This is a genomic window from Sphingopyxis sp. 2PD, assembly GCF_005503695.1.
GTDB lineage: Bacteria > Pseudomonadota > Alphaproteobacteria > Sphingomonadales > Sphingomonadaceae > Sphingopyxis.
The window spans coordinates 1-54,082 of the sequence record NZ_SCMU01000019.1 but is presented as its reverse complement, the minus strand read 5'-3'; the positions used below and the strand labels follow the sequence as shown (position 1 = coordinate 54,082).

General features: G+C 65.7%; 50 protein-coding genes. 31 read left to right on the top strand and 19 right to left on the bottom strand.

Annotated features, from left to right (window positions below):
• Positions 1-1,301: peptidylprolyl isomerase (locus tag FFS18_RS12750; protein ID WP_171005311.1), on the bottom strand; the 1,301-nt coding region annotated here is incomplete at its 3' end.
• Positions 1,302-1,480: 179 nt separating this feature from the next.
• Here FFS18_RS12750 and tpiA point away from each other — a divergent pair.
• The 10 genes from tpiA to FFS18_RS12695 all read left to right on the top strand — a co-directional run bounded on the left by tpiA (position 1,481) and on the right by FFS18_RS12695 (position 14,239).
• Positions 1,481-2,227 carry a triose-phosphate isomerase gene (gene tpiA, locus FFS18_RS12745; protein WP_137871108.1) on the top strand — a complete coding sequence of 249 codons (747 nt, stop codon included), beginning with the start codon at positions 1,481-1,483 and terminating at the stop codon, positions 2,225-2,227.
• A gap of 347 nt (positions 2,228-2,574) precedes the next feature.
• On the top strand, positions 2,575-3,024 hold the full coding sequence (gene secG / locus FFS18_RS12735; RefSeq protein WP_120216541.1) for a preprotein translocase subunit SecG: 450 nt from the start codon (positions 2,575-2,577) through the stop codon (positions 3,022-3,024).
• 107 nt (positions 3,025-3,131) lie between these two features.
• Positions 3,132-4,763 carry a CTP synthase gene (gene pyrG / locus FFS18_RS12730; protein ID WP_120216540.1) on the top strand — a complete coding sequence of 544 codons (1,632 nt, stop codon included), beginning with the start codon at positions 3,132-3,134 and terminating at the stop codon, positions 4,761-4,763.
• 27 nt (positions 4,764-4,790) lie between these two features.
• Positions 4,791-5,474: a Crp/Fnr family transcriptional regulator gene (locus FFS18_RS12725; protein ID WP_120216539.1), complete on the top strand. Its 684-nt coding sequence runs from the start codon at positions 4,791-4,793 to the stop codon at positions 5,472-5,474.
• A gap of 508 nt (positions 5,475-5,982) precedes the next feature.
• A complete protein-coding gene (locus FFS18_RS12720) occupies positions 5,983-7,233 on the top strand; it encodes a lipoprotein-releasing ABC transporter permease subunit (RefSeq protein ID WP_120216538.1) in 1,251 nt (416 codons plus the stop codon).
• Positions 7,226-7,909 (top strand): ABC transporter ATP-binding protein, encoded by a 684-nt coding sequence (locus FFS18_RS12715; protein WP_137871107.1) that lies wholly within the window; start codon positions 7,226-7,228, stop codon positions 7,907-7,909. Before FFS18_RS12720 ends, FFS18_RS12715 begins: the two co-directional genes overlap by 8 nt.
• Positions 7,906-8,493: a GNAT family N-acetyltransferase gene (locus FFS18_RS12710; protein ID WP_137871106.1), complete on the top strand. Its 588-nt coding sequence runs from the start codon at positions 7,906-7,908 to the stop codon at positions 8,491-8,493. Before FFS18_RS12715 ends, FFS18_RS12710 begins: the two co-directional genes overlap by 4 nt.
• 4 nt (positions 8,494-8,497) lie before the next feature.
• Positions 8,498-8,977, top strand: coding sequence for a glutathione peroxidase (locus FFS18_RS12705; RefSeq protein WP_137871105.1), 480 nt, complete (start codon positions 8,498-8,500; stop codon positions 8,975-8,977).
• Between the two features lie 95 nt (positions 8,978-9,072).
• Entirely contained in the window at positions 9,073-12,561 is a 3,489-nt protein-coding gene (gene dnaE / locus FFS18_RS12700; protein WP_137871104.1) for a DNA polymerase III subunit alpha, read from the top strand.
• A gap of 79 nt (positions 12,562-12,640) precedes the next feature.
• Positions 12,641-14,239 (top strand): long-chain fatty acid--CoA ligase, encoded by a 1,599-nt coding sequence (locus FFS18_RS12695; protein ID WP_137871103.1) that lies wholly within the window; start codon positions 12,641-12,643, stop codon positions 14,237-14,239.
• Positions 14,240-14,242: 3 nt separating this feature from the next.
• Here the strand turns inward: FFS18_RS12695 and FFS18_RS12690 are convergent, their stop codons facing one another.
• From FFS18_RS12690 to FFS18_RS12675, 4 genes are all read right to left on the bottom strand, one after another.
• Positions 14,243-15,331: a PA0069 family radical SAM protein gene (locus FFS18_RS12690; RefSeq protein WP_171005310.1), complete on the bottom strand. Its 1,089-nt coding sequence runs from the start codon at positions 15,329-15,331 to the stop codon at positions 14,243-14,245.
• A gap of 139 nt (positions 15,332-15,470) precedes the next feature.
• Positions 15,471-15,995 (bottom strand): molybdenum cofactor biosynthesis protein B, encoded by a 525-nt coding sequence (moaB, locus tag FFS18_RS12685; RefSeq protein ID WP_137871102.1) that lies wholly within the window; start codon positions 15,993-15,995, stop codon positions 15,471-15,473.
• The gene (locus FFS18_RS12680) at positions 15,985-17,757 is read right to left on the bottom strand and encodes a lytic transglycosylase domain-containing protein (protein ID WP_249340394.1); all 1,773 of its coding nucleotides are present in this window, start codon (positions 17,755-17,757) and stop codon (positions 15,985-15,987) included. Before FFS18_RS12680 ends, moaB begins: the two co-directional genes overlap by 11 nt.
• A gap of 9 nt (positions 17,758-17,766) precedes the next feature.
• Positions 17,767-18,555, bottom strand: coding sequence for a uracil-DNA glycosylase family protein (locus FFS18_RS12675; RefSeq protein ID WP_137871100.1), 789 nt, complete (start codon positions 18,553-18,555; stop codon positions 17,767-17,769).
• Between the two features lie 118 nt (positions 18,556-18,673).
• Here FFS18_RS12675 and FFS18_RS12670 point away from each other — a divergent pair, with 118 nt between their 5' ends.
• From FFS18_RS12670 to FFS18_RS12635, 8 genes are all read left to right on the top strand, one after another.
• Positions 18,674-20,329 carry an electron transfer flavoprotein-ubiquinone oxidoreductase gene (locus tag FFS18_RS12670; RefSeq protein ID WP_137871099.1) on the top strand — a complete coding sequence of 552 codons (1,656 nt, stop codon included), beginning with the start codon at positions 18,674-18,676 and terminating at the stop codon, positions 20,327-20,329.
• 91 nt (positions 20,330-20,420) lie between these two features.
• Entirely contained in the window at positions 20,421-21,983 is a 1,563-nt protein-coding gene (locus tag FFS18_RS12665) for a tetratricopeptide repeat protein (RefSeq protein WP_249340393.1), read from the top strand.
• On the top strand, positions 21,980-22,831 hold the full coding sequence (locus FFS18_RS12660) for a 4-(cytidine 5'-diphospho)-2-C-methyl-D-erythritol kinase (protein ID WP_137871098.1): 852 nt from the start codon (positions 21,980-21,982) through the stop codon (positions 22,829-22,831). The genes FFS18_RS12665 and FFS18_RS12660 overlap by 4 nt, the downstream gene beginning before the upstream one ends.
• Positions 22,828-23,559, top strand: a complete 732-nt coding sequence (locus tag FFS18_RS12655; protein WP_137871097.1) for an N-formylglutamate amidohydrolase — start codon at positions 22,828-22,830, stop codon at positions 23,557-23,559. The genes FFS18_RS12660 and FFS18_RS12655 overlap by 4 nt, the downstream gene beginning before the upstream one ends.
• 59 nt (positions 23,560-23,618) lie before the next feature.
• On the top strand, positions 23,619-25,475 hold the full coding sequence (gene ilvD, locus FFS18_RS12650) for a dihydroxy-acid dehydratase (RefSeq protein WP_137871096.1): 1,857 nt from the start codon (positions 23,619-23,621) through the stop codon (positions 25,473-25,475).
• A gap of 17 nt (positions 25,476-25,492) precedes the next feature.
• Positions 25,493-25,861, top strand: coding sequence for a hypothetical protein (locus tag FFS18_RS12645; protein ID WP_232014897.1), 369 nt, complete (start codon positions 25,493-25,495; stop codon positions 25,859-25,861).
• 146 nt (positions 25,862-26,007) lie between these two features.
• Complete coding sequence (locus tag FFS18_RS12640) at positions 26,008-27,360, top strand: NAD(P)H-hydrate dehydratase (protein WP_137871095.1); 1,353 nt, start codon at positions 26,008-26,010, stop codon at positions 27,358-27,360.
• Between the two features lies 1 nt (position 27,361).
• Complete coding sequence (locus FFS18_RS12635) at positions 27,362-28,561, top strand: class I SAM-dependent RNA methyltransferase (RefSeq protein WP_137871094.1); 1,200 nt, start codon at positions 27,362-27,364, stop codon at positions 28,559-28,561.
• Positions 28,562-28,649: 88 nt separating this feature from the next.
• On the opposite strand, the gene FFS18_RS12630 is transcribed toward FFS18_RS12635, so the two are convergent.
• From FFS18_RS12630 to FFS18_RS12610, 5 genes are all read right to left on the bottom strand, one after another.
• Positions 28,650-29,084: an MAPEG family protein gene (locus tag FFS18_RS12630; RefSeq protein WP_137871093.1), complete on the bottom strand. Its 435-nt coding sequence runs from the start codon at positions 29,082-29,084 to the stop codon at positions 28,650-28,652.
• Between the two features lie 12 nt (positions 29,085-29,096).
• Positions 29,097-29,528, bottom strand: a complete 432-nt coding sequence (locus FFS18_RS12625; RefSeq protein WP_120216524.1) for an MAPEG family protein — start codon at positions 29,526-29,528, stop codon at positions 29,097-29,099.
• Positions 29,529-29,593: 65 nt separating this feature from the next.
• A complete protein-coding gene (locus tag FFS18_RS12620; RefSeq protein ID WP_137871092.1) occupies positions 29,594-30,754 on the bottom strand; it encodes a CaiB/BaiF CoA transferase family protein in 1,161 nt (386 codons plus the stop codon).
• 106 nt (positions 30,755-30,860) lie between these two features.
• Entirely contained in the window at positions 30,861-32,183 is a 1,323-nt protein-coding gene (locus FFS18_RS12615; RefSeq protein ID WP_137871091.1) for an MFS transporter, read from the bottom strand.
• Positions 32,184-32,389: 206 nt separating this feature from the next.
• Entirely contained in the window at positions 32,390-33,472 is a 1,083-nt protein-coding gene (locus FFS18_RS12610; protein WP_137871090.1) for a helix-turn-helix transcriptional regulator, read from the bottom strand.
• A gap of 223 nt (positions 33,473-33,695) precedes the next feature.
• Between FFS18_RS12610 and FFS18_RS12605 the strand changes: the two genes are divergently transcribed.
• Positions 33,696-34,685: a TauD/TfdA family dioxygenase gene (locus FFS18_RS12605; RefSeq protein ID WP_137871089.1), complete on the top strand. Its 990-nt coding sequence runs from the start codon at positions 33,696-33,698 to the stop codon at positions 34,683-34,685.
• Positions 34,682-35,713, top strand: a complete 1,032-nt coding sequence (locus tag FFS18_RS12600; protein WP_137871088.1) for a flavin-containing monooxygenase — start codon at positions 34,682-34,684, stop codon at positions 35,711-35,713. Before FFS18_RS12605 ends, FFS18_RS12600 begins: the two co-directional genes overlap by 4 nt.
• Positions 35,714-35,735: 22 nt before the next feature.
• On the opposite strand, the gene FFS18_RS12595 is transcribed toward FFS18_RS12600, so the two are convergent.
• Entirely contained in the window at positions 35,736-36,929 is a 1,194-nt protein-coding gene (locus FFS18_RS12595; protein WP_137871087.1) for a type III PLP-dependent enzyme, read from the bottom strand.
• 334 nt (positions 36,930-37,263) lie between these two features.
• On the opposite strand from FFS18_RS12595, the gene FFS18_RS12590 reads away from it, so the two are divergent.
• A complete protein-coding gene (locus FFS18_RS12590) occupies positions 37,264-38,916 on the top strand; it encodes an FAD-dependent oxidoreductase (protein WP_137871086.1) in 1,653 nt (550 codons plus the stop codon).
• 139 nt (positions 38,917-39,055) lie between these two features.
• Here FFS18_RS12590 and FFS18_RS12585 read toward each other — a convergent pair whose 3' ends face one another.
• The 4 genes from FFS18_RS12585 to FFS18_RS12570 form a co-directional block, all read right to left on the bottom strand.
• Positions 39,056-40,228, bottom strand: a complete 1,173-nt coding sequence (locus tag FFS18_RS12585; RefSeq protein WP_137871085.1) for a carboxynorspermidine decarboxylase — start codon at positions 40,226-40,228, stop codon at positions 39,056-39,058.
• A gap of 12 nt (positions 40,229-40,240) precedes the next feature.
• Entirely contained in the window at positions 40,241-40,594 is a 354-nt protein-coding gene (locus tag FFS18_RS12580; protein ID WP_120216515.1) for a DMT family protein, read from the bottom strand.
• 7 nt (positions 40,595-40,601) lie between these two features.
• Positions 40,602-41,672, bottom strand: coding sequence for an alpha/beta fold hydrolase (locus tag FFS18_RS12575; protein WP_249340392.1), 1,071 nt, complete (start codon positions 41,670-41,672; stop codon positions 40,602-40,604).
• A gap of 110 nt (positions 41,673-41,782) precedes the next feature.
• Positions 41,783-42,991 (bottom strand): saccharopine dehydrogenase family protein, encoded by a 1,209-nt coding sequence (locus FFS18_RS12570; protein WP_137871083.1) that lies wholly within the window; start codon positions 42,989-42,991, stop codon positions 41,783-41,785.
• Between the two features lie 64 nt (positions 42,992-43,055).
• Between FFS18_RS12570 and FFS18_RS12565 the strand changes: the two genes are divergently transcribed.
• The 6 genes from FFS18_RS12565 (at position 43,056) to FFS18_RS12540 (ending at position 47,258) form a co-directional block, all read left to right on the top strand.
• On the top strand, positions 43,056-44,045 hold the full coding sequence (locus FFS18_RS12565) for a threonine ammonia-lyase (protein WP_137871082.1): 990 nt from the start codon (positions 43,056-43,058) through the stop codon (positions 44,043-44,045).
• A gap of 50 nt (positions 44,046-44,095) precedes the next feature.
• The gene (locus FFS18_RS12560; protein ID WP_137871081.1) at positions 44,096-44,530 is read left to right on the top strand and encodes a hypothetical protein; all 435 of its coding nucleotides are present in this window, start codon (positions 44,096-44,098) and stop codon (positions 44,528-44,530) included.
• Between the two features lie 176 nt (positions 44,531-44,706).
• Positions 44,707-45,300, top strand: a complete 594-nt coding sequence (locus tag FFS18_RS12555; RefSeq protein WP_171005309.1) for a GNAT family N-acetyltransferase — start codon at positions 44,707-44,709, stop codon at positions 45,298-45,300.
• A gap of 41 nt (positions 45,301-45,341) precedes the next feature.
• Entirely contained in the window at positions 45,342-45,920 is a 579-nt protein-coding gene (locus FFS18_RS12550; protein ID WP_137871110.1) for a sigma-70 family RNA polymerase sigma factor, read from the top strand.
• Positions 45,913-46,620, top strand: a complete 708-nt coding sequence (locus FFS18_RS12545) for an anti-sigma factor (protein WP_137871079.1) — start codon at positions 45,913-45,915, stop codon at positions 46,618-46,620. Before FFS18_RS12550 ends, FFS18_RS12545 begins: the two co-directional genes overlap by 8 nt.
• An 86-nt stretch (positions 46,621-46,706) precedes the next feature.
• A complete protein-coding gene (locus tag FFS18_RS12540; RefSeq protein ID WP_120218207.1) occupies positions 46,707-47,258 on the top strand; it encodes a fasciclin domain-containing protein in 552 nt (183 codons plus the stop codon).
• A gap of 66 nt (positions 47,259-47,324) precedes the next feature.
• On the opposite strand, the gene FFS18_RS12535 is transcribed toward FFS18_RS12540, so the two are convergent.
• Both FFS18_RS12535 and hemA read right to left on the bottom strand, forming a co-directional pair.
• Positions 47,325-48,014 (bottom strand): nitroreductase family protein, encoded by a 690-nt coding sequence (locus tag FFS18_RS12535; protein WP_137871078.1) that lies wholly within the window; start codon positions 48,012-48,014, stop codon positions 47,325-47,327.
• On the bottom strand, positions 48,011-49,225 hold the full coding sequence (gene hemA / locus FFS18_RS12530) for a 5-aminolevulinate synthase (protein WP_137871077.1): 1,215 nt from the start codon (positions 49,223-49,225) through the stop codon (positions 48,011-48,013). Before hemA ends, FFS18_RS12535 begins: the two co-directional genes overlap by 4 nt.
• A gap of 256 nt (positions 49,226-49,481) precedes the next feature.
• Between hemA and FFS18_RS12525 the strand changes: the two genes are divergently transcribed.
• A complete protein-coding gene (locus FFS18_RS12525) occupies positions 49,482-50,015 on the top strand; it encodes a hypothetical protein (protein ID WP_137871076.1) in 534 nt (177 codons plus the stop codon).
• A gap of 3 nt (positions 50,016-50,018) precedes the next feature.
• Here FFS18_RS12525 and murI read toward each other — a convergent pair whose 3' ends face one another.
• Entirely contained in the window at positions 50,019-50,822 is an 804-nt protein-coding gene (gene murI, locus FFS18_RS12520; protein WP_137871075.1) for a glutamate racemase, read from the bottom strand.
• Between the two features lie 184 nt (positions 50,823-51,006).
• Between murI and plsY the strand changes: the two genes are divergently transcribed.
• Together plsY and dprA are read left to right on the top strand one after the other, a co-directional pair.
• Positions 51,007-51,612 (top strand): glycerol-3-phosphate 1-O-acyltransferase PlsY, encoded by a 606-nt coding sequence (plsY, locus tag FFS18_RS12515; RefSeq protein WP_137871074.1) that lies wholly within the window; start codon positions 51,007-51,009, stop codon positions 51,610-51,612.
• Positions 51,609-52,706 carry a DNA-processing protein DprA gene (gene dprA / locus FFS18_RS12510; protein WP_171005308.1) on the top strand — a complete coding sequence of 366 codons (1,098 nt, stop codon included), beginning with the start codon at positions 51,609-51,611 and terminating at the stop codon, positions 52,704-52,706. Before plsY ends, dprA begins: the two co-directional genes overlap by 4 nt.
• Before the next feature lie 9 nt (positions 52,707-52,715).
• Here dprA and FFS18_RS12505 read toward each other — a convergent pair whose 3' ends face one another.
• Positions 52,716-53,696 (bottom strand): 2OG-Fe(II) oxygenase, encoded by a 981-nt coding sequence (locus FFS18_RS12505; RefSeq protein WP_137871073.1) that lies wholly within the window; start codon positions 53,694-53,696, stop codon positions 52,716-52,718.
• 148 nt (positions 53,697-53,844) lie between these two features.
• On the opposite strand from FFS18_RS12505, the gene FFS18_RS12500 reads away from it, so the two are divergent.
• Positions 53,845-54,082: hypothetical protein (locus FFS18_RS12500; RefSeq protein WP_137871072.1), on the top strand; the 238-nt coding region annotated here is incomplete at its 3' end.

The window sequence follows — 54,082 nt, the reverse complement described above, 5'->3', positions numbered from 1 at the left end:
GTGTAGCCGGGCTGGCCGGGGACGCGGCCGCTGGGGAGCAGCGCGGGGGTGGTGGCGAGGGTCAGCTTGCGGTCGGCGGCGATTTCTTCGATCGACGCGCCGCTGTTCACCGCGTCCTGGATCGCGTTGTAATAATCGACGATCGCCTCGTTCGCCTTGTTCTTGGCCAGTTCGGTGCGGATGTCGGCGCTGGCGTCGGCAAGGCTGCGCGCCGGACGCGCGGTGACGTTCTCGACGCGCGCGACAGTCCAGCCAAGCCCGGTCTGGACCGGGCCGATCAGGTCGCCTTGCTTGGCGGCGAACGCCGTCTTTGCCGCAGCGGCGGTGCTGGTCGCCGCGTAGGAGGATTGGGTGAGGTCGCCGGTGGTCGAGGCCGAAAGCCCAGCGGCCTGCGCCGCAGCGGCGAGCGATGTGCCGCCGCGCACCTTGGCCGCCAGCGCGTTGGCGGTTGCCTGGTCGGGCGCAATGACCTGCGCAAAGCGGCGCGTTTCGCTGGCGGCATATTGCGCGGCATTGTCCTTATAGACTTTGGCGATTTCGGCGTCGGTGACCGCCGGAACCGGCACAGCGGCGGCGTCGAACACCGCATATTGGATGACGCGGCGTTCGGGCACGGTGAATTTCGCGGCGTTCTGCGTGAGATGCGTCTTGAGCGCGGCGTCGCCGGGGTCGGCGGTCGGAGCAAAGGCGCTGGCCGGAATGAAGGTCGCCTGACCGCGGCGCTGTTCGAGGAGCAGCGCGGCATAGGGCTGCGCCATGCCGGGCGCGAGGCGCGGCATGCCGGCAATCGGGGCGGCAATCTGTTCGATCAGCAATTGCTGGCGCAGGTCGCGGCGCAGCTGCGCCTCGGTCATGCCATTCTGGCGCAGAAAGGTTTCGAACGCGGTCTGGTCAAAGCTGCCCGACACACCGGCAAAGGCGGGGATGTCGGCGATGCGCCCGTCGATCAGTCGCTTGCTGACGCCAAAGCCCATCTCGGTCGCGAACTGGTCGAACGCCATGCCCTCGACCATCTGATTGAGCACCTGGTCTAGCCCGCCCGATTCGACGAACGCCGCCATCGTCATCCCGGGCTGGTCCTGACGCGCCTGATTATAGGCGAGGCGGACGCGATCGCGCAGCTCGCCGACGCCAATTTGTTCGCTGCCCACCTTGGCGACATTGGCACCGCCGATCCCGCCAAAGGTCGAGTTTCCGGTGACGTCGCTCAGCGCAAAGGCTACCCCGATAAAGGCGACGAAGCCCAGCGCGAGGATCTTGCCGAGCGTCGAGGAAAACATACGGCGGATGGCGGTAATCATGGGGCAGCTATTCTTTCGGCGGGGCGCGGGGATGCGCGGCTGGGCGATGCTTTAGAGAGGTGGCGGCACCGCATCAAGGCGCGAAAGGGGCTTTTCGCGGCGCCGCGACACCGCTTGCCTATCGCCCCCACCCGCCGCTAGGGCATCGACTTCGTTTGAACAGCGGGAGAGACGCGGCAATGGCACGGCGCAAATATGTGGTCGGCAACTGGAAAATGAACGGCACGACGGCGGCGCTGGCCGAAGCGCAGGCGATTTTCGCTGCGGCGGGCGATCATGCCGGAGTCGATGTCGCGCTGTGTCCGCCGTTCACGCTGGTCGGCGCGATGGCTGCCGCGGTGCCGGGGGCGGCGGTGGGCGGGCAGGACTGCCATAGCGCCGCATCGGGTGCCTTTACCGGATCCGTCGCGGCACCGATGCTGGCCGACGCCGGGGCGGCGCTGGTGATCGTCGGGCATAGTGAACGGCGCGAAGGATGCGGCGAAAGCGACGCCGATGTGCGCGCCAAGGCCGAGGCCGCGCTGGCGGCTGGGCTGTCGGTGATCCTGTGCGTCGGCGAACCGCGCGAGGTGCGCGAATCGGGCGGGGCGATCGATTATGTGCTGGCGCAGATCGCCGGATCGGTGCCCGATGATTTCGATCCCGCGCGGTTGGCGATCGCTTACGAGCCGATCTGGGCGATCGGCACCGGGCTGGTGCCGACCGTCGCCGATGTCGCAGCGATGCACGGAGCGATCCGCGGCGCGCTGGCGGCGCGCTTTGGCGGCAAGGCGGAAGATATGCGATTGCTGTACGGGGGGTCGGTGAATGGCGACAATGCTGCTGAGCTGCTGGACGCGGGCGATGTCGACGGCGCGCTGGTTGGCGGTGCGAGCCTGACGGCGGCGAAATTTGTGCCGATTGTGGCGGCTGCGGCCGCACTATAGCCCTCGCCCCCGATAGCCCTCGCCCCCGCGAAGGCGGGGGCCGCTATCGGCCTTGCGTTACATCTCCAGCGGCCCCCGCCTTCGCGGGGGCGACGGGTGAGGTTTGCGGCGATCGCGGGTCATTGCCCGACCGCCAGTTTCCGTTCGTATCGAGCGAAGTCGAGACACGCCGCAACGTAGCGCGCCCAAAGCGTGTCTCGACTTCGCTCGATACGAACGGGAGAGGGAGTACGTTGGCAACGGGAGAGGGAGCGTTGGCAAAGCATGCTTTGGCTTGAAGCCCAGCCGCTTCGTCTCTATGTGCGCCGCGGGCGCGTCCGTTTGAGGGCGTGCAAGTTCAGGAAAATATGATGTCCAGCCTTTTCACCTTCATTCTCGTCCTGCAGGCGCTTGTTGCCGCGGCGATGATCGGCGTCATTCTGATGCAGAAGTCCGAAGGTGGCGGCCTGGGTGTCGGCGGCAGTCCCGGCGGGATGCTGTCGGCGCGCGGCGCGGCGGATTTCATGACCCGCGCGACGACGATCCTGGCCTGCCTGTTTGTCGGTCTGTCGATCGTGCTGGCCGCGATGGCATCGGTCGGGCGTACCGGCTCGACGATCGACACCTCGCTGTCGAAATCGGCGCAGACGAGCGGCGCAGCGCCGACCTCGTCGCTGACCGGTCCGGCGCAGCCCGTGCAGGCGGCCCCGGCCACGGCCGCGCCAGCTCCGGCGAGCGACGATCCGCTGGCCGCGGCAGCGGCGGCTGCGACGCAGGAAGCCGCTCCGGCTCCGGCTGAGGCGCCCGCCAAGAAATAATCCTCGACCCCGGTCGATACAGCAGCCCGCGCTGCGGAAATAAATTCCGCGGCAAGCGATTCGACGGCTTGCGCCGTCCCCCTCCCGTTGAGTAAGTCTTTCCTCCCATGGCGCGGTTCATTTTTATCACCGGCGGCGTGGTCTCCTCGCTTGGCAAAGGTTTGATGGCGGCTAGCCTCGCCGCTTTGCTGCAAGCGCGCGGCTATCGCGTTCGTATCCGGAAATTCGATCCCTATCTGAACGTCGATCCGGGGACGATGTCGCCGTACCAGCATGGCGAGGTCTATGTGACCGACGACGGGGCGGAAACCGACCTCGACCTTGGTCATTATGAGCGGTTTACCGGGGTTGCGGCGCGGCAGAGCGACAATATCACCTCGGGCCGCATCTATCAGCAGATCATCACCAAGGAACGCCGCGGCGATTATCTGGGCGCCACGGTGCAGGTCGTCCCGCATGTGACCGACGCGATCAAGGCGTTTGCGCGCGCCGAGCTCGACGACCTCGATTTCGTGCTGTGCGAAATCGGCGGAACGGTGGGCGACATCGAATCGCTGCCGTTCATCGAGGCGATCCGCCAGCTGCGCAACGAAGAGGGGCGCGACAAGACGCTATCGGTGCATGTCACTTTGGTGCCGTATATCGCCGCGGCGGGCGAGCTCAAGACCAAGCCGACCCAACACAGTGTGCGTGAGCTGGCGTCGCTGGGCGTCCAGCCCGAAATCCTGCTCTGCCGCTGTGAACGCCCGCTGCCCGAGGGCGAGCGCGCCAAGATCGCGCAATTCTGCAACGTCCGCAAAGAGGCGGTGATCCCGGCGCTCGACGCCGACAGCATCTATGCGGTGCCGGTGCAATATCATGGCGAAGGGCTGGACAATGAAGTGCTGCGGCACTTCGGCATCCACGACGCGCCTGCGCCCGACCTGTCGCGCTGGTACGACATCATGGACCGCAAGCAGCACCCCGAGGGCGAGGTCACGATCGGGGTCGTCGGCAAATATGTGTCGCTGCCTGATGCCTATAAATCGCTGAACGAAGCGCTGGTCCATGGCGGCATGGCGCACCGGGTGAAGGTCAATATCCGCTGGCTCGATGCCGAAATGTTCGAGCGCGACGAGGATCTGGCCGCCAACCTGGAGCCGCTGCACGGCATTTTGGTGCCCGGCGGGTTCGGCGAACGCGGGTCCGAGGGCAAGATTTCGAGCGTGCGCTTTGCGCGTGAGCGCGGGGTGCCGTTCTTCGGCATCTGCCTGGGGATGCAGATGGCGTGCATCGAGGCGGCGCGCAACACCAGCGGGATTGCGGACGCGTCGAGCACCGAATTCGGTAAGACCGACGAGCCGGTGGTCGGCATGATCACCGAATGGATGAGCGCCGAAGGTTTGCAAAAGCGCGGCGCCGATACCGACCTCGGCGGCACGATGCGGCTCGGTGCCTATGACGCCAAATTGTCGCCGAACAGCCATGTCGCGAGCGTCTATGGCGCGAACGAGATCAGCGAGCGCCACCGTCACCGGTACGAGGTCAACGGCGCGTATCGCGAGCGACTGGAAAAGGGCGGGCTGGTGTTTTCGGGCATGTCGCCCGACGGCATGTTACCGGAAATCGTTGAGCGGCCCGACCATCCGTGGTTTATCGGGGTGCAGTTCCATCCGGAGCTCAAATCGAAACCGTTCGATCCGCATCCCTTGTTTGCGGGCTTTATCGAAGCGGCGGTGAAGCAGAGCCGGCTGGTCTAGAACAACGCAAAAGGGGTGTCAGGGGCTATGGATCACGCGAAACTCGCCGAGTTGCAAAGCCCCGACAGCATTTTTTCCGGCCTTTCGGCCGAAGACTGGGCCGAAATCACCAGCCGCGCGGTCCAGATCAATTTCGTCAAGGGCAAGGAACTGCTGGTCCAGGGCGACCCCGGCGACATGATGCTGATCCTGACGCAAGGGACGGCGCGCGTGTCGATGCTGACCGGCGGCGGGCGCGAGATTGTGCTGGCCTATGCCGAACCCGGCGCGGTGCTGGGCGAGATCGCGCTGCTCGATGGCGGCGAACGTACCGCGTCGGTGACCGCGACGAGCGCGGGGAGCGCGCTCCAGCTCGGCCGCAACGCGCTCAAGGATTTCGCGGCGAGTCATCCCGAATTCACCTGGTCGCTGATGCAACAGCTGGCGCGCCGCCTGCGCACCGCCGACCAGACGATCGAAAGCGACCGCGCCTATGCCTCCGGGCCGCGGCTGGCGCGCTACCTCAAACGCCTGATCCGCAAGGATGTCGAGGCGTCGCAGCGCGTCGAGCTCAGCCAGACCGAGCTCGGCAATTTTGCCGGCATGAGCCGCGAGCATATTAATCGCCAGCTGAAAAGCTGGGAGGAATCGGGCGTGATCTCGCTGGAGCAGGGGCGGGTGCGGGTGCTCGATGCCGATATGCTGGAGGATATTAGCGAAAGCGAGGGATGATTGCTCCCCTCCCTGTAAGGGAGGGGCTGGGGGTGGGTGCGAGCGCAGCGAGCGTCTGCGCTATCCCGCATACCCACCCCTAGCTGCGACTAGCGAACAAGTTCGCAAGTCCCGCTACCCCTTCCTACAAGGGAGGGGAGGGCTTTCTTCGCATCGGTTCGCGTCGGAATCACAACGCCCGGGCCTCGCTTTGCAAGACCCGGGCGCGTGTGACGAACACTCGCCATCCCCTTTTGTTGCAGACCCGGCGAAAGGCCTGCACTCCCTGGAACCGGGCCTTGGGGCCGCGTGATCCAGAAGTCATCGGGCTAGGCGCAAGGGGGCGGTTTGTCACCCTGTGCAAGCCGTTCGCCGCCGCTTTTGCCCCCCGCTGTGGCCGATGTGCAACATATTCTGCGATTCGATCGCAACAGATGCGCATGTTGGCGCCCATTGCCAGCGGCGAGGATGGCCCGTAAAGCCGCGGCATGCGTGTCATTCCCCATGCGCCGCAAAGGCCCATTGCCCCATGATCCTGCGTCCGTACGAGCGCACCATCTTCAAACGCTATATGCTTCCGCAGCGCGGCGAGGGTTTCATCTTTGTCGCGGCGGCGTTCAGCTTTGTCGCCGTCACACTTGGCGTTGCGGCGCTGGTGATCGTGATGAGCGTGATGAACGGGGTGCGCGCCGACCTGTTTGACAAGATCGTCGGGCTCAATGGCCATGCGGTGGTGCAGGGGTTCGGCGGACGGCTCGACGACTGGCGCGATGTGCTGAAACAGGCGAAGGCGACGCCTGATGTGGTGTCGGCGACGCCGCTGATCGAACAGCCTTTGCTGGCGACGTTTAACGGCCGCGTCGAGGGCATCTTGGTGCGCGGGATGACGGTGCCCGATATTCGCAATAACCAGACGCTGGGCGGCAAGGTGTTGCAGGGCAATCTCAATTCGCTGACGCCCAATGCGGGCAATGTCGCGATCGGCAGCGAGCTGGCGCGCAATATCGGCGCGACGGTCGGATCGAATTTGACGATCATCAATCCCGCGGGACGCTCGACGCCGTTCGGAACGGTGCCGCGCGAGATCAGTTACCGGGTGACCGCGGTGTTCGAGATCGGGGTTTATGACTTCGACAAAATGTATGTCGTGATGCCGATGGAGGACGCGCAGTTGTTGCTGCTGACCGGCGATCAGGTCGGGATGATCGAGGTCAAGGTGACCGACCCTGACAAGGTCGGCGAGATACTCGCGCCGCTGAAGGAAAAGGTTGCCGCGCAGGCGGTGATTTCGGACTGGCGCCAGATGAACAGCAGCCTGTTCGAGGCGCTGTCGATCGAGCGGGTGGCGATGTTCGTGATCCTGTCGCTGATCGTGCTCGTTGCCGCGTTCAACATCGTGTCGTCGCTAATCATGCTGGTGCGCGCCAAGACGCGCGACATGGCGATACTTCGCACGATGGGCGCGCCGCGCGACGCGGTGCTGCGTATCTTCATGGCGATCGGGCTGTCGATCGGGGTCGCGGGAACGCTGATGGGCATGGCGCTGGGGTTCAGCCTGCTCTATTTCCGGCAGGGGGTGCTGCGCGGGGTCGAGTTTCTGACCGGCCAGCCTTTGTGGGATCCGTCGATCCGCTTCCTGACCGAATTGCCGTCGAAACCCGATCCGTTCGAGATTGTCGGGATCGCGCTGATGGCCGTCGTCTTCAGCTTCCTCGCGACGCTCTATCCGGCGTTCAAGGCGGCGAATACCGATCCGGTACAGGTGCTGCGTTATGAGTGATTTGGCGCTGGAACTCGTCGGGCTGAAGCGCAGCTTCACGCAGGGCGAGGTGACGATCGACGTGCTGCGCGGGGTCGATGCGCATCTGAAGCGCGGCGAGATCGTCGCGCTGCTCGGGCCTTCGGGGTCGGGCAAGTCGACGATGTTGCAGGCGGTCGGGCTGCTCGAAGGCGGCTTTGACGGGACGATCCGTATCGATGGCGCCGACGTGACGCAATATGAGCAGGGCGAGCGGACGAAGACGCGGCGCGAGAAGATCGGCTTCGTCTATCAATTCCACCATCTGCTGCCCGATTTCAACGCGATCGAGAATGTCGTGCTGCCGCAGCTGATCCGCGGCGCGGAACAAGCCGAGGCCGAGGAGCGCGCCGCCGACCTGCTCGCGCGGCTGGGGCTGGGCGAGCGGTTGCACCATAAGCCGAGCAAGCTGTCGGGCGGTGAGCAACAGCGCGTCGCGGTGGCGCGCGCGCTGGCGAACCGGCCGCTGCTGGTGCTCGCCGACGAGCCGACGGGCAATCTGGACGAGGCAACTGCGGACCGGGTGTTTGATCAGTTCGTGTCGCTGGTCCGCGATCATGGGTCGGCGGCGCTGGTCGCGACGCACAATGAGCGGCTGGCGGCGCGGATGGACCGCGTGCTGCGCTTGCACGACGGGCGGATCGAGACCTCCGCGTGAGCGCCTGGACCGAACCGCCGACGCTGAGCGGCCAGCATGTCACGCTTCGCCCTCTGGAGCCCGACGACGCGCCGGCACTGGTGGAGGTGCTGGCTCCGCTCGCCGGTCAATTCACCACCGGCGTCCCGATATCGCCGGACGATGACTGGTTCGCGCGGGTCTGGGCGGAAACTGCCGCGTATCGCACCATGGCGTTCGCCGTACTCGACAGCAAAGGCGCCATTGCGGGCACGACGCGTTTCATGCGCATGGCCGAGGGACATCGGCGGGTGGAGATCGGCGGTACGATTTACGCGCCGCATGTTCAACGCTCCGGCCTCAACACCGAAGCGAAGCGGATGCTGCTGGCCCATGCTTTCGACACGCTCGGCTGCCATGTCGTGCAATTGCGCACCGACTGGCTGAATCATCGCTCGCGCGTCGCGATCGAGCGGCTTGGCGCCAAGCTCGACGGCGTGCTGCGCGGACATCTGGTGATGGCGGATGGCCATATCCGCGATTCGGTGGTTTATTCGATCATCGCGTCCGAATGGCCCGGCGTCCGCGCCAACCTCGACGATCGACTGGCGCGATACAAGGAGTAGAGAGATGACCAAGCTCACGGACTTGCCCGTTCGACTGGCCGACGGGACTACCGGCGACCTGTCGGCCTATGCCGGCAAGGTATTGCTGATCGTCAACACCGCGTCGAAATGCGGCTTTACCCCGCAATATGAGGGGCTGGAGGAGCTTTACCGCGATTACAAGGATCGCGGGTTTGAGGTGCTGGCCTTTCCGTGCAACCAGTTCGGGGCACAGGAACCGGGCGATGCGGCGGAAATCGCCAATTTCTGTTCGCTGACTTATGACGTCAGTTTTCCGGTGATGGCGAAGATCGACGTTAACGGCGACGATGCCGATCCGATCTTCAAGCATTTGAAGAAGGAAAAGAGCGGGTTGCTGGGCAGCGCGATCAAATGGAATTTTACGAAGTTTCTGGTCGATCGCGATGGCAAGGTGGTGTCGCGGCATGCGCCGACGACCAAGCCGGAGCAGTTGCGCAAAGAGATTGAGGCATTGCTGGGGTAGCTCCAGCCAAGTCGTCATTGCTTCGCTTCGCTCGCAATGACGATTTTGTGAATGGGTTGTGGTCGAATCAATAGCCCCGCGTTAGCGTCGCCGCCATGGCCTACAGCCCCTTTGTCCCCCTGCGCGTCTTTTCCAGCTATACAATGCTGGAGGGGGCGATCGAGCCGAAAGCGATCGCCAAGGCCGCGCGCGAGCGGGGTTTTCCGGCGATCGCGATCTGCGACCGCAACGGGCTGTACGGCGCGATGGCGTTTGGCGAGGCGTGCAAGGCGGCGGGGGTGCAGCCGATCGTCGGCGCGCTCCTCAGCGTCGCGCGGCCGGGGCAGCGGCTGGCGAATGGCGCGCCGTTGATCGACTGGCTGGCGCTCTATGCGCAGGATGAAGCGGGTTACAATAATCTGTGCGCGTTGGTGTCAGCGGCGCATCTCGGGCGGCCGGTCGAGCAGGATCCGCATGTACTGTTGTCCGACATGGCGGGCAAGACCGACGGCCTGATTTGCCTGACCGGCGGGGGCGAAGGCGCGCTGGCGCGCTTGCTGGCGGGCGAGCAGCAAGGTGCCGCCGAGGATTATGTCGAGCAACTCGAAGCGCTGTTCGGCGGGCGGCTGTATATCGAATTGTCGCGGCGGAACGATGGGACCGAGATGGCGGCTGAAAACGCGCTGATCGATCTCGCTTATGCGCGCGCGCTGCCCATTGCGGCTACCAACCCGGCGAATTTTGTCGAGCCGCAGTTCCACGCCGCACACGACGCGATGCTGTGCATTGCGCAATCGGCCTATGTCGAGAGCGAAGACCGGCGGGTGTCGAGCCCCGAGGCGTGGCTGAAGCCCGCCGAGGCGATGGAAGATGCGTTTTCGGACCTGCCCGAGGCGATCCGCAACACGCTGGTGATCGCGCAGCGCTGCGCCTTCATGGCGCCGAAGCGCGCGCCGATCCTGCCCAGCCTGGCGGGTGACCGCGAGGGCGAGGCGGCGCAGCTGAAGGCCGACGCCCATGCCGGGCTCGCGGCGCGGTTGGCGCTCTATCCCGATCTGACCGATGAAGAGCGGCAGGCCTATGTCGAACGGCTCGATTTCGAGGTCGACGTCATCACCCAGATGGGGTTCCCCGGCTATTTCCTGATCGTTGCCGACTTCATCAAATGGGCGAAGGCGCAGGATATTCCGGTGGGGCCGGGGCGCGGGTCGGGCGCGGGCAGCGTCGTCGCCTGGGCGCTGACGATCACCGATCTTGATCCCTTGAAACTCGGCCTGCTGTTCGAACGCTTCCTCAATCCCGAACGCGTGTCGATGCCCGATTTCGACATCGATTTCTGCGAAACGCGGCGTGGCGAAGTCATTCGTTATGTGCAGGAAAAATACGGCCGCGATACCGTCGCGCAGATCATCACCTTCGGAAAGCTGAAGGCGCGCGCGGTGCTCAAGGACACCGGTCGCGTGCTGCAGATGAGCTATGGGCAGGTCGACCGGCTGGCGAAGCTCGTGCCCAACCATCCGACCGATCCCTGGACGCTCGAACGCGCGCTGAACGGCGTCAGCGAGCTGATGACCGAATATAAGCAGGACGATGGCGTGCGCCGCCTGTTCGACATGGCGCGCCAGCTGGAAGGCCTGCCGCGGCACAGCTCCACCCACGCCGCTGGCGTGGTGATCGGCGACCGCCCACTTGACCAGCTGGTGCCGCTCTATCGCGATCCGCGATCGGACATGCCGGTGACCCAGTTCGACATGAAATATGTCGAGAGCGCGGGGCTGGTGAAGTTCGACTTTCTGGGCCTCAAAACGCTGTCGGTGCTGAAAGAGGCGCGGCGGCTGCTCGCGCTGCGCGGGATCGATGTCGATCTCGATACGCTCGGCTGGGAAGACCCCGCGGTGTACGAGCTGCTCCAGCGCGGCGAGACCGTCGGGGTGTTCCAGCTGGAATCCGAGGGCATGCGGCGCACGCTGTCGGCGGTGAAACCGACCAATTTCGGCGACATCATCGCGCTCGTCGCGTTGTACCGCCCGGGGCCGATGGACAATATCCCGCTGTTCGGGGCGCGCAAGAACGGGCGCGAGCCGATCGCCTATCCGCACCCGCTGCTCGAGGGCATCCTCGCCGAAACCTATGGCATCTTTGTCTATCAGGAACAGGTGATGCAGGCGGCGCAGATCCTCGCCGGTTACAGCCTGGGCGGCGCCGACCTCTTGCGCCGCGCGATGGGCAAGAAGGTCCAGGCCGAAATGGACGCGCAGCGCGACACCTTTGTCAAAGGGTGCGGCGAGCATAACCAGATCGATGCCAAGGCGGCGAACGAGCTGTTCGATTTGATCGACAAGTTCGCGGGCTATGGTTTCAACAAGAGCCATGCGGCGGCTTATGCGCTGCTGTCCTATCAGACGGCGTGGCTGAAGGCGCATTACAGCCATGAGTTTTTTGCGGCGTCGATGTCGTTCGACAGCCACCAGACCGATAAATTGTCGATCTTCATCGATGACATGCGGCGGCTGGGGGTCGCGGTGGCGCCGCCGTCAATCAATGAGAGCGAAGCCGATTTTTCGGTCGGGCAGAGCGACGACGGGCTGGCGGTGCGCTACGCGCTCGGCGCGCTGAAGGGCGTCGGCGAACGCGCGATGGAGGCCTTGGTCGCCGAACGGCGCGCGCGCGGCGATTTTGCGAGCCTCGACGATTTCGCGAACCGGATCGATCCCAAGCTGCTCAACCGGCGCCAGATCGAGGCGCTGGCGGGGGCGGGGGCATTCGACGGGATCGAGCCTAATCGCCCGCGCGCCTATGCCGGAGCCGAAAGCCTGCTCGCCTGCGCCAACAGCTCGGCGCACGAGCGATCGACCGGGCAGGGCGGGCTGTTCGGCGGCGACATCGACGTTGCGCCGGTGCTGCAACTGCCCGCCGCCGAACCATGGACGCTGGCCGAACGGATGACGCGCGAGAAGGAGGCGTTCGGCTTTTACTTCTCGTCGCACCCCGTCGAGCAATATGAGGCGATCGTCGCGGCGCGCGGGGCGCGAACCTATGGCGATATTTGCGCCAATGTCGAAATGACGCCGGGTACGCGCCTGCCGATGGTGATGGCGGGCATGGTCGAAAATGCGAAGGCGCGGGTGTCGCAGCGCGGCAACCGCTTCCTGAACCTGACCTTGTCCGACCGCAGCGGGCAGTTCCAGTCGAGCTGTTTCGACGAGCAGACGTGCAAGCTCCTCGAAGCGCTGGCGGTCGATGGCGGCTGCGCGATCCTGTCGGTCGAGCTCGACCTACTGGAAGGCGAAGAGACGCCGCGCGTCACGGTGCGCGGTGCGCAGCCGCTAGCGGAAATTGCGGCGACTGCGGCGCTCGAGCTGACGTGCCGCGTCGCGCTGCCCGAGGCGATTGCCGAGATGGCGCGGTTGCTCGAAAAACGCGACGATGCGCGCGGGCGCGTGATCGTGTTGACCGAAGATCCGACGACGGGCGGCGACATCCGGATCAACCTCGGCCGCGGCTTTGCGCTTGGTCCCGATCTGGTCGCGCGGTTCGAAACGATCGCGGGGATCAGCGAAACCGCACTGTCGCTGGTCACGCCGCGCGATTTCCGGATGCGCTAATCCCGGTTCACGCTTGCGTAAAGCGGCGTCCTCGCCTTATTCCTTGAGGAAACAAGAGAGGAATGCCGAGATGTACGGAATGCAGAGCCAGCCGCTGCTGGTCACCAGCCTGATCGACCATGCCGCGCGCGAACATGCGGGGCGCGAAATCGTGTCGCGCTGGGCCGACGGCAGCATGACGCGATCGAACTGGGGTGAGGTGGGGTTCGACGCACGGCGCTTTGCCGCGGCGATGACCCGGCTGGGCATGAAGAAAGGTGACCGCATCGCGACGCTGGCGATGAACCATGGCCATCATCTGGTCAGCTGGTACGGCAGCGCGGGCATGGGCGGGGTGCTGCATACGGTCAACCCGCGGCTGTTCGACGAGCAGCTGGTCTATATCATCAACCACGCCGAGGACCGCGTGCTGCTGTTCGACGCGATGTTCCTGCCGATCGTCGAGCGGCTGCGCGGGCAGTTGCCGACGGTCGAGCATTTTATCCTGTTCGATGCGCCGGCGCAGGATGGCTATTTGTCCTACCGCGACCTGATCGATGCCGAGGACGGCAGCTTTGCGTGGGTCGATCTCGACGAGCGCGATCCGGTCGGGCTGTGCTACACGAGCGGCACGACCGGCAATCCCAAGGGCGTGCTCTACGAGCATCGCTCGAACGTCATCCACGCGATCACCGAGATCCAGCCCGACGTGTTCGACATGTCGAACCGCAGCGTGATCCTGCCGATCGTCCCGATGTTCCATGCCAACAGCTGGGGCATTCCGTTCGCGGCGGCGACGGTGGGCGCGAAGCTGGTCTTTTCGGCGACGAACGACGCGGCGGTGCTATGCGACCTGATGCACAGCGAAGGCGTGACGCACAGCGCCGGGGTGCCGACGGTGTGGATCGCGATGTTCGCGCATATGGACGCGACCGGCATCGACTATGGCAAGCTGCACCGCGTCATCATTGGCGGGTCGGCGTGCCCGCGCGCGATGATCGAACGCTTCATGAAGGCCGGGATCGACGTCGGCCACGCCTGGGGGATGACTGAAACCAGCCCGATCGGCACGATGGGGAAGCGCCCGTGGAACTGGGACGAGATGAGCTTTGACGAGCGCGTCGATGTGGTGGCGCGGCAGGGCTGTCCGCCGTTCGGGGTCGAACTGCGCATCGTCGACGATGAAGATAATGAGCTGCCGCGCGACGGGGTGACGAGCGGGCGGCTGCAATGCCGCGGGCCGTGGATCATTCAGCGCTATTTCAAGGCCGAAGCCGATGCCGCCGATGCCGACGGCTGGTTCGACACCGGCGACGTGTCGGTGATCCATCCGGACGGGGTCATGCAGATCACCGACCGGGCCAAGGATGTGATCAAGTCGGGCGGCGAATGGATTTCGTCGATCGAACTCGAAAATGCCGCGATCGGCGCGCCGGGGGTGCAGGAGGCGGCGGCGGTCGGCGTCTATCATCCGAAGTGGGACGAGCGGCCGATCCTGCTGATCGTGAAGAAGCCGGGTGCCGAGACGAGCGAGGCGGCGATCGTCGATTACCTCAAGGACAGGGTCGCGAAATGGTGGCTGCCCGACGAGGTGGTTTTCGTCGACGAGTTGCCTCACACCGCGACGGGGAAGATTTTGAAGCGCCAGATCCGGGACGATTATAAGGACTATAAGCTGCGGTCCTTGGCGGAGGCGTGAGGGCTAAAACAGCTCCATCTGTCCGTCGCGCTCGGGCGGTTTGAACAGGTCGCTGCGTAGCGGCGGGAAGCGGCGGTCCAGGCCATGCTCGCGCGCGGCGCGTTTGACGCGGGTGCGGATCAGCTGCGCCCACACCCCCTGGCCCTTCATGCGGGTGAAGAACCCCGCGTCATTGTCGCGGCCGCCGCGGATGTCCTGCACCATGTGCATCACCTTGTCAGCGCGATCGGGGTAGTGGGCGGCGAGCCAGGCGCGGAACAGCGGCGCGACCTCGTAAGGCAGGCGCATCAGGATGTAAGAGGCGCGGATCGCGCCGGCCTGCGCCGCAGCGGCGATGATCGCTTCGATCTCGTGATCGGTGATCGCGGGGATGATTGGGGAGATGTTGACCTGTGTTGGTACCCCGGCGTCGATCAGCGCGCGGATCGCGGCGAGGCGGCGTTTGGGATGCGGCGCGCGGGGTTCGAGGGTGCGGGCGAGCACGGGATCGAGCGTCGTCACCGAAATCGCGACGCCGACCAGATTGTCGCGCGCCATGGCGGCGAGCAGGTCGATATCGCGCAGCAGTCGGTCGGATTTGGTGGTGATGAGTAGCGGATGCTTGGTTTCGGCGAGCACCTCGATCACCGAGCGGGTGATGCCCCATTCGCGCTCGATCGGCTGGTAGCCGTCGGTGTTGGTGCCGATCGCCAGCGGCGCTGCGCTATAGCCGCGCTTCGCCAGTTCGGCGCGCAGCAGCTTGGCGGCGTCGGGTTTGGCGAACAGGCGGCTTTCGAAATCGAGGCCGGGCGACAGGTCGTGGAAGGCGTGGGTCGGGCGCGCGTAGCAATAGATGCAGCCATGCTCGCAGCCGCGATAAGGGTTGATCGAACGGTCGAAACCGATGTCGGGCGAGCTGTTGCGCGCGATGATCGTTTTGGGATGCTCGATGGTGACGGTGGTGCGCAGCGGCGGCGGCGCGCCGTCGATCCGTTCGGCACTGTCGAGCCAGTCGCCATCGGGCTCGCGGTCGAGCGATCCGGTGCGTGTCGGGCGCGGGTTTGCGGGTGCGCCGCGACCAGCGATCGGGGGGAGGGGTTTGGCGGGTTCCACTGACGCCCATTATCTGTTCAATGAGAACAAATAAAGAACAAATTGTTCGTCGCCCGCGCAAAGGTGGGGGGCCGCTAGCTGCTTAAACCGCGGCGCGGGGGAGGACGGCCAGCGGCCCCTGCCTTCGCGGGGGCGACGATCATTCGATCAGCCGCGGCATCAGGTCGACGAAGTTGCAGGGGCGGTTGCGGCTGTCGAGCTGGGTCGCCAAAATGCCTTCCCATGCGTCGGTGACCGCGCCGGTCGAGCCCGGGAGTGCAAAGATGTACGTGCCGCGCGCAACGATGGCGCAGGCGCGCGACTGGATCGTCGAGGTACCGATCGTCTGGTAGCTGAGCCAGCGGAAGAGTTCGCCAAAGCCGGGAATGTCCTTACCGTCGAGCCGGTGGAGTGCCTCGGGCGTCACATCGCGCCCTGTCAGCCCGGTGCCGCCGGTGGTGATGACCACGTCAACCTCGGGATCGTCGATCCAGTTGTGCAAGCGCGAGACGATCAGGTCAGTCTCGTCCTTGATGATCGCGCGCGCAGCAAGGATATGGCCCGCGCCGGTCAGCAGTTCGGCGAGCTTGTCGCCCGAGCGGTCTTCGGCGGCGCTGCGGCTGTCCGAAATCGTCAGCAGCGCGATCCGGACCGGCTTGAACGTCAGGCTTTCATCAATCGGCATTGGCCATGCCGCCCGCCCAGGTCAGCCGGGTGCGGTCCTTGCCGTCGGGGAAGCGCGGCCATTTGCCCTGCGCCAGCGCAGCGCGGCTGACCGAAGGTTTGCCCTGCTGCGCTTCGTACATCCAGTAATTGCGCAGCACGATGCCGACATAGCCGCGCGTTTCCCAATAGGGGATCGATTCCATGTACAGCAGCGGGTCGCCATTATCGCGAATTTCGGACTGCCAGCGGGCGATCGGTGCGGGACCGGCGTTATACGCGGCGATCACCTTGGGCAGCTGCCCGCCCGTCGAGGCGTCGCGGGCGAGATATTGCAGATAGCTTTGCCCCATGTCCATGTTGACCGCGGGGATCGACAGGTCGCGCGTGTCGATGCTGTCGCCGCGCCAGCGCGCGACGTCGCGCGCGGTGCCCGGACGGACCTGCATCAAGCCCTTGGCGCCCGCGGGGCTGACCACGGCGCGCTGGAAGCGCGATTCCTGCAGCGTGTGGGCAAAGACCAGCGCCGGATCGACCTTCCACCCGCCATTGGGTTCCCATTTGGGCTGCGGATAGCGCGCCTGTGCCGCCGGCTTGCGGCCCTGCGGGGTGTTGTGGGCGAGATAGAGCTGGGTTTCGGGCAGGCTGAGCGCCCCCGCCATGGCGAGCAACTGGTCGTGCTGGCGCGCGTCGCCGATCCGCGCCTGATGGCGGAGCACGGCGTCGGCATATTTATCCTCGCCGATTTCGGCGAGCGCCATCGCGGCGCGGACATTGGGCAGGTTTTCGAGTGCGCGCCACGCGCTGCGGTCGGCGCGGACGAGCTCGCGCTGATTGTTGGGGGCGATGCCGAGCGTTTCGACCGCGAGCATGCCGTAGAAGGTTTCTTCATTGGCGGCGGCGGCGCGCAGGCGCGATTGCACTGACGCGGGTTCGCCTGCGGCGATCGCCGCGCGCGCGGCCCAATAATAAGCGGCGGCGCGCAGCTCGCTGTCGGGCGCTTCGCGTGCGACCCGATCGAAGGCGGTTAGGGCAGTGCGATAGTCTTGGGTGCGCCACGCGGCGAGCCCCTGAACCCACGCGCCCTGCGTCGACCAGGCGCTGCGCCCGCCCGAACATTCCGCGGCGAGGCGCAGTGCATTCGCATCGTCATTTTCGATATAATAGGACCAGGCGACTTTCTGGCGCCATTCGTCGCGGGCTTCGGGCGACAGCCGGTCGGCGACCGCATTCAGCAGGGCTTCGGCGCCTGCCGGATCGTCGTTCTTGATCCGGTCGGGAATGGTACGGGTCAGCGCGGCGGCGGCGGGGTCGCCACTGATCGCATCGGCGCCGAGACGGCGCGGCGCGCTACCGGCCCAGGCAAGGCGGGCCTGCAAAGGCAGCGTCGGCAGATCGGTGGCGCCGCGCTTGGTCGCCAGGCGGCCAAGCTGTTCGGCCTGCGGCAGATGCGGCGAGCGCGACAGGATCGGCATGATGTCGGCGACTTCGGCGCGCGGGCTGTTCGCGGCGGTGAGCAGTTCGGCGCGCAGGAAGTCGATGAGCGGACCCCCCTTTGCGTCGGCATCGGCATTATCGAGCAAGGCCTTGGCGTCGGCCCAGCGCTGGCTGCGGATCGCTCTCAGCACCTCGGTATATTGTTGTTTCTGCTTCGATGTCAGGATGTCGGGCACGGTTTGCGGCGCCGCAACGACGTCGCGGCTGCTGGCATCGGCCGCCAGCGCGGGCGTTGCGACAACAGCCGCGGCAAAAATTCCGCTTGAGATCAAAGTTCTGGTCATCATTTTCATCTGTCAACGTCCCCGGTTGAACAGTTTCAGGCTGTCCCAGGCCGCTGCCTTTTGCGCGGGCCGGGCCAGGAGCATCGTCGGATGCGCCACCGCCACCGCCGCCACCTTGCCGCCGTCTTGGTTAATTTCGAGTAACTTGCCGCGCGTGTCGGGCAATTCGCTGGCTGCCGCCATGCGGACGATGTCGCTGCCGATCAGCAGCAGCCGTTCGGGCCTTGCCAGCCGCAGATGGTGCCATAGCAGCCGGTCGAGCTCTGCCGCGTCGCGGCTGTCGCAGCGCCCGCCCGCGGGACGGGTAATGGCAAGGCTGGCCACGTAGGATTCGGCGCGCGTCGTACCGATCGCCGCGAGCATCGCGTCGAGCAGTTTTCCGGCCGCGCCGGAGAATAGCGCGCCGCTTTGCTGATCGTCGATTTCAGGCCAGGCGGTGAGCAGCATCAGCGCGGCGCCCGGCGCACCGATCGGCAGGACGCGGCGGGCGTCCCACTGGCTGCCCGGCACATCGTCGCCGGTCGCCAGCCATTGCTGGAAATCGCCCCAGTCGTCCGGGAATATGACGGGTCCCTTGTTTTCAACGACTTCCGGTGTTTCGGGGCGCTGCAAAACTGCAGGTAGCGGGGGCAATTCGGGTTCGGACGCACGCAGCGCCTTCGGCTTGGTTGCCGCAGCGTCATTCGCCGCTGGCGCGACCAGCCAGCCCGCCGGTTCATCGCCGACAAGCGCATCGACGCCCGCCAGCGACCACCAGTCGCAAATGCTTTCCGCCAGCAACGCAGAGTTACGCCCACCCATGAAAATGTTTGAAACAGACAGTTGACGGGCGCGTCAATTGGCGGGCATCGCAATTCGTGACAGAATGAGCGCCCGACGCGATGAACGTCGGCGCTGGGACGGCAGAAAGGTATTTGCGGTGAGCGAACGGGAATCGATGCCCTATGACGTGGTCATCGTCGGCGCGGGGCCGGCGGGGCTTTCGGCGGCGATCCGCCTCAAGCAGCTTGCGAACGACGCGGGCAGCGAATTGTCGGTCTGTATCCTGGAAAAAGGGTCCGAAGTCGGCGCGCACATCCTGTCGGGCGCGGTGATCGATCCCAAATCGCTCGACGAACTGTTGCCCGAATGGCGCGACATGGGTTGTCCGATGGCCGAGGTTCCGGTCAACGACAACCAGCATTGGGTGCTGACCAAGACCAAGAAGTTCAACCTGCCCGAGTTCATCTCGCCCGGCTTTATGCACAATCAGGGGACATATACGGGCAGCCTGGGCAATCTTTGCCGCTGGCTGGCGGAGCAGGCCGAAGCGCTGGGGGTCGAAATCTTCCCCGGCTTTCCGGCCGCCGAGATCCTTTATAACGAGGATGGATCGGTCAAGGGCGTCGCGACGGGCGACATGGGCATTGCGCGCGACGGCAGCCACAAGGGCGATTATGCGCCGGGGCTGGAGCTCCACGCCAAATATACCTTCTTTGGCGAAGGCGTGCGCGGCCACCTGACCAAGATGCTGAAAAAGCAGTTCGCGCTCGACGCTGATTGCGAGCCGCAGGTCTATGGCCTGGGGGTCAAGGAATTGTGGGACATCGACCCCGAACTCCACGCGCCCGGGCGCGTGATCCACACGCAGGGCTGGCCGCTCGACGAAAATGCCAATGGCGGCGGTTTTCTCTATCATCAGGCGAACGGGCAGGTCGCGCTGGGGTTCGTCACCTGGCTGAACTATCGCAACCCCCACATCTCGCCGTTCCAGGAAATGCAGAAGTGGAAGACGCATCCCGAGATTGCGAAAATCCTGAAGGGCGCCAAGCGCGTTTCTTATGGCGCGCGCGCGATCAGCGACGGCGGCTATCAGTCGGTGCCGAAGCTGGCGTTTCCGGGCGGCGCGCTGATCGGCGACAGCGCCGGCTTCCTGAACGTCCCGCGCATCAAGGGGACGCACACCGCGATGAAGTCGGGGATGATGGCAGCCGAGGCGGCGTTCGCCGCGGTGACCGCCGGGCGCGGCAGCGATACGCTGGACGGCTATCAGGCCGCCTATGACGACAGCTGGGTCAAGAAAGAGCTGAGCGTCGTGCGCAACGTGTTGCCGCTGGTCGAAAAATGGGGCGACCTTGCCGGAACGATGCTGGCCGGGATCACGATTTGGCTCGAAACGCTGAAGATCAAAGTCCCGTTCACGATGAAGCATCATCCGGATAACGAGAGCCTGTACCGCGCCGACATCATGCCGAAGCCGGATTATCCGAAGCCCGACGGCGTGCTGACCTTTGACCGCCTGTCGTCGGTGTTCATTTCGAACACCAACCATGAGGAAGACCAGCCGGTCCATCTGCAGCTGAAAGACCCGTCGATCCCGGTCGCATACAATTTGCCGCTGTATGACGAGCCCGCGCAGCGATATTGCCCGGCGGGGGTGTATGAAATCGTCGGCGAGGAAGAGGGCGACCCCAAGTTCGTCATCAACGCGCAGAATTGCGTCCATTGCAAGACGTGCGACATCAAGGATCCGACCCAGAATATCAACTGGGTCACCCCCGAAGGCGGCGGAGGCCCAAATTACCCGAACATGTAAGATCGCGCGGGTTTTTCTGGCGGTCGGCGCGCTTGCCGCCGCGGCGCCTGCGCAGGCCGCCGACGATGGCGGCGCGGCGCTGAACGCGCTGGTGCGGGCACGGTTGGCCGAGGAGGGCGGCGAGCCCGCGGCGGCGCTGGCGGCGTTGACCGATGTCTCGAGCCTGGCGCCGGGCCTTCCCGGGGTGCGCGGGCGAATATTGGAACAGGCGATCGAAGCCGGCGACCTTGCCGCTGCCCGCACCGCGGCGTTGCAGCTGTGGACCGCGGGCGATCGCCGGTTCGATGCGCAGCTGGTGCTGCTGGTCGATGCGATGCGGCGGTCGGATTGGAAAGCTGCGCGCGATGCCATGGCGGGGCGCAGCGACAAGACGGGGGCCGATACGATCGCGCGGCTGATCCTGCCGACGGTCAACGCGTGGATCGATGTCGGCGCGCGCGAGAAACAGCCCGAACGGCATTTGCTGGACGTCAGCGGCCGGTCGCGCCCCGAACCGGCGCTGACGTTGCAGGTCGCGCTGGTGCAGCTGGCAACCCGGCGCGCCGATGAAGCGGCGGCGCTGACCGACGAGATTGTCCTGACCGACCGGACGAGCCAGCTGGTCGGGTTGCGGCTGGCTGCGACGCTCGACAAGGCGGGTGAGGGCGATGCCGCGCAGCGTCTGCGCGGACGGATCGCGCTGGCGGCGGGACAGCGCGAGGATCCGATGCTTTTGCTGCCCGATCAGGCGGTGACGACGCCGCGCGCCGGGGTGGCGCAGTGGCTGGGTCTGCTCGCCGACGGATTGGCGCGGGTGCCGAACGGCAACGCAAAACTGCCGTTGCTGTTCTCGCGCGCCGCCTTTTGGCTGAACGACGCCGATTGGGCGGTGCGCGCGACGCTGGTCGAGGCGCTCGATCGCAATGGGCAGCAGGCGGCAGCGACGGCGCTGATCGATGGTGGGCGCGCGGACGTGCCGCCGGTGCTGGCGATGCGGCGCGCCGAATTGCTGGCCGATGGCGGCGACCTCGCGGGGGCGGCCAAGCTGGCTGAAACGGCGGCGGCCGGCGATGCGCCGCGCAGCCTGTTGGTGCGGCTCGCGGATATTGCGCGGCGGTCGGAGGATCCGAAATCCGCAGCCCGCGCTTATGAGCGGCTGGAGGCGGCGCTGGGGGATAGCGAAGGCGACCAGATGTTGCGCGGCTCGTTGCTGATCGCGCGCGCCGAGCTGCATCTGCAGGCGGGCGAATGGGAAGCCGCCGCGCCGCTGATGGAGCGCGCGGTGGCGCTGCGCCCGAACGATGCCGCGGTGCTGAATTTCGCGGGCTATTCGGCGCTGGAGCGACGCAAGGATGTGCCGCAATCGCTGGCGCTGATCGAGACGGCGTGGGCGCAGGAACCGCAGAACGCCAGCATCACCGATTCGCTCGGCTGGGCCTATTTCCTGATCGGGCGCACTGACGATGCGGTCGAGCTGCTCGAAAAGGCGCAGCGCGGTGAACCGACCAATGCGGTGATCGTCGAACATCTGGGCGACGCTTATTGGCAGGCGGGACGCAAGTTTCAGGCGCGCTATACCTGGCGCGCCGCGGTGTTGCTCGCCGAGGCCGAGATGGCGACGCGGCTGGCCGCAAAGCTGCGCGACGGGCTGACGCCGGCGACGACCGCGCCATGAGCGACGCGATGATCGAAACCGGTTGGGCGAAAATCAACCTCGCGCTCCACGTCCGCGGGCGGCGGAGCGACGGTTATCATGATATCGAGACGCTGTTTGCCTTTGTCGATGGCGGCGACGCGATCGTTGCCGAGGTGGCGGGCGCCGATCACCTGACGATCGAGGGCGAGTTTGCCGAGGGGCTGAGCGCGGGCGCCGACAATCTGGTGATGCAGGTGCTGGCGCTGCTGCGGGCGCGCCATGGTGCCGAGCGGGTCCCGTCGCTGGCGGTGACGCTGACCAAGAATTTGCCGGTCGCGGCGGGGATCGGCGGCGGCTCGGCCGATGCGGCGGCGATGGCGCGGCTGCTGCGGGCGCACTTCCTGCCCGAACTGGGCGATGGCGTGCTGGCGCGGGTCATCAGCCCGCTCGGCGCCGATATCGCTGCTTGTGTCGCGAGCGCGACCTGTCTGGGGGTCGGGGTCGGTGAGGAATTGCGCGCGGTGCCTGAGCTGCGGCTAGGCGGGACGCCGGTGCTGCTGGTCAATCCGCGCCAGCCGGTTGCGACCGGTCCGGTGTTTGCGGCGTGGGACGGCATCGACCGCGGTCCGCTTTATGGCGACCCGGCGGGGCGGGCGCAGTTGCTGGCGGCGCGCAACGATTTGCAGCGTCCGGCGACCGCGCAATGTCCCGCGATTGCCGACGTGCTGCTCGAACTCGGCGCGCTGCGGCCCTGGCTGGCGCGCATGTCGGGATCGGGCGCGACCTGTTTTGCATTGTTCGATGCACCGGCGGAGCGCGATGCTGCGGCGGTTTCGCTGACGCAAAGTCATCCGCACTGGTGGCAGCTGGCGGGTGCGCTGCGATGAGCGAGGCGTGGCGCCAGCTGGGCGCTCCGCGCACGGGCGGAATCCTGCTGATCGCCGATCATGCGTCGAACCATGTTCCCGATGACATCGACCTCGGAATCGATCCGGCGCTGCTGACCGACCATATCGCTATCGACATCGGGGTCGCCGAAGTGGCGGCGCTGCTGGTCGAAAACGGCGCGGTCGATGCCGCGATCCTCGGCGGGGTGTCGCGGCTGGTGGTCGATTGCAACCGCGACGAGGAAGCGCCGGGGGTGATGCCGATCGCCAGCGACGGGCATGCGGTGCCTGGCAATGCGCTCGACGATGCAGGCCGCGAGGCGCGGCTGGCGCGGTTTTTCCGGCCCTATCACGATCATATCGTGGCGACGATCGCGGCGCATCGACCGGCGATGATCCTGTCGCTGCACAGCTTTACGCCGGCCCTGTCGGCGCATCCCGATCAGGCGCGGCCATGGCATGTCGGGGTGCTCTACAACGAGGATGACCGGCTGGCGGGGGCGGCGATTGCGGCGCTGGCAGCGGAGGGGCTGACGGTTGGCGACCAGCTTCCCTATTCGGGCAAGTTGCTCAATGCGACGATGAACCGCCATGCCGAGGGCAATGCCATTCCCTATGTCGGGATCGAGATGCGGCAGGACCTGGTCAGCGATGCGGCGGGGCAGGCGCTGTTTGCGCAGCGGCTTTCTCGCATGTGCAGCAAGCTTGCATTGTATCCGGGCGAATAGGCGTGTAGAGGCGCGTTTCTTCGCTTAATATTGAAATATAATTATCAGGACTGCTCAAAATGCCTTCATATCGTTCGCGCACCACGACCCACGGCCGCAACATGGCGGGCGCGCGCGGCCTGTGGCGCGCGACGGGGATGAAGGACAGCGATTTCGGCAAGCCGATCATCGCGGTGGTCAACAGCTTCACCCAGTTCGTCCCCGGTCATGTCCATCTGAAAGACCTCGGCCAGATGGTCGCGCGCGAAATTGAGGCGGCGGGCGGGGTCGCCAAGGAATTCAACACGATCGCGGTCGATGACGGGATCGCGATGGGGCATGACGGGATGCTCTATTCGCTACCCAGCCGCGATCTGATCGCCGACAGCGTCGAATATATGGTCAACGCGCATTGCGCCGACGCAATGGTGTGCATTTCGAACTGCGACAAGATTACCCCCGGCATGCTGATGGCGGCGCTGCGCATCAACATCCCCGTCGTGTTCGTGTCGGGCGGGCCGATGGAGGCGGGAAAGGTCGTGCTGAAGGGCAAGGAGGTCGCGCTCGACCTGGTCGACGCGATGGTCGCCGCCGCCGACGAAAAATACAGCGATGCCGAAGTGAGCGAGATCGAAAAAGCGGCTTGCCCGACCTGCGGCAGCTGTTCGGGCATGTTCACCGCCAATTCGATGAACTGCCTGACCGAGGCGCTGGGGCTGTCGCTGCCGGGCAATGGCTCGACGCTGGCGACCCACGCCGACCGCAAGAAGCTGTTCCTACGCGCCGGACGGATCGTCGTCGAGATGTGCCGCCGCCATTATGAAGAAGGCGATGACAGCGTCTTGCCGCGCAATATCGCGACGTTCGAAGCGTTCGAAAATGCGATGAGCCTGGACATTGCGATGGGCGGATCGACCAACACCGTGCTGCACTTGCTCGCCGCGGCGTTCGAGGCCGGGGTCGATTTCACCATGACCGACATCGACCGGCTGTCGCGCCGGGTGCCGTGCCTGTCGAAGGTCGCACCCGCGAAGAGCGACGTCCATATGGAGGATGTCCACCGCGCCGGCGGGATCATGGCGATCCTGGGCCAACTCGAGCGCGCGGGCCTGCTCCACGCCCATCTGCCGACGGTGCACAGCGCGACGCTGGGCGACGCGCTGAACAAATGGGATATTTCGCGGACCAATGATCCCGCGGTGCAGAAATTCTTCATGGCGGCGCCGGGCGGGGTGCCGACGCAGACCGCGTTCAGCCAGGATCGGCGCTGGGAGTCGCTCGATCTGGACCGTGAGGCGGGGGTGATCCGGTCGGCCGACCATGCGTTCAGCCAGGACGGTGGGCTGGCGGTGCTGTCGGGCAATCTGGCGGTCGACGGCTGTATTGTGAAGACCGCCGGAGTGGATGAGAGCATCCTGAAATTTTCGGGTCCGGCCAAGGTATTTGAAAGCCAGGACGCGGCGGTTGCGGGCATATTGACCGGGCAGGTGACGGCAGGCGACGTCGTCGTCATCCGTTACGAGGGGCCAAAGGGCGGACCGGGGATGCAGGAAATGCTCTATCCGACGAGTTACCTTAAATCTAAGGGGCTGGGCGCGGCCTGCGCGCTCGTCACCGACGGGCGCTTTTCGGGCGGCACCTCGGGGCTGTCGATTGGCCATGCTTCGCCGGAAGCCGCCGAGGGTGGGACGATCGCACTGGTCGAGGACGGCGACCTGATCAACATCGACATCCCGTCGCGGACGATCACGCTTGCGGTAGCCGACAGTGTGCTGGCCGAACGGCGCGTGGCGATGGAAGCCAAGGGCGACGCCGCGTGGCAGCCCGCCAAGCCGCGCCCGCGCAAGATTTCGGTCGCGCTGCAGGCCTATGCCGCGATGACCACCAGCGCCGCGCGCGGCGCGGTGCGCGACCTGACGCAGTTGAAGGGCAGATAGTGCGGATTGTTGGGGGCTTGACGGGGCTCTTGCTGCTGGCGGCGTGCGGCGGCGCCCCCGACAATGGCGATCTGGCCGAAGCCGAAGCGCGCGGATCACGCGAAGCGGCGGCGGAAGGGCGGATCGAATGCGCGCTGGAGGGCGCAAAGCTGTTCGATCGCACCTGTACCGTCGAAGAGATCAGTGGCGCGGACGGGACCGTGCTGGTCGTCGGGCGGGCCAATGTCGGCTATCGCCGGTTGCAGATCGCGACCGATGGACGCGGCGTCGTGTCGGCGGACGGCGCCGAACCGGCGAAGGTGACGATCGTCGGCGACGGGATGATCGAGGTGGCGATCGGCAGCGACCGGTACCGATTGCCTGCGAATACGGGCGGTGCGAAGTAGCCACAATCGTCATTGCGAGCGTAGCGAAGCAATCCAGGGTAGGCCTAAACCGCTCTGGATTGCTTCGCTGCGCTCGCAATGACGAATTGGGAGCGAGCGATTGCTTCCACCGCGACATTTTTGCTGGCCGTGATAATCTCCCCACCATGTCCGTTCCCGCCGACGCCCCGATCCTGACCAGCGCCGCGATGCGCGAGGCGGAGGCTGCTTGTGCGGTACAGGGGACGTCGCTCGCCGAACTGATGGAGCGCGCGGGGGCGGCGGTGGCCGACACCGCGTGGCGGATGGCAGCGGGCGCGCCGGTGCTGATCCTGTGCGGACCCGGCAATAATGGCGGTGACGGCTATGTGGCGGCGCGGTTGCTGGCGGCGCGCGGCGCGGCGGTGCGGGTTGCGGCCTTGACGGAGCCCGCGACGGATCTGGCAAAGGCGGCGCGCGGCGCGTGGAGCGGCCCGGTCGAACCGATCGATGGCAGGCTGGCGGCGGCGCCGGTGATTGTCGATGCGCTGTTCGGGGTCGGGCTGTCGCGGCCGCTGACCGACGATCTTGCGGCCGTGCTTTGCCGTTTCGCGGGGCAGCGTGTGCTGGCGGTCGATGTGCCGAGCGGCGTGGAGAGCGACGGAAACGCCGACTGGATGCCGCCGCTGCCCGCCGCCGTCACGCTGGCGCTGGGCGCGTTGAAGCCAGCCCATGTCCTCCTGCCCACGGCGCCCGCGTGCGGTCGGGTGCTGCTTGCACCGATCGGGATTTCCGAACGGGCCGCGATGCGCACGCTGCCGAGGCCGACGGTCGCCCCGCCCGCTGCGGCAGCGCACAAGTTCGACCGGGGGATGGTGCTGGTTTTTGCGGGACCGATGCCCGGTGCGGCGGGGCTGGCGGCGGCAGCGGCGCTGCGCGCAGGGGCAGGTTATGTTGTGCTGGAGGGCAGCGAGCGCGCGCCGTTCGCCGCGATCATCACCGAAAGCGATGCGCGGTTCGGCGAGCGGCTGAGCGATCCGCGGGTCGGGGCGGTGGTGATCGGCCCGGGCTTTCCGGCGGGCGATGAACTGTTGTTCGATGTCGAAGCGGCACTCGATTCGGGCAAGCCGCTGGTGCTTGATGCGGCCGCGATCGCTGCAGCGCTGCCGCGCCTGTGCGAGAGGCCGGGCAAAGCGATATTGACCCCGCACGAAGGTGAGTTTGCTCGCACCTTTCCCGAACTCTACGGCAGCAAGATCGACCGCGCGAAGGCCGCGGCGGCGCGGACGGGGGCGGTCGTCGTCTATAAGGGTGCCGATACGGTGATCGCGGCCCCCGATGGCCGGGTCGCTGCGGCGTGGCCGGGCAGCCCCTGGTTGGCAACAGCGGGGACCGGCGACGTTCTGGCGGGGGCGTGCGGGGCGATGCTGGCGAAAGGCGGCGATGCGTTCGACGCTGCGGTGGCGGCGGTGGGGTGGCATATCGCTAAGGCCGCGCGTATAGGCCGCGGCCTTGTCGCCGACGATCTGGTTAGGGAATGAAATGAGCAACAGCGCGCTGATCGAGCGCATCGCCGCGCGCGGCGATGGCGTGACTGGCGATGGCCGCCATGTCGCCGGTGCGGTGCCCGGCGACAGGGTACGCGACGACGGGATCATCATTCCGGGCCCGAACCGCGCCGAGCCGCCGTGCCGCCATTTCGGCAAATGCGGCGGGTGCGAGTTGCAACATGTTGCCGAGCCCGCGCTCGTCGATTTTGTCCGCGACCGGGTGGTCGGGGCCTTGGCGGGGCAAGATGTCCCGGTTGGTGACGTGCTGCCTGCGCTGCTGTCGGCGCCGCAGAGCCGCCGCCGCGCGGCGCTGACCGCGTTGCGCACCGGCAAGCAGGTCGCGATCGGGTTCAACGCGGCGCAGAGCAACCAGATCGTCGACATGCGCGAATGCCCGCTGCTGCTGCCCGAATTGTTCGCGCTGATCGCGCCGCTGCGCGACCTGCTGACCGAAATTGCGCCGCCACGGCGCCCGGTGAAGGTCAAGCTCCAGATGCTCGATCAGGGGGTCGAGGTGGTACTGGAGGGCGTCAAGGCCGAGGGGCTGGACGCGGCGATGGCGCTGCAGGATTTAGCGGGCGCGCATGCGCTCGCGCGCCTGGCGGTCGATCAGGGCTATGGGCTGGAGACGCTGTGGCAGCCCGAGCCGCCGACGGTCGTTTTCGGCGACGTGACGGTCGAAGTGCCGCCTTTCGCGTTTCTCCAGGCGACGACGGCGGGGCAGGCGGCGCTGGTCGACGCGGTGACCCGGGCGATCGGCGATGCAGGCGCGGTCGCCGATCTGTTCGCGGGGGTGGGGACATTCGCGCTCTCGATCCAGCAGGGCCGCAAAGTTTATGCCGCCGAGGGCGCGCGCGACGCTATTGCCGCGCTGATGGGCGCGGCCAACCGGGCGCGGGCGCTCGTCGCGACCGAGCATCGCGACCTGTTCCGCCGCCCGTTGATCCCGGCGGAATTGAACCGTTTTGGCGCGGTGATCCTCGACCCGCCGCGCGCGGGGGCGGAGGAGCAGGTGGTGCACTTGGCGGCGTCGGACACGCCGGTGATCGCATACGTGAGTTGTAACCCGGCGAGCTTCGCGCGCGACGCAAAGCTGCTGGTTGCGGGCGGTTACACGCTCGATTGGGTGCAGCCGGTCGGGCAGTTCCGCTGGTCGACGCATGTCGAGCTGGCGGGACGGTTTTCGAGGTAACCGTCGCCCCCGCGGAGGCGGGGGCCGCCGTCGGCGTAGCGCAAGGCTGCCAGCGGCCCCCGCCTTCGCGGGGGCGACGGCCATCAACTCAATTCAGCACAAACCCCATGAACGCGTGGACGCACAGCGCGAGCAGCGCGACGCTCGCCAGCGCGAACACCAGGAAACGCCACATCACGCGGTTGACCGTCACCTGGATCAGGCTGTGAACGATCCGCAAGACCACATAGGCCCAAGCGAGCTGGGCGTTCAGTCCGCCGCCCATGCCGCCGACCGCCAGCGCGATCGCGACGGCGTAGAAGATCGTCGGCTGTTCCATCAGATGGTTGTAGTTGTGCGCCTTCCACTGCACTTCGGCGGGCAGCACCTCGTCGAGCCCCCTGCCGGTCGTCCCCACCAGATTTTTCGCGTCGATCTTGGCGCGCTGCATGGCGGGAATGCGTGTCGCGTACATCCACACCCACATGATCATCGACCAAAGCGCGAGCGTGGCGACCGGCCCAAGAATGTCGTTCGTATCCATTTATCGTCCCCCTCAACCCAAAGTGGCGATCACCGCCAGCAAAGCCAGCGCGATCAGACAGAAGGTCGCCAGCGCAAAGATCGCGAAGCGCACCGGGATCCGGTTGACCGTCGCCTGCCAGAGGCTGTGGACGATGCGCAGCACGACATAGGCCCACGCCAGCCCGCGCGTCAGATCGGTGCTGCCCCCCGACAGGTGCAGAAAGATGATCACGGCGTAGAACAGCGTCGGCTGTTCGAGCAAATGCGTATAATTGTGCGATTTCCAGTTGATCGTCGGCGGCAGCACATTTTCCAGGTCGACCCCGCGGCCGCCGGGCGGCGCGGCGCTGAGGTCGACGCCCGCTTTCGACATCGCCGAAAAACGGGTGACGGCGACCCAGCCCAACATGATGAGTGTCCACAGCGCGAGGACCGCGCCGGGTGCCAGCAGATTTTCAGGCATTTTGTTCCCCCTCCCAGAATAGGCGCGATGCTAGGGCGCGCGCGCCGCAATGCAATCGCCGAAATTCAGCCCTGCCGTGCGGCGAGTTCGGCGCGGATCGCGGCGCCATCGCCATCAACCTTTGGCGCAAGGCCGAGGTCGCGGGCGGGCGCGGCGCCATATCTTACCGGCGGCTGCATTTCGTGGAACGCGCCGACGTCGGGGTGGACGCGCGGCCGGAAAAAGCCGGTCGCGACGAAATGCGGATCGTCCTTGATGTCCTGCAGGTCGCGCGCCGCCATCGCGGGGATGTCGTTTGCCGCGAACAGCGCCAGCCATTCGGCGGTTGTCTTGGCCGGGGTCTTGCGGGCGATCTCGCGGTAAACGATCGGCATATGCTGGCCCTTCGCCTTCGCCGCCTCGAACTCGGGCGTTTCGGTCAGCCCCGCGCTGCCGAGGAGTGCCATCAGCCGCGCCGTCGATTCGGGCGTGTAGGGGACGATCGCGAGATAGCCGTCACTCGTCGGAAAGGGCTGGCGCGTCGGATCGAGCTGGCGCGGATAGCCGGCGGGGCCGAGCGGCGGGTCGAGCGCGGCGTCGCGCAGATGTTCGGTCAGCATGAAGGATGCGAAACATTCGAACATCGGCACCTCGACCGCCTGTCCCTCGCCGGTGCGCAGCTTGTGGATCAGCGCCGCGAGAATCGCCTGCGCGCCGAACTGGCCCGCGATCTTGTCGGCGATCAGGGACGGGAAATAGCGCGGGCGCGGGTCGCCATCGACGCGCGGCAGCAGGCTGGTGGTGCCGGTCGCGGCCTGGATCACATCGTCATAGGCCTGGAGATCGGCATAGGGGCCGTCCTGTCCGAAGCCGGTGCCATGGACATAGATGATATCGTCCTTGATCGCCTTGCAGCCGGCATAGTCGAACCCCAGCTTGGCGATCGCCTTGCCGCGGACATTGTGGAAAAACACGTCGGCGGTGGCGACGAGGTCGTGGAGCACCGCGGCATCATCGGGTTTTTTGAGGTCGAGTGCGATCGAGCGCTTGCCGCGATTCACCGTCAGATGGATCGACCCCATCGTCGGATCGGGAACCCCGCTGCCCAGATAGCGCGAGATGTCGCCCGTTCCCGGCGTTTCGACCTTGATCACCTCGGCGCCGAGATCGGCAAGCATCTGCGTCGCATAGGGGCCGAAGATCACCGTCGTCAGGTCGACGATACGGATGCCGGACAGCATGGTCATGCGGCACGCCCCAACTGGTTCGACTTCGATGCCATCCTATGCCTCTCCATTTCCCATTTCGGCCAGAATGGTTGCAGAAGGAAACCGAAAAGGCAATCGGTCGTCCCTATCGCTGGGCGGCATTTTCGTCGAGCGGCGCTCCCGCCGCATAGGCTGCCGAAATCTGGCGATAGGCTTGCGACCGGAACGCCACGAGCGTCGCCAGCACGCCGAGCAGGCCGGTGATCGTGAACACGATCGCAATGCCGCGTTCGGCACCGCGCCCGTACCAGTCGCCGATCATCTCGGCCCCCGCGCCGCTGGTCATCAGCGGGACGAAGATGAACTGGGTAAGCGGGGCAATGAGGAAAGCGGTCAGCGGCGAGGCCGCCTGTTCGACCGATTGGGCAAAGCCGAAGACGCGGCCCTGCCGCTCGAATGGCACGACCTTCTGCAACGTGGTCTGCTCGGCGGCTTCGGCATAGGGGCCGAGAAAAAGCCAGATGAAGCAGCCGATTGTCAGCAGGATGATCGACGACTGGATCGTGAACACGGCTGCGACCGCCCATACGATCAGATTGACAAGCAGCAGCGTCCGCACCGGATTGACGCCTAGACCGGTGCGCGCGATCACCATTCCCGCGAGGATGAAGGCGCAGGACACAAAGGCCCAGAGCAGCCCCCATTGCTCGACCTTCATCAACGACAGGCCATAAGCGTCCATCAGCGCCATGAAGACGCCGCCGAGCAGATTGTTGAACGCCGCGAACAGGATCAGCGCGAACAGCCCCGGAATGGCGCGCACGACGCGAAATGTGCCGGCGAGATCGATCCGCCGCGGCGCGTCATGCGCATCGGCTCCGCGTGGCTCGTCGACCGATACGAACAGGAGGTGGAGCGCGGCGACGAGCGAAAAGATGATCGCGAAGGCCAGGGTTGCGACCATCCCGCCCCATGCGACGAGGAAACCGCTGATCGCCGAGGTGGTCAGGAAACCGATGCCGCTGACCATCCCGACCAGCCCGTTCGCCTTGTCGCGCCGATCGGCGGGCACGAGCAGGGTGACGAGCGTTGGCAGCGCGATCATGCGAATGTTGCCGACGATGACGCCGAGCATGGTCAGGAGGACGAACAACCATAGTGCGACGCTGTCGGTCGCGGCGATGCGGATAGCGGGATCAAGCGCATAGGCGCCGAGCGCGGTGGCATAGATCGCGAGCGACGCGATGCTGGAAACCAGCATCATGCTGCGCTTGCGATGATGATCGACCAGGCTGCCGAACCAGATGCCCAGCGCCCCGGTGAGCACCAGATAGATGCCCGCGATCATCCCCGTCGCGAACACCGACCGCGTTTCAAGGAAGATCCAGAACGTGATCGCGAACCACACCGTGAAATTGGTGATGTTGGCGATCAGATTGTTGATGAGGAGGTGGTGAAAGGGACGCATGGGCCGACTGGCTTAGCGTCCTCGCGTTCCGGCGTCAGCAACATCTACGCGCGATCGACGGCGCCCCCGGCACCCGGGGCCGAAACCGCGGGAACAAGGACGCCGCCGACTGACGGAGATGTGGGTCGCAGAAACGCCGTCAGTGGAAGGATAAGACCCGATTCGACGGCAAGCCGCATCCTCCATATGAAGGATGGGCGCGCGGATCAGCCGGGCGCGCTCGCGCCGATCCGCGCCAGCAGCGCCGCGAGATCGGCCTGCCGCGCGCAGCCCGTCTTTTCCAGCACGCGGCGCAGCTGGGTTCGCACCGTGCTGATCGCGACATCGCCTTCGGTCGCGAGCGCTTCGGGCGTCTCGCCCGCGGCGATGCCGCGCGCGACGCGCGCCTCGGCGGGCGTCAGGTCGAACAGCGATTTCATCAACGTCGCGCTGGGCGCCCGGTCCGACGCGACGGGGATAAGCAGCAGGAGCGCGAAACTGTCGCCGAACACGTCATGCGCGCCGCGCCGAACGGGAATGACATGCGCGACGAGCCGGGGCAGGCCATCGTCGCCGCGCACCGGAAAGGAGCGGACCATGTCGTCGGCATCCTGATCGAGCGCCGCGATGGCGTCGGTCAAAATCCGGTCGGCCTGGCCGTCGCGCAGACGCAGGCGTCCGTGCGCCCCATGTACGACATGGTCGCTGAGGTCGGCGGCAAGCGGGCTGATTTCGGCCACCTCGCCGGTCGCCTTGAGCAAAAAGGCGGGGAGCTGGAGTGCGGTCAATGCCTCGCTCGCGCCCTGTGCCCGCTTGTGCTGGAGCCGCGCACTGACCAGCGCGCTGCGCGCGAGGTGGGGCCGGATCATGTTGAGCCGCGCGACGCTGTCCGGGTCGACCGGGCCATCGGTAAAGGGGCGTTCGACGCTGAACACGATATTGTCGCCCGTCGGCACCTGCAGCCCGGTCCCCGCCGACCAGCCGAGGCCTCGCGGGCGAAAGAAATCGCGATATACGGGGTCGGCGTCGATTTCCGCGTCGCTCCAGAAATCATGTTCGACAAAGAAGGACGGCGTGTCCTGGCTCATCAGGCAGACGCGGCGGCTGCATTTGCCGAACCAGCCGTCGTTGACATATTCGGCAAACACATCGGCGACCCGATCCGACGCCGTCCAGTTCAGCGCCTTGCGGGCCGAGAACAGCAGGCCGCCGACCGCCCCGGACAGCGCCGCGACATCGTCGAGCACCGTCGGCCACGCCTCGGGCACCACCGAGCATTCATAGATTCGGTCGATCAGATCGTCCTGCATTCCGCCCCCGTTGCTGCGACGTCGCGGTGACTTTCGAGTGTCAGAGCGTTTTTTGCAAGGGCGCCCCGGTGAAAATGTGCAGGCGCAGAGGCGTGATATATTTCGATAGGTATCGAAATATGAATTGACGATCCTGTTTAATTCGATAATTCCGGAAATATAGAATCGAATCGAGCGCGAACGATGCTCCTCCCACACGCAAAATGACCGGAAGGACGGAAAAATGGTATCGATGGTGACGTCGCCCGCGCCGTGGCGCGGCGAGGCTTTGCAAGACCGGCCCGAGCAGTGGCTCTACCTGCTCGACGAAGGCGAGATACGGACGATCGTGACGGCGGCGCAATCGGCGGTTGCGGCGGGAGTGCCGCTGCGGGAGCTCGCGCGGAGCGATTATCCGCTGACCGGACTCGAGGCGGCGCTGGACGATTGGCGCGCCCGGATCGATGGCGGCCATGGCATGGTGCTGATCCGCGGGCTTCCGGTGCGGCGCATCGGTCGCGACGTTGCGGCGGCGGCCTATTGGCTGATCGGGCTGCATCTCGGCCAGCCGACCGCGCAGAATCCGGCGGGCGAGATGCTGGTCGATATTCGCGACACCGGCGCACCGGCCAGCGATCACAATGTCCGGCTGTACAAAACGCGCGCCGAGCTGGCCTTTCACACCGATGGTGCCGACATTATCGGGCTGCTCTGCCTGCGCGGCGCTCGGGCGGGCGGGGTCAGCCGCATCTGTTCGTCGGTCGAGGTGTATAATCAGGTCGTGGCGCGGCGCCCGGAGCTCGCCCCGCTGATGGAACGCAAATTTCACCATCATGCGCACGGACAGCTGGGGCCGGATGGCCCCAAGACCTTTCGCTATCCGATCGTCAGCCGCGAGGGCGGGATTTTCCGGATGATGCTGCTGACCTGGTATATCCGCAACGCCGCCGAGGATTTTCCCGAGATCGCGGCGCTCGGCGACGACGAGCAGTGCCTGCTCGACCTGCTTGAATGGCTGCCCTTCGAACCCGGCATGGCGCTCGACATGAATTTTCAGGAAGGCGACATGCAGTTCCTCAAAAACTCGGTCGTGCTGCACGCGCGCACCGATTATGAGGATTGGGACGCGCCCGACGAAAAACGGCACCTGCTGCGGCTGTGGCTGAATGTGCCCCAATTTGCCGATGGCGATGACCGGTTACGGCACGGCTTTGCTGATCGGGTCGACGCATGAGCGACGTTGATTTTCTGGTGATCGGCGCCGGGCAGGCGGGGCTGGCGGCGGCGCGGCGCTTGCAGCGATCGTGCGCCGACTTCCTGCTGGTTGACGCCGCGCCGTCGGTCGGCGGATCGTGGCGGCACTATTATGACAGCCTCGAGCTGTTTTCGCCGGTACGATATTCGTCGCTGCCCGACCTGGCGATGCCGGGGGAACCTTATGCCTATCCGCGGCGCGACGATGTCGTCGATTATCTGCAGCGCTATGCCGGGCATTTCGCCTTTCCCGTGCGGCTGGCAACGCGCGTCGCGGCGGTGACGCGCGATGCTGGCGGCTTTTCGGCCGACATCGGCGGCGGGCAGGCCATCAGCGCGCGGAAACTGGTCGTCGCATCGGGCGCCTTCGGGGCGCCGAACATGCCGGTGCTGGCGGGGCAGGGCGATTTTCGCGGGCGTGTCCTGCATTCGTCGGATTATCGCAGCCCCGACGGCTTTCGCGGCCGGCGCGTGATCGTCGTCGGGGCCGGCAATTCGGCGGTACAGATCGCGGTCGAGCTCGCCGGGCATGCCGACGTCACGCTGGCGGTCCGCGACCGCATTCGCTTTCTGCCGCAACGGGTGCTCGGCCGCGACGTCCATTGGTGGTTCGACAAGCTGCGCCTGAACAGTCTCAACCTGTTTTCCGACCATGGTGTGCCGATCGTCGACGACGGGCGATACAAGGCGGCGTTGCGGGCCGATCGCCCCGCGACGCGGACGATGTTCCGTGCCTTCAGTCCCGACGGCGTCATCTGGCCCGACGGCACCGAGGAGCGGATCGACGTGGTCATTTTTGCCACCGGCTTTCGCCACGCGATGGACTTCCTCCGCCCGTCGGGCGCGCTCGACGCGCACGGCCAGCCGCTGCACCGCCGTGGGGTGTCGACGAGCATCCGCGGGCTCGGCTTTGTCGGGCTTTCCGGGCAGAGCGGCTTTGCATCGGCCACGCTGCGCGGCGTCGGCCGCGACGCCGATTACGTCATCCCCCGCATCGCCGCGATGTGAACCGACCGCCGCGCGGCGGCGATCAGAACAGCTTGGTCACCGTCGCGCTGCGGCGTTCCTGCTCGACTTCGCCGGTGTAGAGGCTGGTCATCGGTTCGTCGCTGACGACATGGGTTTCATCGGCACCAAAGCCGTTGAATTTGGTCCGCATCGCGCAGCCATAGGCGCCGAGCATCCCGATTTCGATGAAATCGCCCGCCTTGATGTCCGCCGGCAGGAAGAACGGCCCCGTCATATGGTCGAGGTCGTCGCAGGTCGGGCCGTAAAAGCTGAACGGCACCATCTCGGCATCGCTGCCGCCATCGCGCAGCAGCGAGACCGGGAAACGCCAGCCGACATGCGCGGCGTCGAACAGCGCGCCATAGGCACCGTCGTTGATATAGAGTTCGTCGCCGCGGCGCTTTTCGACGCGCACGATCAGCGAGCTGTACTCGGCGGACAAAGCACGGCCCGGTTCGCACCATAGTTCGGCCGAATAGCTGATCGGCAGGCTTTCGAAGCTGCGGTGGATGGTGTCGAAATAGGCGCCGAGCGGCGGCGGCTCCATGCCGGGATAGGACGACGGAAAGCCGCCCCCGACATCGATGATGTCGACGGTGACCGACGCCGCGACGATCGCGGCGCGGACACGCTCCATCGCCTGCGCATAGGCGTGCGGGGTCATCGCCTGGCTGCCGACGTGGAAGCAGATGCCGAGCGCGTCGGCGGCTTGACGGGTCGCCATCAGCAGCTCGACGACTTCATCGGCTTCGGCGCCGAACTTGGCCGCGAGGCTGAGCTTCGAATGGTCCGACGAGACGCGCAGGCGTACGAGCAAGTTGAGGTCGGTTGCGCCTTCGGTCGCGCGGACGATCTTTTCGAGCTCGTCCATCGTGTCGAGCGAGAAGGTGCGCACGCCATGCTTCCAATAGGCTTCGGAAATTGCTTCCTCCGCCTTCACCGGATGCATGAAGCAGAGCGTCGCTTCGGGGAGCGTACGCGCAGCCAGCCGCACTTCGGCGATCGACGCGACGTCATAATGGGTGACGCCCGAATCCCACAGCACGCGCAAGAGGTCGGGCGACGGATTCGCCTTGACCGCATAAAGGGTCGTGCCGGGAAAGCGGTCGATGAAGAAACGCGCTGCGCGCCGCGCGGCGTGCGGGCGGACAAGCGTAACAGGTTCGACCGGCGAAAGTGCCTGAATCAGCCCGTGGGCGCTATGATGCTGGTGCAATGCAAGGGACCCCCAAAAGTGTAACGGTAAACGACAAGGCTGCCTTGCGGTTATTGGAAGTCCCCCTGGGGCAGCGGAGGGCGATATATTGAGGGGGGTCCCCCCTGTAAAGACCCCATCGCGCAATTTTGTAATGGCACGGTAATGTCAGGGGCGAAGCGAGGCAGTGGTGCGCCGAGCGGGGCAAAGACGCGACAAACAATCGCCTGTCAGCTAGGCTGAGTCCCAATTATGTTCGTCATCCCGGCGAAGGCCGGGATCTCGACAGCTCATATCGACGCACCGGTGAGACCCCGGCCTTCGCCGGGGTAACGAAAAAAGAAAGCGGCATGCCATGGTCTCCCGATCCGACGTCAATCACACCTTCTCCGACTCCGAGCTCGACGAACTCTGCGCCTTTGGCACCATCGAATCGCACAAGGCGGGCGACCTGCTAGTCGCCGAAGGGACGATGGCACCCGATTGCATCGTCACCCTGTCGGGGCACACTGACATATTTGCATCGACCGATGACGGGCCAAAGCGCGTCGGCTGGATGGAGCGCGGGCAGTTTGCGGGCGATCTGTCGGTGCTGACCGGACAGCGCCACCTGTCGCGCGTCGAAATGGGCGCTGATGGGGAGATATTGCGCATCAAGCACGCCGATTTCCAGCGGTTGATCGCGGGCAATTCGCATTATTCGGACATCTTTGTCCGCGTGTTGTCGGCGCGCCGCGAATTCAGCAACCAGCGTGGCTTTGCCGCGACAATCGTGATCGGCGCGGCGCTCGACCGCAGCGTCTATGCGCTGCGCGACCTGCTCGCGAAGCATGGCGTCGCACATCGCTGGTTCGATCCCGCCGACGGACCCGTCCCCGCGCACCTGCTCGCCGAGCGCGACCTTGCCGAGGATCAACTGCCGGTGGTGATCCTTGGCGCGGCGGATATGCTCGTCCAGCCGACCCCCGAACAGCTTGCGGCGGCGCTGGGGCTCGATTTGCTGCCCGACGGCGCGACCGCCGACGTGCTGGTCGTGGGCAGTGGTCCGGGTGGGCTCGCGGCGGCGGTCTATGCGGCGTCCGAGGGGCTGACCGTGATCGCGCTCGATTCGCTGGCGCCGGGCGGACAGGCCGGCACATCGTCGAAGATCGAAAATTACCTCGGCTTTCCGACGGGCATTTCGGGGAATGAACTGGCGCGCCGCGCGACCGTGCAGGCGCAGAAATTCGGCGCGCGGGTCGCCGCGCCGGTGCGCGCGGCGTCGATCGTGCGCGACGAAGACGCCTATTGCCTGCACCTGGCCGACGGGCGAAAATTGCGCAGCCGCGCGGTGGTGGTCGCATCAGGCGCGCAATATCAGCGGCTGCCGATCGAGGGGATCGAGGCTTATGAGGGGCGCGGCATCTATTATGGTGCGACCCCCATGGAGGCGCAGCTGTGCGGCAATGCCGAGGTGACCGTCGTCGGATCGGGCAATTCGGCGGGGCAGGGGGCGATCTATCTCGCGAGCGTCGCGAAGAAGGTCTATGTCATCTTCCGCCGCAAGAGCCTGCGCGAAACGATGTCGGAATATCTGGTCAAGCGGCTCGAAGAGCATCCGAATATCGAAATCATCGGATCGACGGACGTCGTCGCGCTGCACGGCGAGGATCGGCTGGGCGGGTTGACCTATCGCGACCGCGAGACCGGCGACGAAGGGCATTGCGACTGCGGTTTCCTGTTCCTGTTCCTCGGCGCCAGTCCGAACACCGGCTGGTTGCCAAAGGAAATGGTGTGCGACGAGCGCGGCTTCGTGAAAACCGGTGCCGACATTGCGCCGATGGAGCTGGTCAAAGCCGGCTGGTCGCTCGACCGGATGCCAAGCCGCTACGAAACGAGCTGGCCGCGGATTTACGCGATCGGCGACGTGCGCAAGGGATCGGTCAAGCGCGTGGCGTCGTCGGTGGGTGAGGGGTCGGTGGTGGTGAGCGACATTCACGCGGCGCTGGCGGAGGTTGTGGGCAGCTGATCCTCCCTGTCGCGCAGCGATGGGGAGGGGGACCGCTCGCGCAGCGAGTGGTGGAGGGGCGGCGACGTCGGCGCCAAAGCCCCTCCGTCAGCGCTCCGCGCTGCTACCTCCCCATCGCTGCGCGACAGGGAGGATCGACTCAACTCAACCGCGTCTTGAAGTCTTCATACCCGAATTCGCGGATCAGCCGGAGCTCATCGGTTTCGCTGTCCCACAACCAGATGGACGGCAGCGGGACACCGTTGAACGTATTGGTTTTCACCATCGAATAATGCGCCTGGTCGAGGAAAGCGAAGCGCTGGCCGATGCGCGCACCGCCGGGGAGGCGGTAATCGCCGATCACGTCGCCCGCGAGGCACGAGGGACCGCCGAGCCGCGTCGGCATGCCCTCGCTGCCTTCGCCTAGCAGCGCGGGGCGATAGGGGGCTTCGATCACGTCGGGCATATGGCAGGTCGCCGAAATGTCGGTGATGCCGATCGGCATGCCATTGTCGAACAGATCAAGGATCTCGCCGACAAGGATACCCGCGTCGAGCGCGATCGCTTCGCCGGGTTCGATCATCACGTCGCAATCGGTCGCGGCGCGCACCTGTTTCAGGAAGGCGATCAGGTCGTCCACCTGATAATCGGCGCGGGTGACATGGTGTCCGCCGCCAAAATTGATCCATTTAAGCTGGCCGAAAAACGGCCGCAGCATCGGCTGGACGGCGTCCCACGTGCGTTGCAGCGGCGGGAAATCCTGTTCGCACAGGCTGTGCATATGGACGCCATCGACGCCCTCCATATGCTCGGGGAGAAGCTGAGTGATCGGAAAGCCGAGGCGGCTGCACGGCGCGGCCGGGTCATATTTCGCGACCTCGCCCTCGCTGTGCATCGGGTTGATGCGCAGGCCGATGTCGAAGGCCACGCCCTGCGCGCGCAGGTCATCGAGCAACGGAAGAAAGCGGGCGATCTGTCCCGGCGAGTTGAAGATCAGATGGTCCGAGAGCGCGGCGATTTCGGGTAGGTCGGCTTCCTTGTAGCCCGCGCAATAGGTCGCGACTTCACCGCCATATTCGGCGCGGCCCAGCCTGGCTTCGTACAGGCCCGACGCGCAGACGCCGTCGAGATATTCCGCTACCGTCGGGCCCAGCGACCACATCGAAAACGCCTTGAGCGCCGCGAGCACGCGCGCACCCGATGCGTCGCCGATATGGCGCAGCACCGACAGATTGGCGCGGACCTTCGCCGCATCGACGACAAAGGCGGGCGAGGGGACGCGGCTGAGGTCGAAGCTTGCGAAAGCTCCGAGGTCGCCGGCACGGGTTTCCATGTCGTTCTGTTCCTATGCGACCGCAATCGGGCCTTTGAAGATGAAGAAAGCCCCCGCCGCAATCAGGCCAAAGCCGACGAGATGGTTCACAGTCAGCTTCTCACCGAGCCAGAAGACCGCGAACCCGGCGAATATGACGAGCGTGATGACTTCCTGCAAGGTCTTGAGTTCGGCTGCGGTATAAACGGCGTAGCCGATACGGTTGGCAGGGACCGCGAGGCAATATTCGAAGAAGGCGATCCCCCACGCGATCAGCACCGCCAGCCACAGCGGCCGCGACATGTCGCCGAGGTGCCCATACCAGGCGAAGGTCATGAAAATATTCGAGATGATGAGCAGGCCGATGGGGGCGAGATAGGCGGTCATCCCGACATTACTCCTTGGTCAGCGGCAGCACGTCGCGGAGAAGGGCGGCGAAGAAATGTCCCGGCTCCTCCACCATTGGCATATGCGCCGAATGTTCGAGCCAGACGAGCTTCTTTGAGGGCGCTTTGACCCGTGCGAACCAGTCGGCGGCGACCGGCGATGGCACGGTGTAATCGTGCCGTCCGAGCAGGAAAACAATCGGCACGTCCATCTTCGTTACCTTCTGAAAGCTGACATCGGCGAGGCGCGGCCAGAGCGTGGTGACCGAAAAGGCGCTGCCCTGACCCCATGCCTTGCGATCGGCTTCGCTATATTCGGGCGAGAGGCGTGGCGTCTGGAAATAGAGGTCGAGGTCGGGCTTGTTGTACATCAGCGCCCCGTAGGGGATCGCATATTTGCGCCAGCCGTCGGCCTTGGCGATCGTAAACTCGCCCGCTGGATAGGGGGCAAGCGCGTCGATCGCGGCGACCGCATTGGTGTTGCCCGCCGCGAGCGCCTTGGCGCGCGTCCACGCCATGCCCGTTTTTTCGCCCTCGCGAAAATCGATGCCCTGCCCGACGCCGACATAGGTGTAGAGCAGGTCGGGGCGTTTCACCGCGACCGACAGGCCGACGATCGATCCCCAGCTGTGTCCCATCAATACTACCTTGCGCTTACCATAGCGCTGTTTGAGCAGGTCGATCAGTTCGATCGCATCGTCGCGGTACCGCTCGACGGTCATCGTTGGCGCAAGCGTTGCGGGATCGTTCAGCGGATAGCTGCGCCCGGCGCCGCGCTGGTCATATTGGACGACGGTGAAGACATCTTCCCACGGGCGCTGGAACGTCCAGGCAAAGGGCATTTCGACCGCGCCCGGACCACCGTGGACAAAGACCAGGATAGGATTTGCCTTGTCAGAACCGCGCACGTTGACGACCTGTCGCGCACCGCCGAGCATGACTTCGAACGTCTCTTGCACCCCGTTCGGGGTAACGATCTTGCCGATGTCGGCCACGATCGCGCGCGCGGGGGCGTAGGCGTCGCCGGTCTGCGCGGCGGCGGGGGTGGTGATCGCGGCGAGCAAGGTGAACGCAGCCATTCGCAATTTCATATCAACAACCTCTCGTCATTCCCGCGAAGGGGAAACCCAATTTGGACGCCGCTAATGGGTTCCCGCGTTCGCGGAAATGACGCAAGGCGTCATATCGCTCAGAAATTTAGCGGCCCGTCCAGTTCCTTCACCTGCCACGGCAGGCCATGCTTCATCAGCATGTCCATGAAGGGATCGGGATCCATCTGCTCCATGTTGAACACGCCGTCGCCGCTCCACGTGCCGGTGACCATCATCGCGGCGCCGATCATCGCGGGGACGCCGGTGGTGTAGCTAACCGCCTGATTGCCCGTTTCGGCATAGGCGTCCTCATGGTCGCAGATATTATAGAGGTAGAGCGTCTTTTCCTTGCCGTCCTTGCCAAGGCCCGTTGCGATGACGCCGATGTTGGTCTTGCCCTTGGTCGTTTCGCCCAGGCTCGACGGTTCGGGGAGCACGGCCTTCAGGAACTGGAGCGGGATGATCTCCTTGCCCTCGTAGATCACCGGGTCGATGCGCGTCATGCCGACATTCTGGAGCACGGTGAGGTGCTGGATATAGGCGTCGCCGAAGGTCATCCAGAAGCGGATGCGCTTGATTTCGGGAAGGTGCGTCTTCAGGCTTTCAATCTCCTCATGGTACATGAGGTACATATTTTTCGGGCCGACTTCCTCGAAATCGAATTGCTGCTTTACCGACATCGGCGGGGTTTCGATCCAGTCGCCATTTTCCCAATGGCGGGCGACCGCGGTGACTTCGCGGATGTTGATCTCCGGGTTGAAGTTGGTCGCGAAATGCTGGCCGTGATCGCCGCCGTTGCAGTCGAGGATGTCGAGCGTGTCAATGCGGTCGAAATGATGTTTCTTGAGCCAGGTCGTGAACACGCTGGTCACCCCGGGGTCGAAGCCTGAGCCAAGCAGCGCCATTAGCCCGGCGTCCTTGAAACGGTCGTGATAGGCCCATTGCCAGTGATATTCGAACTTCGCCTCGTCGCGCGGTTCGTAATTGGCGGTGTCCAGATAATGCGCGCCCGTCGACAGGCACGCCTCCATGATGGTGAGGTCCTGATAGGGCAGCGCGAGGTTCACGACATGCGTCGCGCCGATGTCGCGGATCAGCGCCGCGGTCGCGTCGATATGGTCGGCGTCGACCTCGGCGGTCTTGATCGTGACGCCGGTGCGCGCCTTCACCGACTCGGCGATCGCATCGCATTTGAACTTGCGGCGGCTGGCCAGCGTGATGTCGGGAAAGATGTCGGGGTTCATCGCCATCTTGTGCACCGCGACCGAACCGACGCCGCCTGCGCCGATCACCAGAACCTTGCTCATCGAAAAATCTCCTACGCCTACCTATGCGGCTTGTCTTGTATGCCCGGCCCTATAGGACGAAGCCATGACACAGCAAAGCCCCGATGCCCTTCTCCGTCCCGACCGTGCACCGACCCTTGCCGGGGTTGAACGCGCCGCTGCGAAAGTCGCTGCGCTGCTGCCGCAAACGCCGCTGCTGCCGCTCGATGTCGACGGCAGGACGATCTGGTGCAAGGCCGAGTGCCTGCAACCGGTCGGTGCGTTCAAGATTCGCGGCGCTTGGCACCGGCTGACCGACCTGACCCCCGAGCAGGCTGCGGCAGGGGTGGTCGGCGTGTCGAGCGGCAATCATGCGCAGGGCGTCGCTTGGGCGGCGAAGCGGCTGGGCATCCAGGCGACGATCGTGATGCCGAGTAACGCGCCCAAGATGAAGCTGGCGGCGACGCGCGCGCTCGGCGCCGAGGTGGTGCTGTACGACCGCGTGACCGAATCGCGTGATGCCGTTGCGGCGAAGCTACTCGAAGCGAGCGGCGGAACATTGGTCCACGCCTATGGCGATCCGTGGATCATCGAGGGGCAGGGGAGCGCAGGGATCGAGGCGCGGGCGCAGCTGGCGGCGCGCGGGATCGCGGGACCGGACAAGGTGGTGGCCTGTTGCGGCGGCGGCGGACTGTCCGCTGGGCTGGCGCTGGCGTGTCCCGATGCCGAGATCATCGCCGTCGAGCCGGAGGGCTGGGACGATGTGACGCGCTCGCTGGCAGCAGGCGAAATCCTGTCGGTCGAGGATCTGGCCTATCCGACCGAATGCGACGCGCTACAAACGCCGCAGACCTGGCCGATCAATTTCGCGGTGCTGCAAGCGCGCGGCGTGCGCGGGGTCGTGGTGACCCGTGCCGAGGTGCGGCACGCGATGCGGGTAGCGTTCGAGCGGCTGCACCTCGTCGTCGAACCGGGTGGCGCGGCGGCGCTGGCCGCGGTGCTGGCGGGCAAGGTGGAATTGGGCGATGCAACGCTCGTCACCCTGTCGGGGGGCAATGTCGATCCCGGTCATTATGCGGAAATTCTTGCCGAATGACGGGATATTTGTTTCCTTTGCAGCGTTCGGAGTGGGGAAGGAGACGCAAGATGCGAAAGCAAGGCCTGATTTTCGCCGGCGCAGCGGCGCTGGTTGTTCTGAGCGGATGCGAGAAGGCGGAAGCGCCCGCGCCGACCGATACGACGACGACCGAGGTTCCGGTCGAAACGGCCCCGCCCGAAGCGACGGAAGCAGCCACCTCGCACCGCTATGCGGCGTGGGCGGGCAAATGGACCGGGGTCGAGGGCATGTATGTGACGATCACCCCCGGCGAACCCGGCAAGTACAAGCTGGAGATGCAGTCGGATCTCGACACCAAGGGCAGCTATGACGGCAGCGACAGCGATGGCGGCATTGCGTTTACCCGTGGCACCGAAACGCTGACGCTCGCCGCATCGACCGGCGATGCGACTGGCCTCAAATATCTGGCGGGCAAGAAGGATTGCCTGAAGGTCAAGGACGGCGAAGGTTATTGCCGCGATTAACGGCGAATGGAATGCAACTGATCGCCCCGCATTTACCGTAGCCCTGAGCTTGTCGAAGCCTGTCCCGAGCGCCTGTAAGGCCGTCGAAGGGGGCGCCTATCCGAGAAGCGCCCTTCGACAAGCTCAGGGCTACGGTTTACTCATGTCGGCACGAACGCCGTCGAGCGGGGATGCGAATGGATAGAATAGCGACGGCAACCAAGGCACACCAGCCCGCGCTCATCGAAACGCTGGCGCAGGCGTTCCAGACCGATCCGGCGCTGTCGTGGATTTTGCCCGATCCCGCCCACCGGGCTCGCGCACTACGTAGCCTGTTCCATACCCTCGTCCCCGCCGATATGCGCGCCGGGGTGGCGCTGCGGTCAGCGGGCGACGAAGCGGCGGCGCTGTGGCGTGCGCCGGGGCAGGCGCACGGCGGGACGCTGGAATTCCTGCGCAGCGTCCTGCCGCTGATCGCGACCTTTGGCACCGCCTTGCCGCGCGGGTTGAAGGTGCAGGGCAGCATCGACGCGCATCGGCCGCAGGGGCGCTTCTGGTACCTCCATTATGTCGGGGTGCGCCGCGACCACCAGGGCAAGGGACATGGCGGGCGGATCATCCGCGCGCAAACCGCGGTTGCCGACGCCGACGGGGTGCCCTGCTGGCTGGAAACCGCGACGCCCGAAAATGTGCCGCTTTACGAGCGGCTGGGCTTTGTCACGCAGGTGGAATGGGATGTGCCGGGCGGCGGGCCGCATTTCTGGGGGATGATGCGGGCGCCTGCCGCTTGAATAATCCCGTGATCGCTCTACGACTTGGCGCGGTGAGCGACATGCAATGGCCATCGAGCGCGGACGAGGCGCGAATGCGACTAGCGGCGGCGCTTGCTGCGGTCGGGCGCGGCGATCGGGCGGCGCTGCGCCAAGTGTACGACCTGACCGCCGCGAAACTATTTGGAATTTGCCTCCGTATCTGTGGCGAGAGGGCCAGTGCGGAGGATGTTTTGCAGACCGTCTACATCAAGGTGTGGGAACGCGCGGGGCAGTTCGATGCTTCGCGCGCCAGCCCGATCACCTGGCTGGCGACGATCGCGCGCAACGGCGCGATCGACTGGCGGCGCTCGGTCGCAGGGCGTGCGGCGCGCGATACCTTGCCCGAACAGGCGGCCTTTGCCGTGGCCGACGAAGCCCCGCGCGCCGACCAGTCGCTGGTCGCGGCGGAGGAAGGCGAACAGCTGCACCGCTGCCTCGGCGAGCTGGAGGATCGCACCCGCTTGTGCATCCGTGCCGCCTTTTTCGACGGATCGACCTATGCTGAACTGGCGGAGCGCGAGAAGGTGCCGCTGGGAACGATGAAAAGCTGGATACGGCGCGGGCTCATGCGCCTGAAGGATTGTCTTGGCGATGGATGACCATCTGACGCCCGATCAGGAGCGCGACGCGCTCGCCGCCGAACTGGCGCTCGGCCTGCTGGACGGGCAGGCGCGCGCCGATGCGTTGCGGCTGTCGCTGAGCGATCCCGCCTTCGCGGCGCTGGTCGCGGCGTGGGAGGCGAAGCTGGCGCCGCTGCATGGCGAGTGGACCGACGCCGAACCGGGCGCTGCGGTGTGGAACGCGATCGAACGGCGGCTGGCCGATGCGCCCGCCGACAAGGTTACGGCGATCGAGACGCGCTTGCGCCGCTGGCGCGCCGGGGCGCTGCTGTCGGGCGCCGTGGCGGCGGCGCTTGCGTTTGTGCTGATCACCCGGCCGGTACCGGCGCCCGCACCCGCCACCCCCCAGCTGGCGGTCGCCCGCATTGAAAGCGACCCAGCGGGGCCGCTGGTGCTCGCGCGCTATCATCAGGACAGCGGGCTGATGCAGCTGCGCATCCACGGCTTCGAACCCGGCACGCTGGCGCCCGAACTGTGGGTCATTCCCGACGGCGGCGCGCCCGTCTCGCTCGGGCAGATCGGCCATGCGGGCGAGGCCGAAATGACGATGCCGCCGCCGCATCGCCTGCTGATGACCGAAGGCGCAACGCTGGCAATCACGATGGAGCCGGTGTCCAAGACGCCGCACCCGGCGCCGAGCGGCGCCGCGGTCGCGTCCGGAAAAATTATCACGATCTGAGGTTGTCGTGCATCCGTTGGCGGGTCGGTGCCGTAGCTGCGCCGCATCCTGCATTTCCGGGGTGCCAGAAACCAGAGGATCGTATGATGAAACTTTCCAAACTCTCCGCGTCGCTTGCTGCTTTGGTCATGGTTGCCGGAGGCGGCGCTGCGCTCGCCAACCCGATGGTCGGCGGCGCCGCGATGTACGAAAGCAAGAACATCGTCGAAAATGCCGTCAATTCAAAGGATCATACCACGCTGGTCGCCGCGGTGCAGGCCGCAGGGCTGGTCGACACGCTGGCCAGCCCGGGTCCGTTCACCGTCTTTGCGCCGACCAATGCCGCGTTCGGCAAGCTGCCCGCCGGGACCGTCGACACGCTGCTGAAGCCCGAAAGCAAGGGCACACTGACCGCGGTGCTGACCTATCATGTCGTGCCCGGCACGCTGACTGCCGCCGATCTGGCCGCCAACGCCCAGGCCAATGGCGGCAAGGCGACGCTGACGACGGTTCAGGGCGCCAAGCTGACCGTCTGGGGCAAGGATGGCAAATGGTATGTCACCGACGCCAAGGGCGGCAAGGCGCAGATCACCATCGCCGATGTCAAGCAGTCGAACGGCGTGATCCACGTCGTCGATGGCGTGTTGCTGCCGGGCTGACCCCTTCGTCCGGCACAGGTGCGGTCCGTCCATCCCTCCCGGGACGGGCCGCATTGCCGGCGATTGTCAGTCGTCGAACCCCACGAACCGCGCAGCGTCCGCGACGCTCTTGCGGTTTGACACCACGGCGTTGGCGGGAAAACCGTCGTCGGGCCAGCCCATCGCGACGCAGATCATGATCACCTGATCGTCGGGGATTTTCGCATGCTCGCGCACCACCGGCGATTGCATGATGCCCTGGCTGTTGATGACGCAGCCCAGCCCGCGCGACCAGGCGGCGTTGACCAGCGCATTGGTCACCGCGCCGCAGTCGAAGGGTGCGATGTCGCTGCCGAGCAGGACGCGGTCATAGGTCACGACGATGCTGACCGGCGCGTCGAACTGGCGAAAACCGCGCAGCACCCAGTCTTGGCGTCCCGCCTTGTCGTCGCGGTCGATGCCCATCGCACCGAACAATTGTTTGGCGACCTCGATCTGGCGGCCGCGATGTTCGTCGGGGACGACGTTGAAGGTCCGAAATTCGCGGCTGTCGGGCTTGCCCGCCAAAATGCCTTCGGTGTTGCCACGGCGGATCGCGTCGAGCGGCGCGCCGGTGACGACAGAGAAGTTCCAGCACTGGTTGTTATAGGACGAAGGCGCGCGCATCGCGACTTCGATGATCTCGGCGATCAGTGCCTTCGGGACGGGCTTGTCGAGAAAGCCGCGGATCGAGCGGCGTCCGACGACCACTGCGTCGTAAGCGGCAGCGGCCTTCACGCGGCCTTGCGCAGTTCGAGCCGGTCCCAGATTTCGACCAGCGCCTGCGTCAGCTCGCGCATCATCGCTTCGTCATGCGCGGGGCCGGGGGTGAAGCGCAGTCGTTCGGTGCCGCGCGGCACGGTCGGGAAATTGATCGGCTGGACGTAAACGCCATATTCGGCGAGCAGGATATCGCTGATCTTCTTCGCGCGCACCGGATCGCCGACCATCAGCGGCACGATGTGCGTTGTCGAATCCATCACCGGCAGGCCCGCGTCGCGGAAGCATTGTTTGAGGTAGGCCGCCGCCGCCTGCTGCGCGTCGCGCTCGACGCTCGATTCTTTCAGGTGGCGGACGCTGGCCAGCACCCCGGCGACGAGCACCGGCGACAGGCTGGTCGTGAAGATGAAGCCGGGCGCGTAAGAGCGGATCACGTCGATGATATTCTTGTCGGCAGCGATATAGCCGCCCATCACGCCGAACGCCTTGCCCAGCGTGCCTTCGATGATCGTCACGCGGCTCGCGGCTTCGTCGCGGTCGGTGATCCCGCCGCCGCGCGGGCCGTACATGCCGACCGCATGGACTTCGTCGCAATAGGTCAGCGCATTATATTTGTCGGCGAGGTCGCAGATCGCGTGGATCGGGGCGACGTCGCCGTCCATCGAATAGACGCTTTCGAAAGCGATCAGCTTGGCCGCGTCGGGATCGTCCTGCGCCAGCAGTTCTTCGAGATGCGCGAGGTCGTTGTGGCGCCACACGCGCTTTTCGCAGCCCGAATTGCGGATGCCCGCGATCATCGAGGCGTGGTTCAATTCGTCCGAATAGATGATGCAGTTGGGCAAGAGTTTGCCGAGCGTGCCGAGCGTCGCTTCGTTCGAGATATAGCCCGAGGTGAACAGCAGCGCGCCGTCCTTGCCGTGGAGGTCGGCGAGTTCAGCTTCGAGGTCGACGTGATAATGGGTGTTGCCGCCGATGTTGCGCGTGCCGCCCGAACCGGCGCCGACGTCGTGCAACGCCGCTTCCATCGCTTCGACGACCTTGGGGTGCTGGCCCATCGCTAGATAGTCGTTCGAACACCAGACGGTGATCGGCTTCGGTCCATTATGCCCGGCAAAGCAGCGCGCATTGGGAAAGGCGCCGCGGTTGCGCAGGATGTCGATGAAGACGCGGTAGCGTCCCTCTTCGTGCAGCCGGTCGATCGCGCGAGCGAAGATGTCGTTATAGTTCAAGGTCCGGCCCCGCAGTCAGGTTCCCGCGCCGCTCGTTCTGGGCGGCTATTAACAGGCGGGCCAATAACGGCGAATTGGGCCGAAATCCAGTGCAAACGATTCGCAAATTATTCGGGCGATCAGTGTGATCGACGCCACCGTAAGGCGAGCGCATCGAAAGTATCAGGTACCAGTCCGCCGTCCGGTTTGCACGACGATAAAAAAAGGCGTTGAGTTGTGCATAGGACCGCAGCGCGGTTCTTGGGGAGCAGGCCAAATGCGTGTAGTGATGATTGCCTTGCTACCCGTCTTGGCGTTGGGCTTTGCCGCCTCCGCCGCAAATCCGGTGTCTGCGCCCTTCCAAGGATCGTGGCAGCGCTGCGACACGTATCGCGGCGATCGCGTCTGCAGTTACGCCCTGACGACCCAGCGCGGAAATCGCGTTTGTGGCGTAGAGAGCTATTTCGCGTCCGGGCGCCTCTATTACTTGCGCTTTGTCGGCACGGCCGAGGGCTCGTCGGTCCGGATCGACAAGATCTGCGGACGACCCGGTTCGGAAACCGACACCCATTGTGCCGATCAGGCACCGCGTTACCGCGATTCCACCGAAAAGGTCGGTTGGGGAACCTCGACCGACATGCGCCATGTCTGCAAGGGTCGCCTTCACGAAGGGCGGCGCGGTAAGCCATTCAGTTGCGCGACCGCCGTTCGCGACGCCGGTATTCCGAAAGTCCGCCGATTGACCACCGATGATGGCTTGGAAGCCGAGCAGCGCGCTTGGCTGGCGTCCTGCACTGCGGGGCGCGAATAGCAGTCAGATCGCCTCGATCCGGTCGATGCCATAGGGCGCGAGTGTTGCAAGCGGCGGTGGCGGTCGGTCGGCGCTGCGGGTGAACACCGCGATGCCGGGCGTTGCGGTGGCGGGCCATGGCTGGCCTAGCGTCAAGGCGGCGATCCGCCGGGCGATCCCTTCGGCGCCGTCGATAAGGGTTACACCGAGACCTGCCGCGGCTTGCAATTCGTCTGCGAGTAATGGGAAATGCGTACAGGCAAGGACGATCACATCGATCGCGTCCCCCTCCGGTTGATCGCGCAGCCCTGCGATGGCGCGCGCGATCACCGCAGGATCGACCGGCTCGCCGCGCAGCTTGGCCTCGGCGCCGGTGACCAGCCCGGGACTGCCGTGGCGCAGCACCGTTTTGCCGCCCGCAAAGCGTGCGCTGAGGTCGTCGACATAGGGCTGGCGGACCGTCGCTTCGGTGCCGAGGACCCCGATGACCCCGGTCTTCGAGAGAGTCGCGGCGGGCTTGATCGCGGGTACCGTCCCGACGATCGGCAGGTCGAGTGCGGCGCGAACATGGGCGAGCGCGATCGTCGATGCGGTGTTGCACGCGATCACCGCCAGCCGGGGCTGGTAGCGTTCGACAAGCCGCCCGAGCAGCGCCGGGACGCGCGCCGCGAGCTCGGCCTCGCTTTTCTGGCCATAGGGCAGCCCGGCATAGTCGGCGGCATAGACGATCGGCGCGGTCGGCAGCAGCGCCCGCGTCGGGCCGAGGACGGTGAGCCCGCCAAGGCCGGAGTCGAAGAACAGGATCGGGGCATCGGGGGCGGGGTTCATGCGCGGCGATTAGCAGCGGGGCGGTTGGGGCTCAATCTGTTCCGGCCTTCCGTTTCTCGTCATCCCGGCCTTCGCCGGGATGACGAAGTTTGATGTTTGTCCAATATGGCGACGACCGCATCCTAATCCGTTGCTTGCGTGCGCCAACTTCGCCACAACCCTCGCGAACGTAGCGAGGAACACCATGACCAATTTGCTGCTGATCGCCATGGGCTATCTGCTCGGGTCGATCCCTTTCGGAGTCATCCTGACCCGTCTGTTCGGGGCGGGCGACCTGCGTCAGATCGGGTCGGGCAATATCGGCGCGACCAATGTGCTGCGCACCGGGCGCAAGGGGCTGGCGGCGGCGACCCTGATCCTCGATGGCGCGAAGGGTGCGGTCGCGGTCCTGCTGGCACGGCATTTCGTGCCGGAGCTTGGCGATCAGGCCGCGATGATTGCGGGCGCGGCGGCGATGATCGGCCATTGCTATCCGCTGTGGCTCAAGTTTCGCGGCGGCAAGGGGGTGGCGACATTGCTTGGCCTTGCGCTCGCGCTGGCTTGGCCGATCGGGCTTGTTTTTGCCGCGGTATGGATTGGCGCGGTCCTGTTGCTGCGCATCTCCTCGCTCGGCGGGATGCTCGGGGCGGTGGCTGCGCCTGTCGCCGCGATCGCGCTGGGGTATCCGGTTTACGCGATCGGTCTGGCGGGACTCGCGGTCATCGTGCTGTGGCGGCACCGCGAGAATATCGCGCGGCTGCGCGCCGGGACCGAACCTAGGATCGGCGCGAAGAAAGACGCCGCCGCGTGACCCCTGCGGAGCGGCTAGCGCGGTTGCGGTTGATCCGCACGCCGCATGTCGGCCCGGTCAGCTGGCACCAGTTGATGCAGCGGTTCGGATCGGGCGAGGCGGCGCTCGATGCGCTGCCCGAACTGGTTCTGCGCGGCGGGGCAGGAAAGGCGCGGATCGTGCCGATCGAGGTTGCCGAGCGTGAATTTGCGCGCGTCGCCGACCTCGGCGCGCGGCATATTTTCAGCGACGAGCCCGAATATTCATCGCTGCTGCGCGAAGTCGAGGGCGCGCCGCCGGTGATCGTCGTACGCGGAGACACCGCGATGTTGCGGCGCCCATGCGTCGCGATCGTCGGCGCGCGCAACGCTTCGGCGATCGCGTGCCGTTTCGCCCGCCAACTCGCCGCCGACCTCGTGGCGCGCGATGTCACCGTGGTCAGCGGGCTGGCGCGCGGGGTCGATACCGCCGCGCATATTGGCGCGCTCGGTGGAGCGACGGTGGGGGTGATCGCGAGCGGGATCGACATCGCCTTTCCGCCCGAAAATGCCGCGCTGCAGGAAAAGATTGCGACCGACCAGTTGCTGATCGCCGAACAGCCGCCGGGCAGCGAGCCGTTGGCGCGGCATTTCCCGTCGCGCAACCGCATCATCGCCGGGCTGGCGCATGGCACGGTGGTGATTGAGGCGGCGCCGCGGTCGGGATCGCTGATCACGGCGCGGCGGGCGGGGGATTATGGGCGCGAGGTGATGGCGGTACCGGGCTCGCCGCTCGACCCGCGCGCGCAGGGCTGCAACCTGCTGATCCGCGAAGGTGCCACGCTGATCCAGACGGTCGAGGACGTGCTCGAGGCGATCGGGCCGATCGACAGGCGGATGGTACGCGAACCGGCGCCAGCGCCGGTCACGCCGCCGATGCACGTCGACGCGGCGGGATCGCTCCGCGACAACGACCGGCATAGCGTCGTCGACCTGCTCGGCCCGACGCCGGTCGCGGTGGACGAAATCATCCGCCTGTCGGGACGTCCCGCGCCGGCGGTGCAGCTGGTCCTGCTCGAACTCGAACTGGCGGGAAGGATCGAGCGCCATGCCGGCGCGCGGATCAGTACCGTCTGATCGACTGGCTCAGGGGACGAAGCGGCGTTCGCGGATCCAGCGCGATGCGATATATTTTGTCCCGCTGACGACGGGCATGCCGCAATGTTCCGATGCCGGGTCGACAGCGCCATCGGGCAGGGTATTGCGGAACAACAGCAGGTCGCCTTTGCGCGCTTTGAACTTCAGCGTCGTCTTCACGAAATTGGTCTCGCCGCCCTTGTAATCGTGATTGAGATAGATGAGCGCGGTCAGCACCCGCTGATTGTCGAGCTGCGGATTGAAATCGAAATGCGACCGATATTGCTGACCCGGGCGATAACGCAGCAATTGCAGCGCCTCGCCGCAGTCCGCGTCGCTTTGGGCAACCGCCGCGATACGGCGGTTGATCGCATGGACCACCGGGTCTTCCAGCAACCATTGGATCGTGAATTCATCGCTGTTGCGGATCGGGTCGAGTCGCGTTCCGCCGCGGCCGTCGTTGATCTGGGCCGGTCGATAGTTTTTGCCGCCGACGTCGAGCAGATAGGCGCATTCGGCCGCCGTGGCAAAACCGGGGTACCGCACGGCGTCGGGCGCTTCCGCCAACCGTTCGGGCTTGCGGCACACTTCGGGATCGCCCGACGCGGTCAGCGCCATTTTTTTGAGCAATTCGATCTGCAGCTTGCGGCGCGGATCGATCGCGACTTCGCCGGCCATGCGGGCAATCGCGGCGGACCAGTCGCGCGGCCCCGCGATGCCGCTCGCCAGCAAATTTGTGCTGAGGATCCGCGCCGGGCCATGACCCGCCTTTGCGGCAAGGTCGAACTGGACGCGCGCCGCGACCGGGTCCGATGCTATGGCGCCGCCGCTCCACAGGTTGCGGGCAAGGACGAACAAGGCGTCGGGCTGGCCTTGCGCGGCCACCTGGCGGATCAGCAGCATCGCCTCGTCCGCGCGCCCGGCATTGGCCAGCGCTTCGGCGCGCGCCATCATCGGATGTGGTTGGTGTGGATTGAACTGCGACGCCATGCGCCGCTCCTTAGCGCAGGCCGATGCGCGATGACAATGTGATCGCGGGCATAGTCGGTTCGGCGCAATTCACCCATGGTTCACCGCAGCGGTCGCAATCAAAGTGCGGGTTCGCATCAACCGTAGTGGCGAGGGCCGGGGAGCGTTCATGAAAAGCAAGTTTCTGACATCGGCGACATTGTTCGCGGTGCTGACGACGGGTGCCGGTCCGGTGCCGATAGCGGCGACCCAGGCGCGGGAAGCGCCAGGGCAGGGTTTCTGCCGCACCGCCGATCCGTTGCCGCGCCTCGATCCTGAGGTCCAGCCGCAGCAGCAGCAGTCCAGCAACAGCGTCAAGACGAAGGGCGGGAGCAAGCGCGATCGTGCTATCGCCACGGCGTCCGAGC

Excerpts from the sequence above, each read along its gene's own strand:
- tpiA (WP_137871108.1), top strand. The coding sequence starts at position 1,481 with ATGGCACGGCGCAAATATGTGGTCGGCAACTGGAAAATGAACGGCACG.
- secG (WP_120216541.1), top strand. The coding sequence starts at position 2,575 with ATGATGTCCAGCCTTTTCACCTTCATTCTCGTCCTGCAGGCGCTTGTT.
- pyrG (WP_120216540.1), top strand. The coding sequence starts at position 3,132 with ATGGCGCGGTTCATTTTTATCACCGGCGGCGTGGTCTCCTCGCTTGGC.
- FFS18_RS12725 (WP_120216539.1), top strand. The coding sequence starts at position 4,791 with ATGGATCACGCGAAACTCGCCGAGTTGCAAAGCCCCGACAGCATTTTT.
- FFS18_RS12720 (WP_120216538.1), top strand. The coding sequence starts at position 5,983 with ATGATCCTGCGTCCGTACGAGCGCACCATCTTCAAACGCTATATGCTT.
- FFS18_RS12715 (WP_137871107.1), top strand. The coding sequence starts at position 7,226 with ATGAGTGATTTGGCGCTGGAACTCGTCGGGCTGAAGCGCAGCTTCACG.
- FFS18_RS12705 (WP_137871105.1), top strand. The coding sequence starts at position 8,498 with ATGACCAAGCTCACGGACTTGCCCGTTCGACTGGCCGACGGGACTACC.
- dnaE (WP_137871104.1), top strand. The coding sequence starts at position 9,073 with ATGGCCTACAGCCCCTTTGTCCCCCTGCGCGTCTTTTCCAGCTATACA.
- FFS18_RS12695 (WP_137871103.1), top strand. The coding sequence starts at position 12,641 with ATGCAGAGCCAGCCGCTGCTGGTCACCAGCCTGATCGACCATGCCGCG.
- moaB (WP_137871102.1), bottom strand. The coding sequence starts at position 15,995 with ATGCCGATTGATGAAAGCCTGACGTTCAAGCCGGTCCGGATCGCGCTG.
- FFS18_RS12680 (WP_249340394.1), bottom strand. The coding sequence starts at position 17,757 with ATGATGACCAGAACTTTGATCTCAAGCGGAATTTTTGCCGCGGCTGTT.
- FFS18_RS12675 (WP_137871100.1), bottom strand. The coding sequence starts at position 18,555 with ATGGGTGGGCGTAACTCTGCGTTGCTGGCGGAAAGCATTTGCGACTGG.
- FFS18_RS12660 (WP_137871098.1), top strand. The coding sequence starts at position 21,980 with ATGAGCGACGCGATGATCGAAACCGGTTGGGCGAAAATCAACCTCGCG.
- FFS18_RS12655 (WP_137871097.1), top strand. The coding sequence starts at position 22,828 with ATGAGCGAGGCGTGGCGCCAGCTGGGCGCTCCGCGCACGGGCGGAATC.
- ilvD (WP_137871096.1), top strand. The coding sequence starts at position 23,619 with ATGCCTTCATATCGTTCGCGCACCACGACCCACGGCCGCAACATGGCG.
- FFS18_RS12640 (WP_137871095.1), top strand. The coding sequence starts at position 26,008 with ATGTCCGTTCCCGCCGACGCCCCGATCCTGACCAGCGCCGCGATGCGC.
- FFS18_RS12635 (WP_137871094.1), top strand. The coding sequence starts at position 27,362 with ATGAGCAACAGCGCGCTGATCGAGCGCATCGCCGCGCGCGGCGATGGC.
- FFS18_RS12630 (WP_137871093.1), bottom strand. The coding sequence starts at position 29,084 with ATGGATACGAACGACATTCTTGGGCCGGTCGCCACGCTCGCGCTTTGG.
- FFS18_RS12625 (WP_120216524.1), bottom strand. The coding sequence starts at position 29,528 with ATGCCTGAAAATCTGCTGGCACCCGGCGCGGTCCTCGCGCTGTGGACA.
- FFS18_RS12620 (WP_137871092.1), bottom strand. The coding sequence starts at position 30,754 with ATGACCATGCTGTCCGGCATCCGTATCGTCGACCTGACGACGGTGATC.
- FFS18_RS12615 (WP_137871091.1), bottom strand. The coding sequence starts at position 32,183 with ATGCGTCCCTTTCACCACCTCCTCATCAACAATCTGATCGCCAACATC.
- FFS18_RS12610 (WP_137871090.1), bottom strand. The coding sequence starts at position 33,472 with ATGCAGGACGATCTGATCGACCGAATCTATGAATGCTCGGTGGTGCCC.
- FFS18_RS12605 (WP_137871089.1), top strand. The coding sequence starts at position 33,696 with ATGGTATCGATGGTGACGTCGCCCGCGCCGTGGCGCGGCGAGGCTTTG.
- FFS18_RS12600 (WP_137871088.1), top strand. The coding sequence starts at position 34,682 with ATGAGCGACGTTGATTTTCTGGTGATCGGCGCCGGGCAGGCGGGGCTG.
- FFS18_RS12590 (WP_137871086.1), top strand. The coding sequence starts at position 37,264 with ATGGTCTCCCGATCCGACGTCAATCACACCTTCTCCGACTCCGAGCTC.
- FFS18_RS12585 (WP_137871085.1), bottom strand. The coding sequence starts at position 40,228 with ATGGAAACCCGTGCCGGCGACCTCGGAGCTTTCGCAAGCTTCGACCTC.
- FFS18_RS12580 (WP_120216515.1), bottom strand. The coding sequence starts at position 40,594 with ATGACCGCCTATCTCGCCCCCATCGGCCTGCTCATCATCTCGAATATT.
- FFS18_RS12575 (WP_249340392.1), bottom strand. The coding sequence starts at position 41,672 with ATGGCTGCGTTCACCTTGCTCGCCGCGATCACCACCCCCGCCGCCGCG.
- FFS18_RS12570 (WP_137871083.1), bottom strand. The coding sequence starts at position 42,991 with ATGAGCAAGGTTCTGGTGATCGGCGCAGGCGGCGTCGGTTCGGTCGCG.
- FFS18_RS12565 (WP_137871082.1), top strand. The coding sequence starts at position 43,056 with ATGACACAGCAAAGCCCCGATGCCCTTCTCCGTCCCGACCGTGCACCG.
- FFS18_RS12560 (WP_137871081.1), top strand. The coding sequence starts at position 44,096 with ATGCGAAAGCAAGGCCTGATTTTCGCCGGCGCAGCGGCGCTGGTTGTT.
- FFS18_RS12555 (WP_171005309.1), top strand. The coding sequence starts at position 44,707 with ATGGATAGAATAGCGACGGCAACCAAGGCACACCAGCCCGCGCTCATC.
- FFS18_RS12550 (WP_137871110.1), top strand. The coding sequence starts at position 45,342 with ATGCAATGGCCATCGAGCGCGGACGAGGCGCGAATGCGACTAGCGGCG.
- FFS18_RS12545 (WP_137871079.1), top strand. The coding sequence starts at position 45,913 with ATGGATGACCATCTGACGCCCGATCAGGAGCGCGACGCGCTCGCCGCC.
- FFS18_RS12540 (WP_120218207.1), top strand. The coding sequence starts at position 46,707 with ATGAAACTTTCCAAACTCTCCGCGTCGCTTGCTGCTTTGGTCATGGTT.
- FFS18_RS12525 (WP_137871076.1), top strand. The coding sequence starts at position 49,482 with ATGCGTGTAGTGATGATTGCCTTGCTACCCGTCTTGGCGTTGGGCTTT.
- murI (WP_137871075.1), bottom strand. The coding sequence starts at position 50,822 with ATGAACCCCGCCCCCGATGCCCCGATCCTGTTCTTCGACTCCGGCCTT.
- plsY (WP_137871074.1), top strand. The coding sequence starts at position 51,007 with ATGACCAATTTGCTGCTGATCGCCATGGGCTATCTGCTCGGGTCGATC.
- FFS18_RS12505 (WP_137871073.1), bottom strand. The coding sequence starts at position 53,696 with ATGGCGTCGCAGTTCAATCCACACCAACCACATCCGATGATGGCGCGC.